This window comes from Pseudomonas sp. VI4.1 (genome assembly GCF_002029345.1).
GTDB lineage: Bacteria > Pseudomonadota > Gammaproteobacteria > Pseudomonadales > Pseudomonadaceae > Aquipseudomonas.
In genome coordinates, this window is record NZ_MULM01000129.1 from 1 (window position 1) to 40,865 (window position 40,865).

General features: G+C 61.3%; 34 protein-coding genes, 3 pseudogenes and 1 riboswitch. Of the genes and pseudogenes, 16 read left to right on the forward strand and 21 right to left on the reverse strand.

The genetic code is table 11. The features are described from left to right. Positions 1–99: 99 nt before the first annotated feature. Positions 100–540 (reverse strand): acyl-CoA thioesterase, encoded by a 441-nt coding sequence (locus tag BZ163_RS09410; RefSeq protein ID WP_128870676.1) that lies wholly within the window; start codon positions 538–540, stop codon positions 100–102. Positions 541–738: 198 nt separating this feature from the next. Then, positions 739–837, forward strand: a riboswitch (S-adenosyl-L-homocysteine riboswitch). A 23-nt stretch (positions 838–860) separates the two neighbouring features. Here BZ163_RS09410 and ahcY point away from each other — a divergent pair. The 5 genes and pseudogenes from ahcY (at position 861) to BZ163_RS09435 (ending at position 7,430) form a co-directional block, all read left to right on the forward strand. Continuing rightward, positions 861–2,270, forward strand: coding sequence for an adenosylhomocysteinase (gene ahcY, locus BZ163_RS09415; RefSeq protein ID WP_128870677.1), 1,410 nt, complete (start codon positions 861–863; stop codon positions 2,268–2,270). 156 nt (positions 2,271–2,426) lie between these two features. Beyond that, on the forward strand, positions 2,427–3,272 hold the full coding sequence (gene metF, locus BZ163_RS09420; protein ID WP_128870678.1) for a methylenetetrahydrofolate reductase [NAD(P)H]: 846 nt from the start codon (positions 2,427–2,429) through the stop codon (positions 3,270–3,272). 75 nt (positions 3,273–3,347) lie between these two features. Further along, on the forward strand, positions 3,348–4,427 hold the full coding sequence (locus tag BZ163_RS09425; protein ID WP_128870679.1) for a hypothetical protein: 1,080 nt from the start codon (positions 3,348–3,350) through the stop codon (positions 4,425–4,427). 87 nt (positions 4,428–4,514) lie between these two features. Further along, the gene (locus BZ163_RS09430) at positions 4,515–5,330 is read left to right on the forward strand and encodes an ABC transporter substrate-binding protein (protein ID WP_128870680.1); all 816 of its coding nucleotides are present in this window, start codon (positions 4,515–4,517) and stop codon (positions 5,328–5,330) included. A 221-nt stretch (positions 5,331–5,551) separates the two neighbouring features. Next, positions 5,552–7,430: pseudogene (locus tag BZ163_RS09435) on the forward strand (DEAD/DEAH box helicase). A gap of 168 nt (positions 7,431–7,598) precedes the next feature. Here BZ163_RS09435 and BZ163_RS09440 read toward each other — a convergent pair. The 3 genes from BZ163_RS09440 to BZ163_RS09450 all read right to left on the reverse strand — a co-directional run bounded on the left by BZ163_RS09440 (position 7,599) and on the right by BZ163_RS09450 (position 11,146). Then, positions 7,599–8,183, reverse strand: coding sequence for a YceI family protein (locus tag BZ163_RS09440; protein WP_128870681.1), 585 nt, complete (start codon positions 8,181–8,183; stop codon positions 7,599–7,601). A gap of 32 nt (positions 8,184–8,215) precedes the next feature. After that, positions 8,216–8,767 carry a cytochrome b gene (locus tag BZ163_RS09445; protein ID WP_128870682.1) on the reverse strand — a complete coding sequence of 184 codons (552 nt, stop codon included), beginning with the start codon at positions 8,765–8,767 and terminating at the stop codon, positions 8,216–8,218. Positions 8,768–9,400: 633 nt separating this feature from the next. Continuing rightward, a complete protein-coding gene (locus tag BZ163_RS09450; protein WP_128870683.1) occupies positions 9,401–11,146 on the reverse strand; it encodes a flavin monoamine oxidase family protein in 1,746 nt (581 codons plus the stop codon). A gap of 222 nt (positions 11,147–11,368) precedes the next feature. Here BZ163_RS09450 and BZ163_RS09455 point away from each other — a divergent pair, with 222 nt between their 5' ends. Together BZ163_RS09455 and BZ163_RS09460 are read left to right on the forward strand one after the other, a co-directional pair. Beyond that, positions 11,369–12,775 carry an adenosylmethionine--8-amino-7-oxononanoate transaminase gene (locus BZ163_RS09455; protein ID WP_064680226.1) on the forward strand — a complete coding sequence of 469 codons (1,407 nt, stop codon included), beginning with the start codon at positions 11,369–11,371 and terminating at the stop codon, positions 12,773–12,775. 177 nt (positions 12,776–12,952) lie between these two features. After that, positions 12,953–13,672 (forward strand): 16S rRNA (uracil(1498)-N(3))-methyltransferase, encoded by a 720-nt coding sequence (locus BZ163_RS09460; protein ID WP_128870684.1) that lies wholly within the window; start codon positions 12,953–12,955, stop codon positions 13,670–13,672. A 115-nt stretch (positions 13,673–13,787) separates the two neighbouring features. Here BZ163_RS09460 and BZ163_RS09465 read toward each other — a convergent pair whose 3' ends face one another. Then, positions 13,788–14,405 (reverse strand): hemolysin III family protein, encoded by a 618-nt coding sequence (locus tag BZ163_RS09465; RefSeq protein WP_128870685.1) that lies wholly within the window; start codon positions 14,403–14,405, stop codon positions 13,788–13,790. Between the two features lie 237 nt (positions 14,406–14,642). Between BZ163_RS09465 and BZ163_RS09470 the strand changes: the two genes are divergently transcribed. Continuing rightward, positions 14,643–15,557: a LysR substrate-binding domain-containing protein gene (locus tag BZ163_RS09470; protein ID WP_128870686.1), complete on the forward strand. Its 915-nt coding sequence runs from the start codon at positions 14,643–14,645 to the stop codon at positions 15,555–15,557. Positions 15,558–15,669: 112 nt separating this feature from the next. Here the strand turns inward: BZ163_RS09470 and madM are convergent, their stop codons facing one another. The 15 genes and pseudogenes from madM to pilG all read right to left on the reverse strand — a co-directional run bounded on the left by madM (position 15,670) and on the right by pilG (position 32,989). Beyond that, positions 15,670–16,434 carry a malonate transporter subunit MadM gene (gene madM, locus BZ163_RS09475; RefSeq protein ID WP_128870687.1) on the reverse strand — a complete coding sequence of 255 codons (765 nt, stop codon included), beginning with the start codon at positions 16,432–16,434 and terminating at the stop codon, positions 15,670–15,672. A gap of 1 nt (position 16,435) precedes the next feature. Then, positions 16,436–16,852, reverse strand: coding sequence for a malonate transporter subunit MadL (madL, locus tag BZ163_RS09480; RefSeq protein WP_128870688.1), 417 nt, complete (start codon positions 16,850–16,852; stop codon positions 16,436–16,438). Positions 16,853–16,917: 65 nt separating this feature from the next. Next, positions 16,918–17,829, reverse strand: a complete 912-nt coding sequence (mdcH, locus tag BZ163_RS09485; protein WP_128870689.1) for a malonate decarboxylase subunit epsilon — start codon at positions 17,827–17,829, stop codon at positions 16,918–16,920. Then, positions 17,826–18,446 carry a malonate decarboxylase holo-ACP synthase gene (locus BZ163_RS09490; protein ID WP_128870690.1) on the reverse strand — a complete coding sequence of 207 codons (621 nt, stop codon included), beginning with the start codon at positions 18,444–18,446 and terminating at the stop codon, positions 17,826–17,828. Before BZ163_RS09490 ends, mdcH begins: the two co-directional genes overlap by 4 nt. Continuing rightward, positions 18,440–19,243: a biotin-independent malonate decarboxylase subunit gamma gene (mdcE, locus tag BZ163_RS09495; protein ID WP_128870691.1), complete on the reverse strand. Its 804-nt coding sequence runs from the start codon at positions 19,241–19,243 to the stop codon at positions 18,440–18,442. Before mdcE ends, BZ163_RS09490 begins: the two co-directional genes overlap by 7 nt. Next, entirely contained in the window at positions 19,240–20,103 is an 864-nt protein-coding gene (locus BZ163_RS09500; RefSeq protein WP_128870692.1) for a biotin-independent malonate decarboxylase subunit beta, read from the reverse strand. The genes mdcE and BZ163_RS09500 overlap by 4 nt, the downstream gene beginning before the upstream one ends. Then, positions 20,096–20,394: pseudogene (locus BZ163_RS09505) on the reverse strand (malonate decarboxylase subunit delta). The gene BZ163_RS09500 and the pseudogene BZ163_RS09505 overlap by 8 nt, the downstream one beginning before the upstream one ends. Beyond that, complete coding sequence (locus BZ163_RS09510; protein ID WP_128870693.1) at positions 20,394–21,269, reverse strand: triphosphoribosyl-dephospho-CoA synthase; 876 nt, start codon at positions 21,267–21,269, stop codon at positions 20,394–20,396. The pseudogene BZ163_RS09505 and the gene BZ163_RS09510 overlap by 1 nt, the downstream one beginning before the upstream one ends. Further along, a complete protein-coding gene (mdcA, locus tag BZ163_RS09515; RefSeq protein WP_128870694.1) occupies positions 21,269–22,939 on the reverse strand; it encodes a malonate decarboxylase subunit alpha in 1,671 nt (556 codons plus the stop codon). The genes BZ163_RS09510 and mdcA overlap by 1 nt, the downstream gene beginning before the upstream one ends. 366 nt (positions 22,940–23,305) lie before the next feature. After that, positions 23,306–23,761 (reverse strand): chemotaxis protein CheW, encoded by a 456-nt coding sequence (locus tag BZ163_RS09520; protein WP_128870695.1) that lies wholly within the window; start codon positions 23,759–23,761, stop codon positions 23,306–23,308. Continuing rightward, positions 23,754–29,343: pseudogene (locus BZ163_RS09525) on the reverse strand (Hpt domain-containing protein). The gene BZ163_RS09520 and the pseudogene BZ163_RS09525 overlap by 8 nt, the downstream one beginning before the upstream one ends. A 49-nt stretch (positions 29,344–29,392) precedes the next feature. Next, positions 29,393–31,450: a methyl-accepting chemotaxis protein gene (locus tag BZ163_RS09530; RefSeq protein WP_128870696.1), complete on the reverse strand. Its 2,058-nt coding sequence runs from the start codon at positions 31,448–31,450 to the stop codon at positions 29,393–29,395. A gap of 120 nt (positions 31,451–31,570) precedes the next feature. After that, a complete protein-coding gene (locus BZ163_RS09540) occupies positions 31,571–32,152 on the reverse strand; it encodes a chemotaxis protein CheW (protein WP_128870697.1) in 582 nt (193 codons plus the stop codon). A 10-nt stretch (positions 32,153–32,162) separates the two neighbouring features. Further along, positions 32,163–32,528, reverse strand: a complete 366-nt coding sequence (pilH, locus tag BZ163_RS09545) for a twitching motility response regulator PilH (RefSeq protein WP_007897961.1) — start codon at positions 32,526–32,528, stop codon at positions 32,163–32,165. A 56-nt stretch (positions 32,529–32,584) separates the two neighbouring features. Further along, positions 32,585–32,989 carry a twitching motility response regulator PilG gene (gene pilG / locus BZ163_RS09550; protein ID WP_128870706.1) on the reverse strand — a complete coding sequence of 135 codons (405 nt, stop codon included), beginning with the start codon at positions 32,987–32,989 and terminating at the stop codon, positions 32,585–32,587. A 360-nt stretch (positions 32,990–33,349) separates the two neighbouring features. Here pilG and gshB point away from each other — a divergent pair, with 360 nt between their 5' ends. From gshB to BZ163_RS09590, 7 genes are all read left to right on the forward strand, one after another. Beyond that, positions 33,350–34,321 carry a glutathione synthase gene (gene gshB, locus BZ163_RS09560; RefSeq protein WP_128870699.1) on the forward strand — a complete coding sequence of 324 codons (972 nt, stop codon included), beginning with the start codon at positions 33,350–33,352 and terminating at the stop codon, positions 34,319–34,321. 106 nt (positions 34,322–34,427) lie between these two features. Further along, on the forward strand, positions 34,428–35,327 hold the full coding sequence (locus BZ163_RS09565; protein WP_128870700.1) for an energy transducer TonB: 900 nt from the start codon (positions 34,428–34,430) through the stop codon (positions 35,325–35,327). Positions 35,328–35,384: 57 nt separating this feature from the next. Continuing rightward, complete coding sequence (locus BZ163_RS09570) at positions 35,385–35,957, forward strand: YqgE/AlgH family protein (RefSeq protein WP_128870707.1); 573 nt, start codon at positions 35,385–35,387, stop codon at positions 35,955–35,957. Continuing rightward, positions 35,957–36,394: a Holliday junction resolvase RuvX gene (ruvX, locus tag BZ163_RS09575; RefSeq protein ID WP_128870701.1), complete on the forward strand. Its 438-nt coding sequence runs from the start codon at positions 35,957–35,959 to the stop codon at positions 36,392–36,394. Before BZ163_RS09570 ends, ruvX begins: the two co-directional genes overlap by 1 nt. Positions 36,395–36,502: 108 nt before the next feature. Further along, positions 36,503–37,006, forward strand: coding sequence for a bifunctional pyr operon transcriptional regulator/uracil phosphoribosyltransferase PyrR (pyrR, locus tag BZ163_RS09580; RefSeq protein ID WP_128870702.1), 504 nt, complete (start codon positions 36,503–36,505; stop codon positions 37,004–37,006). Between the two features lie 27 nt (positions 37,007–37,033). Next, on the forward strand, positions 37,034–38,053 hold the full coding sequence (locus tag BZ163_RS09585) for an aspartate carbamoyltransferase catalytic subunit (protein ID WP_128870703.1): 1,020 nt from the start codon (positions 37,034–37,036) through the stop codon (positions 38,051–38,053). Further along, complete coding sequence (locus tag BZ163_RS09590; protein ID WP_128870704.1) at positions 38,050–39,321, forward strand: dihydroorotase; 1,272 nt, start codon at positions 38,050–38,052, stop codon at positions 39,319–39,321. Before BZ163_RS09585 ends, BZ163_RS09590 begins: the two co-directional genes overlap by 4 nt. Positions 39,322–39,433: 112 nt before the next feature. On the opposite strand, the gene BZ163_RS09595 is transcribed toward BZ163_RS09590, so the two are convergent. Continuing rightward, positions 39,434–39,865, reverse strand: a complete 432-nt coding sequence (locus BZ163_RS09595; protein WP_128870705.1) for a TM2 domain-containing protein — start codon at positions 39,863–39,865, stop codon at positions 39,434–39,436. A 251-nt stretch (positions 39,866–40,116) separates the two neighbouring features. Here BZ163_RS09595 and BZ163_RS09600 point away from each other — a divergent pair, with 251 nt between their 5' ends. Continuing rightward, positions 40,117–40,758, forward strand: a complete 642-nt coding sequence (locus BZ163_RS09600) for a C40 family peptidase (RefSeq protein WP_128870708.1) — start codon at positions 40,117–40,119, stop codon at positions 40,756–40,758. Positions 40,759–40,865 lie beyond the last annotated feature (107 nt).

The following is a 40,865-nucleotide window of genomic DNA, read 5'->3' on the forward strand; positions in this document are numbered from 1 at the left end:
CTGGGGTTTCTGGGGTTTCTGGGGTTTCTGGGGTTTCTGGGGTTTCTGTAGTGATGCTGAGGGCGCCTTCGCTGGCAAGCCAGCTCCTACGGACTCGCATTACTCGTCCTTGTCCTTGTCCATGTCCATGTCCATGTCCATGTCCATGTCCATGTCCCTGAACTGATCTTTAACGTACTTGATCTCGGTCTGGCCGTGGGGGGCGGGCAAGCCGTCTTCGCCCAGGTTGACGAAGACAATCTTGTCCACCGTCAGGATGCTTTTGCGGGTGATCTTGTTCCGCACTTCGCATTTGAGGGTGATCGAGGTGCGACCGAACTCGGTGGCGGTGATGCCCAGCTCGATGATGTCGCCCTGGCGCGAGGCGCTGACGAAGTTGATTTCGGAAATGTACTTGGTGACCACGCGCTGATTGCCCAGCTGGACGATCGCGTAGATCGCCGCTTCTTCGTCGAGCCAGCGCAACAGGCTGCCGCCGAACAGCGTGCCATTGGGGTTGAGGTCTTCGGGTTTTACCCATTTGCGGGTGTGGAAATTCATATTCACTCCTGAGCGTCTTGCCGAATGATGGTGGGCATCATGGCAGAGCCCGACCTGGAGCTCTATTAAGCTTCAACTATGGTCTCGATAACCGTTCAGACATTGATCAACAGAAACACTTTGGAAGTATCGCTCACACGGCTATAATCGCCACCGTTTCAAAACGGTAACGTTCCATTGATACCGTTTTCCCGCCACCTGTCCGAGGGGCGCTGCAGCAGGTTCGACCTGTCAGGCTCGGATGGGGCGTTGCCTGGCCACGGCCAGACACTAAACGCACAACGGCGCCCATTCGCATACATTACGAATGGAGGCTCATCATGAGCGCTGTTATCACGCCTGCAGATTTTAACGATTACAAAGTCGCCGACATGTCCCTGGCGGCCTGGGGTCGTCGCGAAACCATCATCGCCGAATCCGAAATGCCAGCCCTGATGGGTCTGCGCCGCAAGTACGCCGGTGAGCAGCCGCTCAAAGGCGCGAAGATTCTCGGCTGCATCCACATGACCATTCAGACTGCCGTGCTGATCGAAACCCTGGTTGCCCTGGGTGCCGAAGTGCGTTGGTCGTCCTGCAACATTTTCTCGACTCAAGACCAGGCCGCTGCCGCTATCGCCGCTGCCGGTATCGCGGTTTATGCCTGGAAAGGCGAAACCGAAGAAGAGTACGAGTGGTGCCTGGAGCAAACCATCCTGAAAGATGGCGCGCCATGGGATGCCAACATGATCCTCGACGACGGCGGCGACCTGACCGAGCTGCTGCACAAGAAATACCCGGCGATCCTGGACCGCGTCCACGGCGTGACCGAAGAAACCACCACCGGCGTTCACCGCCTGCTGGACATGCTGGCCAAGGGCGAGCTGAAAATCCCGGCCATCAACGTCAACGACTCGGTGACCAAGAGCAAGAACGACAACAAGTACGGCTGCCGTCACAGCCTGAACGACGCGATCAAGCGCGGTACCGACCACCTGTTGTCCGGCAAGCAAGCGCTGGTCATCGGTTACGGTGACGTGGGCAAGGGCTCCGCTCAGTCCCTGCGTCAGGAAGGCATGATCGTCAAGGTCTCCGAAGTCGACCCGATCTGTGCCATGCAAGCCTGCATGGACGGTTACGAGCTGGTTTCGCCGTTCATCGACGGCATCAACAACGGCACCGAAGAAAGCATCGACAAAGCGCTGCTGGGCAAGATCGACCTGATCGTGACCACCACCGGCAACGTCAATGTTTGCGACTCGAACATGCTCAAAGCCCTGAAGAAGCGCGCCGTTGTCTGCAATATCGGCCACTTCGACAACGAAATCGACACCGCTTTCATGCGCAAGAACTGGGCATGGGAAGAAGTGAAGCCACAGGTTCACAAGATCCACCGTACCGGTCCTGGCGCATTCGATGCCCAGAACGACGACTACCTGATCCTGCTGGCCGAAGGCCGTCTGGTTAACCTGGGTAACGCTACCGGCCACCCAAGCCGCATCATGGACGGTTCGTTCGCCAACCAGGTGCTGGCACAGATCTTCCTGTTCGGCCAGAAGTACGCCGACCTGTCGCCAGCCCAGAAAGCCGAGCGCCTGACTGTTGAAGTACTGCCGAAGAAGCTCGACGAAGAAGTGGCCCTGGAAATGGTCCGCGGTTTCGGCGGCGTCGTGACTCAATTGACCAAGACCCAGGCCGACTACATCGGTGTGACGGTCGAAGGCCCGTTCAAGCCGCACGCTTACCGTTACTGATAGGTCGGCTCTACTGTGGGAGCGAGCTTGCTCGCGATGGACGTTAACGATAACGCGTGCTGTCTGGAATAACGCGTTGCCCTGACGTTTTTCGCGAGCAAGCTCGCTCCTACAGGGGGGCCAGCGTCCGCCTCATGCGTTTCCAAGGATATGACCATGTCCCAAGACCGTCGCTACAGCTTCGAGTTCTTCCCTACGAAGACCGATGCTGGGCATGAAAAGCTGCTCGCCACTGCTCGTCAGCTGGCCAAGTACAACCCTGATTTCTTCTCCTGCACCTACGGCGCTGGCGGTTCGACCCGTGATCGAACGCTCAACACCGTGTTGCAGCTCGAAAGCGAAGTCAAAGTGCCTGCCGCACCGCACCTGTCCTGCGTTGGCGACAGCAAGGACGACCTGCGCGGCCTGCTGACGCAATACAAGGCCGCCGGCATCACCCGTATCGTCGCCCTGCGCGGTGACCTGCCTTCGGGCATGGGCATGGCCAGTGGCGAAATGCGCCACGCCAATGACCTGGTTGAATTCATTCGTGAAGAAACCGGCGATCACTTCCACATCGAAGTCGCCGCTTACCCGGAAATGCACCCGCAAGCGCGCAACTTCGAAGACGATATCGCCAACTTCGTGCGCAAGGCCAAGGCTGGCGCCGACAGTGCGATCACCCAGTATTTCTTCAACGCCGACAGCTACTTCTACTTCGTCGAGCGTGTACGGGCGCTGGGCGTGGACATCCCGATCGTGCCGGGCATCATGCCGATCACCAACTACAGCAAGCTCGCACGCTTCTCCGACGCCTGCGGTGCGGAAATCCCGCGCTGGATCCGCAAGCAGCTGGAAGCCTATGGTGACGACACCGCCAGCATTCAGCGTTTCGGCGAGCAGGTCATTACTGAAATGTGTGAACGTTTATTGCAGGGCGGCGCACCGGGGCTGCATTTCTATACCCTTAACCAGGCCGAGGCGAGCCTGGCCGTGTGGAACAACTTGAAGCTACCGCGCTGACAGTGACCACGCCGTACCCAAAGGCCCTCTTCTGAGGGTCTTTTACATTCAACAGCCCATGGAAAGTTGTTCCCCATGACTGAGCTATCCCCATCGCGCCCGCAACTGGTTTACCTGGCTTTCGGCGCCGAGACCTACCACCAGGAAGCACTGTTCAGCATCGCCAGTGCTCTGGCCTGGCTGCGCGAGACACCCCAGGCAGAACTCGACATCCAGGTGTTCTGCGACAATCCCCAGCCCTACGCGCGCCTGCCGGTCCGCGTGCGCATACTCGACGAGGCTACTCGCCAACGCTGGAACGCACCCCACGGTTATCATTTTCGAGCCAAGCATGTCGCCTTGCGCAAGGTGCTCGAGGAGTCGCCAGTCGCTTTGCTGATCGACACCGACACCTTTTTTCATCGCTCACCGGTCGAATTGTTCGATCGCGTGCAACCCGGCACCCTGCTGTGCAACGACTACTACACCCGATACGGCACCAATAAAGAAAATATGCTCTACAGTGCGCTGTCGACCACGCTCAGGGACAGAGGCCTGGCGGACGATCAGATGATGCTGCTCAACTCCGGCGTGATCGGCCTGCATCAGCAGGACGCTCAAGTGCTTGACCACTCCATTGCCCTGATCGACGAACTGTTTCCCATGGCACGCGGGGCTTATACCCTTGAGGAGTTCTGCCTGTCGGTCGCGGCCTATCGCAGCATGCAGGTCAAAAAGTGCCCGGACCTGATCCATCACTACTGGAGCCGCAAGCAACTGTTCAGGGCCAAAGTCAAAGCCTGGGTTGCCAAACACGCCAGGAACCCGACCAGTCAGGCGGCACTGGATGACACTCGCCGGGTGACGATGCACCTGCCGCGACCGCCTCGGAGCCAGCGATTGCTCTACAAGCTCATCACCCTGGCACTGCCCGCCCATCTGCGTCAGTTCATCCGCGAAATCCTCTACGGCTGTTATGAACACCCCAACGAGTTCGACCAGGCGTGTGGACCGGTATGGTGGGAAAAAGCGTTGCAGAACCAGGAGGAACGCCTTGGCAAGCCGGTCACTCAGCGCTTGCTCGAACGCTGGTTCGACAGGGAACTGGTGCAGCTGATCCTGGGCAGCCGATGCAAAGCCATTCACGACCATTTGCTCAATTCGTCCTGCAAATAGAGGCCTGGCGCACAATTCCCTGACAGTCAGCGTGAAACAGGCATGCCAGCGCTTCTCATTAAGCCTTGAGAGTACTAACCTCAGGCCATGCCCCTTATCTCCCAGTTGCTGACAGCCGTGCTTTTTACTTGCCTGAGCTTCGCTGCCCGGGGCGAGAAACTGCGCATTGTCACCGAACCCTGGGCGCCTTATGTGTATGAAGAAAACGGCAAAGCCCAAGGCCTGGACTACGAAACCACGGCCATTGTCTTCAAGCGCCTGGGGATAGAAGTCGACTGGCAGTTCCTGCCGTGGAAACGCTGCCTGTCGATGCTCGAACAAGGTCAGGCGGACGGCGCGCTGGATATCTTCCACAGCGATGAACGCGACGCGACCCTTCTCTACCCCAGCGAACCTCTCTCGGAAGTCGAGTTCGTGATGTTCTATGCCAACGCCCGACCCCATCCGTTTCGGACCCTGGAAGAATTGCGCGGCCTGACCGTCGGCACCTCGCCGGGTTATCTGTACAGCAAGGATTTTCGCGAATCGTCGCTATTTACCCGGGAGCCGGCACCGAGTCATGAAGCCAACTTCGGCAAACTGGTGCGCGGGCGGATCGATCTGCTGATTACCGACCGCCGGGTTGGCCAGCATTTGCTTGACGAGTTGAAGATTCGCGACAAGATCACCGAAAACCCGGTCGTCATCAGCCAGCAAAGCCAGTTCCTGGCGGTGCGGCGCAACGCGGGCATGGACTTGCTGATACAGCGCTTCGGCGCCGAGCTCAAGCGCTTCAAGCGCGAACCCGCCTACGCTGAATTGAGCGCCCGCTATGGTGCCAGCCCGGCAACGGGCGCAAAGGCCGCCGGGGCCGCGGTCACGACCCGCAAAACCGTTGAGCAGCAGGAAAGCGGCGCGCAGTGATTGCTCTGTTATACTCCGGCCTTCCCGCCAGGCTCACGCCCGGACGCTCGGACTCGTTCAAGGCATCTCGATCCCGCTACAGCGCAGCTTTCAGCCCGCGCGAGCGCTCCAGATGAGCCTTCGAGGCCCAGCAGGACCGGACGGGATTGCGTCCCCTTAAACGCCATTCGCGCCAGGCAAGACTCCCATTGGGCCAAGCCCTAACTAGAACAGGATTACTCATGTCCTTTGCTTCCCTCGGTCTCTCCGAGGCTTTAGTCCGCGCCATCGAGGCAGCGGGCTATACCGAGCCTACTCCGGTGCAACAGCGGGCCATTCCCGCCGTGTTGCAAGGTCGCGACCTGATGGTTGCGGCACAGACAGGTACTGGTAAAACCGGTGGCTTCGCCCTTCCGATCCTGGAGCGGTTGTTCCCTAACGGTCACCCGGACAAGTCCCAGCGCCACGGCCCGCGCCAACCGCGCGTCCTGGTCCTGACCCCTACTCGCGAACTCGCGGCTCAGGTGCATGAAAGCTTCAAGGTCTATGCCCGTGACCTGAAGTTCGTCAGCGCCTGCATCTTCGGCGGCGTTGGCATGAACCCGCAGGTTCAGGCCATGTCCCGCGGTGTCGACGTGCTGGTGGCGTGCCCCGGCCGCCTGCTCGACCTCGCCGGCCAAGGCAGCGTCGACCTGTCCCACGTGGAAATCCTCGTGCTGGACGAAGCCGACCGCATGCTCGACATGGGCTTTGTCCATGACGTGAAAAAGGTCCTGGCCCGTCTGCCGAGCAAACGTCAGAACCTGTTGTTCTCGGCGACCTTCTCCAAAGACATCACCGACCTCGCCGGCAAGCTGCTGCACAACCCGGAACGCATCGAAGTCACGCCGCCGAACACCACGGTCGAGCGTATCGAACAGCGCGTATTCCGTCTGCCTGCCAACCACAAGCGTTCGCTGCTGGCGCACCTGATCACCGCCGGTGCCTGGGAACAGGTGCTGGTGTTCACCCGCACCAAGCACGGCGCCAACCGCCTGGCCGAATACCTGGACAAACACGGTCTCAGCGCCGTCGCGATCCACGGTAACAAGAGCCAGAACGCCCGCACCAAAGCCCTGGCCGACTTCAAGGCCGGTGAAGTGCGCATCCTGGTCGCCACCGACATCGCCGCTCGCGGTCTGGACATCGACCAGTTGCCCCACGTGGTCAACTTCGAACTGCCGAACGTCGACGAAGACTATGTGCACCGTATCGGCCGTACTGGCCGTGCCGGTCGTTCGGGCGAGGCGATCTCGCTGGTCGCTCCGGACGAAGAAAAACTGCTGAAAAGCATCGAGCGCATGACCCGCCAGAAAATCGCCGACGGCGACTTGATGGGCTTCGATTCCAGCGCAGTGGAAGCCGAAAAACCTGAAGTTCGCGAGCGTCCGGACGTGCGTAACCCGCGCAACCCACGTGGCCCGCGCGGCGACGGTCCGAACGGCACTGGCGGTGGCGGCGGTCGTAAAGACAAAGGCAAGGACAAGGGCGGCAAGGAAAAACCTGCGGCCGCTGGCCGTGGCGAGCGTCCGGCCCGTGAACAGAAGCCACGCGAAGGCACCCCGGCCCGCGAACAGCAGCGCCCGGCCCCTCGCGCCGCCGCTGATCGTGCGCCGGACGAGTTCCTGGACGACGATATCGATAACTTCGGTAACCGCGTCGACTACGTGCCTCAAGCCAAACCGGCTCAAGGCCGCGGTCGTCGTCCGGGTGCTCCGGCACCAGGCGCGGCAGCTGGCGCAGGCGCAGCGCTCCGCGCGGCGGCAAGCCTCAGGGTCGCCAAAGCGGTCCACGCAGCAGTGACGGCGCCACCACCGGCACGCCACCGGCCAAGCGCAGCGGCCCGCGCAATGGTGCTCCACGTGACGGCCAGGCCCGTCGCGAAGAGTCCCGCAACCGCCGCCCGGCCCGTAGCGACGACAAGCCGCTCTCGGAACCGGCCGTGCAAAACCCCCGCGCCCGGCACCGAAGATCATTCACAAGGAGTCGAAAACCGATCGTTTCCCGACACCTGAACAACTTGATCAACTGCCAGGCCGTCCGCGCGGTGAAAAACCAGCGTTGCTGACTCGCAACCGCTGATTTAGCACTGCCATAAAAAATGCCCCGGATCTCGCGATCCGGGGCATTTTTTTTATGTATTACTTGTAGGAGCCGGCTTGCTGGCGAAGGGGGCAACTCGGTTTCTGCGGTGCCGCAGATGTCGCAGATGTCGCATTCGCTGGCAAGCCAGCTCCTACAGTCTCAGCATTACTTCGCTTTCACACCTTCAAACGTAACGTACAGCTCGACCGCATCGGACGCTGGGCCCAGGTCTTTTTGCTTGCCAAAGTCCGAACGCTTGATGCTGGTGGTGCCTTCGAAGCCGGCACGGTAGCCGCCCCATGGATCCTTGCCTTCACCCAGGAAAGTGGCCTTGACCACGATCGGCTTGGTCACGCCAAGGATAGTCAGGTCGCCAGTTACGTCGGCAGTGTCTTTGCCATCGGCGTTTTTGCCGGTGGATTTGACGCTGGTGGAGACGAACTTGGCTTTAGACCCGTTCAGGAAGTCTTTGCTGGCGATGTGCTTGTCGCGCTCGGCATGGTTGGTGAACACGCTGGCGGTATTCACGTTGAACTCGATCTTGCTGTCTTCCGGCTTGGCAGCGTCGAAGCTGAACTTGCCGTCGATATCCTTGAAGGTACCGGTGATGTAGCTGTAGCCCAGGTGGCTGATCTTGAAGTCGACGAAGGCGTGCTGGCCTTCCTTGTCGACAACGTAGTCAGCCGCCATTACGTTTGCGGACAGCACAGCAGAACCGATTGCCAGAGCGGCGAGGGTCTTTTTCAACATGCTTTCTATTCCTTTGGAGTCGAGGTTGAATTTCAAGCTTTGCGGCCCAGCATTCGCGTCAGGGTCGCATCACGATCGATAAAGTGGTGCTTCAATGCTGCCAACGCATGGAGGCCGGAAAAAATTACCAGCACCCACGCCAGATAGAAATGAATCACACCGGCGGTGTCTGCCTGGTCCGGTAGTCCGGACACCAGCGCAGGAACTTCGAACAGGCCAAACACCGGAATCCCGACACCGTCTGCGGTGGAAATCAGGTAACCGGCAATCATCACGACAAACAGGCTGAGGTAGAGGAACGCATGGCCGAACGTGGCGCCAATGCGCGTCATGCGGCTGTAGCTTTGCAGCGCCGGCGGCGGTGGGCTGATAAAACGCCACAGCACCCGTAGCAGCATGACGGCGAACAGCACCAGACCAATGCTCTTGTGCAGGTCCGGCGCGTCTTTGCGCCAGGTGCTGTAGTAGTCGAGACCGACCATCCACAAGCCCAACGCAAACAGACCGAAGACTGCCAGCGCCACACCCCAGTGCATGAACACGCTGATCCAACCGTAGCGCGAAGAAGAGTTACGTAGCTGCATTGCCCAAATCCCGTGAGAACTGCGACCAAGACTATCGAGTTATCTATCGATTTAAAGCGGAAAATTTCGCTTTGAAATATCGAGAAATACGATCAAGAGTCTGAGATAGGTGAGTTAAGGAAGGATTAAAGGCGAATTTGTGGCTGGATGTTAGTGGTAGTCGAGGAAAAATCGGGTGTACGGGAAGCCCCCTTCGCCATGGCCTCAGTGGCTACAGCCTTCTGGCCGACCTGGCCGTCAGCGCATTCTAATTATGGAAGATTGAAGGGGGCTGCAAGCAATCATGGTGGTACGGATCTATCTGGCATTTGTGCGCTAGTTCAGTGCCATTTGTTGTCATTTGACGACCATCTACACAGCCAGATATGGCTATCAATATTATTATTGCCGCCAGTGCTTTCATGATGCTCTCCAGTTTTTTGAAGAACATAGAATTTAAGGTCAGGCGCTATCTATCATTTCGATCCGATTTCTTTGTGGGAAGCATCCGATATATCGCTGAGGCGTGTAGGACCCGGATCGTGGATTGGCGACTCCAGGGCGCCGCGCAGGCAAAACCGGGGTGTTACATGCTTGATAAATGAGCAAAAAAAAAGCGCGGCCCTTGAGCCGCGCTTTTTTTACCCCTGAACGTTACTGAGCCTTGGTCTCAGTGGTCGCCGCCGGTTTGGCCGCTGGCTTTTTCACCGTTTCAGCTTTCTTTGCCGGAGCCTTTTTAGCCTCGGTTTTGGCCGCAGGCTTCTTCACCGGTGCCTTGGCCGGCGCTTTTTTCGCCGGTTCGGCCTTCACCGGTGCCGCCGGTTTTGGTGCTTCAACAGCCGCTGGCGCAGGAGCCGGAACTGGCGCTGGAGCCGGTGCAACCGGAGCGACTGGTTCAGGCGCCTTGACCGGTGCTGGCTTGTCATCCGAACCACCAAACAGGTTGCTGAAGAAGTTGCCCTTCTTCGCCGCCACTGCACCAGCCGCTACAGCGGCCGCCGCCGGAACAACCTTCGCAGGCTCGAAGGATTTGCCCGCCGCCAGGTCTTCCACCTGGCTGGCCGCCCGCTGCCCCGTGCGCAAGGCACCTTCCAGGGTGCCCGGGTACAAGGTGTCCGTGTGTTCGCCAGCGAAAGCTACACGCTGGATCGGACGTTCCCACAGCCGCCAGTACTTGCTGATCTGGCCCGGACCGAAGGCCAGGTAAGCGCCGCCCATCGACGGGTCGGTGCTGTAGCGGCGGATTTCATAACCGGTGAACGAACCGCGCGCCTGTGGATAAAAAGCGTGCAGGCGGATCAATACCTGATCGGCCATCTGCTTGTCGCCGAAGGCCTGCATGACGCGAGCGTTGTCGCCGGACAGGTTGATCACCACATTGGCGCCGCCCTTCAGTGCAGGTTCGACCCACAACATGCCCAGACCGGTGTTGCTGTAGATTTCGCCGGACATGCGCGCCTTGCTTTCCCACACCGGTGTCTTGAACTTCAGTAGGATCTGGTCGCGCCAGCCGTAGTTGGTGCCTTTGATCGCGGCCAGGTGCTGGGCATCCAGCGCCGGGGTCATCTGGATCTTGTTCAGGGCGCGCAACGGCACGGCCACGACGACGTAGTCGGCCTGATAACCGACGCTGCCGACTTTGACGGTCACGCCGTCCTTGTCCTGGATAATGGCCGAGACCGGGGCGCTGGTCTTGATGGTTTTCAGTTGTTTGACAAAGGCCTGGGCCAATACCGGGCTACCGCCGAGCAGGCGTGAGGCACGCAGGTCACGGTCGGAAACGCCGCGGTACACCCGGCTCTGCTGTGCGAAGTACAGCAGCGACAGGCGCGATGGTTCGTCATAGCGGGTACGGATCTGCTGGTTCACCAGCTGGCGGGCGGTCGCTGGCAACGTCAGCCGGTCGAGCCAGTTGGAAACGTTTATCTGATCCAGCGCATGCAGCGTGCTGTTTGCCGAGGGGTTCTGCGGGTCTTCGATCGAGCGCGCCAGATCGTCCAGGGTCTTCTCGTAGCGCTTGAGCGCTTCGGCCGTGGTCGGGTCCTTGGTGGCCAGATCGGCCGCGGAGTAATACACGCCGTCGATCAAATAGCCCGGCGTGCGCACGAACTCGGGGGCCGGCGTGGTGCCCAGCTTGAACGTCGACACGTATTTGTTCAGCACCGGCTGAGTCTTGTCGTTGCCGATCCACTCGCTGGTCGCCATGCCGGAGCGGCCGCCCAGGCTCGGCTTGGCCTCCAGTAACGTGACCTGCCAGCCCTTGTTCTGCAGCTCATACGCAGCCGTGAGGCCCGCCAGGCCGCCGCCGATCACGATCGCCGTTTTATCCTTGGCCAGCGCAGACACGCTGAACAGCCCCAACATCACCAGCGCACAGGCGCGCAGCCAACCAGCAGACATTCAGAGAACTCCGAAAATACACAAGGAAATAGCGGTTTTACGAGTCAGACGACCCAAAGAACCGCGAAGAATACGTTAGCTATCAAAAGGCCGCCAGTGACGTCTTTCGTCCTATATAAAGTAGCTCAAACGGCGCAATGGGTTGTTCCGGGGACGCGCATTGCATAGGCTTGCGCGATTGTATGTCCGCAGATGTCACGGACCGCCTCGAGGAGACTGAACATGGGCCTTAATAATCAGTGGATGCAACGCGATCTCGCGGTGTTGTGGCATCCCTGCACCCAGATGAAAGATCACGAGCAACTGCCGCTGATACCGATCAAGCGCGGTGAAGGCGTGTGGCTGGAAGACTTCGAGGGCAAACGTTACCTCGACGCTGTCAGCTCCTGGTGGGTCAACGTATTCGGCCACGCCAACCCGCGAATCAACCAGCGCATCAAGGATCAGGTCGATCAGCTGGAACACGTGATCCTCGCCGGTTTCAGCCATCAGCCAGTGATCGAGCTGTCCGAGCGCCTGGTAAAGATGACGCCCGAGGGACTGACCCGGTGCTTCTACGCCGACAACGGCTCGTCCTGCATCGAAGTCGCGCTGAAAATGAGTTTTCACTACTGGCTCAACCGCGGCCAGCCTGACAAGAAGCGCTTTGTCACCCTGACCAACAGCTACCACGGCGAAACCATGGCGGCGATGTCGGTGGGCGATGTGCCGCTGTTCACCGAAACCTACAAGGCCTTGCTGCTGGACACCATCAAGGTGCCGAGCCCGGATTGCTACCTGCGCCCCGAAGGCATGAGCTGGGAAGAACACTCACGCACTATGTTCGCCGCCATGGAACAAACCCTGGCCGAGCACCACGACACCGTGGCCGCGGTGATCGTCGAACCGCTGATCCAGGGCGCCGGCGGCATGCGCATGTACCACCCGGTGTACCTCAAATTGCTGCGCGAAGCCTGCGATCGTTATGGCGTGCACCTGATCCATGACGAAATCGCCGTCGGCTTCGGCCGCACCGGGACAATGTTCGCCTGCGAACAGGCCGGCATCCGTCCGGACTTCCTCTGCCTGTCCAAGGCCCTGACCGGCGGTTACCTGCCGCTGGCGGCCTGCGTGACCACTGAAGATGTCTACAGCGCGTTCTACGACGACTACCCGACCCTGCGCGCCTTCCTGCATTCCCACAGCTACACCGGCAACCCGCTGGCGTGTGCGGCGGCATTGGCGACGCTGGATATCTTCGAAGAAGACAACGTCATCGAGAACAACAAGGCGTTGGCCCAGCGCATGGCCTCCGCCACCGCTCACCTGGCTGATCACCCGAACGTCTCGGAAGTGCGCCAGACCGGCATGGTGCTGGCGATCGAGATGGTCAAGGACAAGGCCACCAAGGAAGCTTATCCGTGGCAGGAACGTCGCGGCTTGAAGGTGTTCCAGCATGCGCTGGAGCGTGGTGCCTTGCTTCGACCGTTGGGCAGCGTGGTGTATTTCCTGCCACCCTACGTGATCACGCCGGAGCAGATCGATTTCCTGGCGGAAGTGGCCAGTGAAGGCATCGACATTGCGACCCGTGATAGCGTCAGTGTTTCGGTGCCCAAGGACTTTCATCCGGGTTTCCGTGATCCGGGTTGATTGATTTCACTTGAGCTTGTGGGTGCCTGGACTGCCGCCTTCGCTGGCAAGCCAGCTCCTACAGGTTAGATGTCGTGCACAAAAATTGCGGTAACACAAATCCTGTAGGAGCTGGCTTGCCAGCGATAAGGTCGACACGACCTTCAGACGATTACACCTTTTCTCCAGAGAACCCGCATGAGACTGTCCCGCTTCTTTATCGACGCCCCCCTGAGCACCGGCGAGCACGAACTGCCCGAAGCCCAGGCCCATTACATCAGCCGCGTACTGCGCATGGCCGAGGGTGACGCGCTGCAATTGTTCGACGGCTCGGGCCACGAGTTTCGCGCCACGCTGGTAGAGGTCGGCAAAAAGCGCGTCGTGGTGCGGATCGATGAAAGCTTCAGCGGACAAGTCGAGTCATCGCTGCAGATCCATCTCGGCCAAGGCCTGTCCCGTGGCGAGCGTATGGACTGGGCAATCCAGAAAGCCACCGAACTGGGCGTGACTGAAATCACCCCGATCTTCAGTGACCGCTGCGAAGTCCGGCTCAAGGACGAGCGCGCCGACAAGCGCCTGATGCATTGGCGCCAGGTTGCAATCAGCGCGTGCGAGCAGTGCGGACGTTCACGGGTGCCGGTGATTCACCCGCCGCTGCTATTGGCCGATTGGTTGAAGCAGACTCAAGCAGAGTTGAAGCTGGTGCTGCATCCGGTGGCCGAACCGATGGTCAGTCATGCCAGACCTGCGACGCTGGCGTTTCTGATCGGGCCGGAGGGTGGATTGTCGGATGCGGAGGTTGATCAGGCGCAATCTGCCGGGTTTCATGCCGCCCGCCTCGGCCCTCGGGTGTTGCGTACCGAGACCGCGCCGGTAGTGGCATTGGCGGTGGCCCAGCAGCTTTGGGGCGATTTCTAGGGCCCCTTCGCGAGCAAGCCCGCTCCCACAGGGGATTTGTGGTGATTCACAAATCTTCAGCAACATACCGATCTAATGTGGGAGCGGGCTTGCTCGCGAATGGCAGCGACGCGGTCTACAAGACATAAAACATGATCGCCACAAAGTGCAGCAGACTCCCGGCGATCACGAACAGATGCCAGATCCCGTGCGCATGGCGCAAACGACTATCCAGCGCAAAAAAAACAATGCCCACGGTGTACAGCACGCCGCCAGATGCCAGCCAGGCGAAACCTGTACTGCCTAATGCCGCCAGTAACGGCTTGACCGCCACCAGCACGATCCAGCCCATCACCGCGTAAATCACGATCGACAAGACCCGCGCTTCCGAACGCGGCTTGATCTCTTGCAGGATGCCGATCAGCGCCAGCCCCCAGACAAGCCCGAACAACGTCCAACCCCAGGGCCCGCGCAGGGTCACCAGGCAGAACGGTGTGTAACTGCCGGCAATGAGCAAGTAGATCGAAAAGTGATCGACCTTCTGCATGATCTCTTTCTTGCGGCCGCGAACGCTGTGGTAAACGGTCGACGCGCTGTAGAGCACCAGCAAGGTGAATCCGTAGATCGCCACGCTGACGATTTTCCACGGACTGCCGTCCATGCCGGCGATCACCAGCATCCACACCACCCCGACGCACGCCGCTACCGCCCCGACCAGATGCGTCCAGGCGTTGAATCTTTCCCCGTGATACATGTGTTGCTCACCTCGAAATTAGTTGCAACATCGCGCAAGGCTCAGGCCTTGAGACTAAAAGCGCAATGTTTCAGCACGCAAGTCCCCCCTGTAGGAGCCGGCTTGCTGGCGAAAGGACTTCGAGACTGGTGGTGTTCTTCAGGACGCCTTCGCTGGCAAGCCAGCTCCTACGAAGGGCAGCAAGCGTGAGCCTCGGGAATTGGGCACAATCGAGCCATTCGAATAAGAGTCTGCATCATGCTGATCGACGAAGAGTTGACCCTGAAAAAACTCGAGGTGTTCCTGGCCTTCATGCGCACCGGCAATCTGGCCCGGGCCGCGGCCGAATTGCAGACCAGCAATGTCAGCGTGCACCGGGCGATCCACTCCCTGGAAAGCGCCCTGCGCTGCCCGCTGTTCAAGCACGAAGGCCGCAACCTGACACCGCTGGAAAGCGCTTATGTGCTGGAAGAACGGGCGCAGAAGCTGATTCAGGACGTGGTCGAAACCGTGCGACTGACCCGGGAAGCGGCCGGGTTCTCCGCCGAGCGCTTCAAGCTCGGCTCGTTGTATTCGCTGACGGTGAAAACGGTGCCGCAGCTGATCATGGGCCTGAAGATCCGGCGCAGCGAGCTCAACATCGACCTGATCCTCGGCTCGAACTTCGACCTGTTGTACAAGCTCAAGAACATGGAGGTCGATGCGATCCTGGTGTCACTGGACGAAAGCATCAACGACCCGGATTGCGAGCAGATCCCACTGTTTTCCGACGATATCTTCCTGGCTACGCCGGCGGACTCGAAGTTCGCCCAACGAACCGAAGTGGATCTGGCCGAAGTGCGCGACGAGACGTTCATTACCCTGACCCAAGGCTTCGCCACGCATCAGGACGGCAAACGGGTATTCGAGCAGGCGGGGTTCGAGCCCAAGGTGGCGATGCAGGTCAACGACATCTTCACCTTGCTGAGCATGGTCAGTTCGGGGGTGGGTTATGCGTTGCTGCCGGGGCGGATCGCGGCGGTGTACGAGAACCGGGTGAAGCTGATTCCGTTGCAGGAAAAGTATCGGTTGCAGCAACACATTGGCGTGGTGTTCTTGAAGGCCAAGGAGCGGGATCCGAATTTGCTGGCGTTGCTGGCGGAGTGTCGGATGTATGCCAATCGCCAAGCTTGAGACCGCGCCGCTCCCTTCGCCAGCAAGCCGGCTCCTACAGGATGCGCGCAATCCCATGCAGGAGCCGGCTTGCTGGCGAAGGCGTCGGTACAGTCAGCAAAGATCCAGCGGGCTAGGCCATGATCCCGCGAACAATGAAGTACAGCAGCGAAGGCCCGAGCAAGCACCCCAGCCCGGTGTGAAAGGTCGCGGTCAACGCGCCATAAGGCACCAACCGCCGATCTGTCGCCGCCAGCCCGGCTGTCACGCCACTCACCGTCCCGGCCAACCCACCAAACACCATCGCCGAGCGCGGGTTATCCAGCCCCATCCAGCGCGCCGCCATCGGTGTGCCGACCATTACAAAAATGGCCTTGATCAACCCGGTCGCAATCGACAGCGCCACCACATCGGAACTCGCGCCAATCGCCGCCCCCGTCACCGGCCCGACGATGTAGGTCACCGCGCCAGCGCCGATGGTGGTCATGCTGATCGCATCGCGATAGCCGAACACCCAGGCAATGCTCGCGCCGACAATGAACGGCAGGATCGTGCCCAGCAGCAGGGCAATGACCCCGATCAACCCGGCTTTTTTCGCTTCGGTGGCCTGCACTTCAAAGGCCGTGGCCACGATCGCAAAGTCCCGCAGCATCGCACCGCCCATCAAACCGATACCGGAAAACAGGGTCAAGTCCGCCAGGCCTTTTTGCCCGCCCGTCATGGTGCCGCCGACCCAGGCCAGCACCAGCCCGATCACGATGGCGATCGCCGAACCATGGATGCGGCCGAACGTCAGTCGCTTGGACAACACCACCGACACCCACATGATCACGCCGACGAAGGCGAACGCCGTCACCAGACCGTTATGTTCCAGACCTTTTTCAATGAGATCCCACATATCAGCGACCTCCTGCAGGTGCGCCAACCGGCGTTATGTCCGCTGGTTCATCGGGCAACGGTTCGCCTTTGTGAGTCCGGCTGATCAGCGCAATGGTGCAGCCGCAGATCACCACCGAACCGATCGCCGCCAGCACCGCCACCGGACCACCGTGCAGGGCGGTGACGACGTTCTGTTGCGCGGCCATCGCGACCACCACGGGAATGTACATGGCGCCCCAGAAGCCGACGCCCATCTCGCAATCCTTGGTCATGCCGCCACGTTTGTGCATCCACAACCGGGCACAGATCAGCAGGATCATCGCGATCCCGACGCCGCCGACGTTGGATTTCACCCCCAGCAACACGCCAAGCATGTCGCCCATGATCACCCCTGCCAGCGTACAGATCGCCAACAGCGCCACACCGTAAATAATCATTATTGTCGTCCTCAAAATGCATCGTCGAATGTTGTTTTTGTTGTTCGAAGGCCTGAGTCAGTGATCTAGGGTTGGCGGCTTCCCTCCTCACGCAACAGCGCCTGCAAGGTATCGAGCCGTGCACCGTCGAAAGCAATCACCGTGCCCTGCTCGAACACCCGGCGCGCCAGCCCGGTCAGCACCGCACCGGGCGGCAGTTCGATCTGTAGCCGTACGCCGCGCTCGTAGGCGCTTTGTACCGTGCCGCGCCAATCCACCACGCGGCACATGTTGAACGCCAGGTCGTCGCGCAAGGCTTCGGTATCGATCACGGGCCGGGCGCGACTGCCGCTCAGGTAGCCCAGCGTCGGTGTTTTCAGCTGCACCCTGGCGAAGGCTTCGGCCAGGGTTTTCGCAGAGGTTTCCAGCAGCGGGCAGTGGGACGGCACGCTGACGGCCAGACGCTTGGCCAGACCTGCGCCGTGACTTTTCGCCAACTCGGCCACCACTTTCATCGCGCCATCGCTGCCGGCAATGACCACCTGGTTATCGGCGTTGATATTGGCCAGGTAAACCGGCGTGGCATCGCTGTGAACTTTTGCCAGCAAACTTTCCACCGTGGCCAGATCCAGACCGATGATTGCCGTCATGCCAAAGCCTTGTGGATAAGCCTGTTGCATCAGCTCACCGCGCAGACTGACCAGATGCAGCGCATCGCTGAAACTCAAAGCACCGGCAACCACTGCCGCCGGGTAAGCACCGATAGACAATCCCGCCACGTAATCCGCCGTCATTAACAACTGGCGTGAAGCCGCGACGCCGGCGATCAGCAGGCAGAGCTGAACCGCTCTTGTCGACTTCAGCGCTTCGGCTGAATCCAGAAGAAAAGCGTCTTCCGCGAGGACTTCACTCGCCTCGATCACTGTTTCCCGAGGCAAACGATGAAGCATGCCCGGCTGCTGCGCGCCCTGGCCTGGGAACACCAGCAAACTGCTCACGCTGCTTGCTCCTGCGGGTTCCAGGGGTTGGTTACCAAACAGGCTTCACTGGCGTTTTTTAGCAGGACCCGTTTCGAGGGACCGGCCCATTCGCGCAGGGCGACAGCGCCGTTTGGCGTTTGCAGTTGCATATCCACCAAGCACTCCGCCGCATCGAAAAGCTTCACCAACTCCTGCGCCTGAGTTCGCTCCAAAGGTTGCGGTGTACGCAGGATAAGGTCGAGGTCGCTGTGCTCGTGCACGGCGGTAAACCCGCTGGCCAATTCAAACCCGGCGCTGCCGCTGACACCCCACACCCACTCACAGGAATCGAGCATCCGCCGCAGTTGATTGAGCGCGCGCACTGCCGGCAAATCCCGATCAATCGAGACATTGCAAAGCGCTTCCGGCCGTACCTGACGCTGAATCGCATGGACCGACATCACCGTTGCATACCGCTGCTCACGCAACCGCCCACGCACGCCGACTGCGATGTGATCCGCCGCGCTCAACGCACGCCGAACCACCACCGGTTGACCCGCACTGATCGACTCGATCACCCACGAAGGCGCATCCGCAGGCAACTGCTCCGGGGTCATCCCCCAGAGCAGATCGTGGGCCAGTAGCGTGTTCACCACTGCTCTCTCAGCAATTGGCGAACCTGGCTCGACGCCGCGCGGTTGGTCGCACCCAAGCGGCTGCTCAGGTCTCGGCCACTGGTGGCGACATCGCCAATCGCCTGGGTCAGGCATTCAGTCACCCGCGTCAGATCCGCCGCGGTCGGTTGCTCGATCTGTTCCACCGACAAGGTTTCCCAGAGCAACCCAAGGCTCGCGTAACTGTCGATGTCATACGCCATCGGCGGCACGCTGGCGGCCAGTGCTTCGAGTTCTTCGACGCTGCGCAAGGTCACCCGCGCCGCCGAAGCCTTGCCCATCGCATGCACCATCACCCCCGGATCCCGCAGGGCGATCAGCCGGTTGGCCTGATAACCATGCGCCAGAAACGCCCCGGACATTGCCTTGCCCACCAGCAAGCCGATCACGGCGTGGCCGGCCAGGCGCGCACGGGCATAACTGTCTGCCGCCCCGGCCAGGGCCTGATGAATGCCGAGCGCTTCCTCGCGTCGACCGTAGGCCTGACTGGGCACATCGACGATGGCGATCAAGGCGCGTTTGTGCGTTTTATCCAGATCGGCTGCGATCGCTTCATCCACAGCCTTGGCCAGGCCCCAACCTTCCAGCAGACCCACCTCGCCATTACGGGCGCGGACGAAGCGGTTGTCGGGGTCGGCGACTACGGCGATGAATCGAACGCAACGATCACCCAGAACACCATCGGCAACCTTCAACGAAGCCGGCAAACCCTCAACCGGTTTAGCGCCTGCACTCAAGGCGTTGAACCAGGTCAGGCCTCTCAGGGAATACGAACTCATGAGCGCTCTCCTTGATACAGATCGCGAACCGTCGCCGGCTCGATTTGCGGCTCGGCATCCAGGCGGGCCAGCCGTTGCAGGAACAGTTCGGCCTGTCGACTGCGTTGCTGAGCTGGTAAACCCTGTTGCAGCAACTGGCTGATCTGCTGCTGAATCTGCGCCACATCGTCGGCGACAAAACCATCGGCCAAGCCACTGGCAAAACGCTGCTCGCCACCGGTCAGGCTCCAGATGAAGGGCCGGTCACGGGAGTCGTATTCCTCAAGCCCGGCTTCCTGTTCGATCACCTGCGGACCGTTCAGGCCAAGCCGCGCTTCCTGGGTCACCAGCAAATAGCTGCACAACCCGGCGGCAATCGACATCCCGCCGAAGCAACCGACACTGCCGGCCACAACGCCGACCACCGGCTGGTACTGGCTCAGATCGACAATCGCGGCATGTATATCGGCAATCGCCGCCAACCCGAGGTTGGCTTCCTGCAAGCGCACGCCGCCGGTCTCCAGGAGCAACACGGCGCGGGTGGGAATGCCATTGCGGTTGTCTTCGGCGGCCAGTTCCAGTGCACCGGCAATCTTCGCTCCGCCGACTTCACCGAGGCTGCCGCCCTGGAATGCGCCTTCGATGGCCGCGATCACCACCGGCAGACCGGCGATGCTGCCCTTGGCGATCACCACGCCGTCATCGGCCTGCGGCACCACGCCCTGGCGCGACAGCCAGGGCGACATGACGCGCTGGAACGGGTCGAGCAATTCACGGAAGGTGCCGGCATCGAGCAAGGCTTTCGCCCGTTGCCGGGCACCGAGTTCGACGAAGCTGCGTCTTTGCAGGTATGGCTTAAGGAGGGCTGCACTGTCAGTCATGGCCAATCTCCTCGAAGCCTTGTTCCAGACGCAGGCGCACCACGCCAGGGGTCGCGCCGAAATCATGGATATCGATCGCCATCGCCAGTGGGTTCTGGCCGTCGAACATCCGCGCGAACAGATGCTGCCAGCGCTGTTCGGCGCCATTGACCGAGGTCTGCACCTTGATCGTCAGCGTGCCGGCCTGACCCGGTTCGATCAGCACTTCCAGATCGCCCGAGCCGACACAACCCACCAGCGTGCGACCGCGTGGCGGCTGCCGGCGGGGAATTCAAAAGATAAGGTTTCCATCAGAAGGCTCCCTGGTTGACGCCGTGGCCCGACTCGATACGGTCGATGAACAGGCAGGCGGCGAGCAAGTCCGCAGCGCCGCCGGGCGAGGCGTTCAATGCGATTAATTGGTGGTCCAGCTCATGCAAACGGCGGCGGCCGTCGAGGCTGGCGCTGCCACCCGACTCGAGCACCGCTTGGGCGCCGAGCTGCATGGTCTGCAGGCCCGTTTCGCCTGCGCGGTAGAGCACGCAGGTGTCGGCCAGGCTGCTCATGATCGCCAGCAAGGCATCGAGCCGGGCGTTCTGCTCGCCATGGCCGGCAGCACGGCTGCGTTTGAGTTGCGGCAACGCCCGTTGAATCACCGCCGGGAACCCCAGCTGCGCTTCTTCACGAGCGCCACGAGCACCGTAACGCTGGGCGACTTGTGCGCCGTGGCTGAGCGGATGCGGCGCGTAACGGTCATCGAGTAACGCCAGGCGTGCGGCGCGCAAAGCCATCGCGCCTGGGGTCGTGGATTCAGGTTCCAGCGCGGCGGCAGTGACCAACAAACCCAAGGCCCAGATCGCTCCGCGATGAGTATTGACGCCTTTGGTGGTGGCGAGCATCGCTTGCTCCCCTTCCCGACCGATCCGCCCGATGGCTTCGCGCAGCGGCAAACCGACCTCGCCAAACTCGCTGGCCGCTTGCGCCATTTCCTTGAACGCCGGCCACAGCGACAGCGCCGAAGCGTGCATCAGTCCCAGGTGCAAATCGGTATGAGCGCCATTGCCGCGACGGTCGACCAGCGCCGGTTTTGGCGACAGGTCGGCTTCGTCGATCAGCGCGTCCACCGCCAGGTCCGCCAGGCTTTCGGCCAGTGACAGCGGTTTGGGTTGCAGGTTGAATGCGTGCATTACCAGCTCCTGAATTTGGCGGGCGGGTTGTACAGGCCACCGGACCACTCGACCAGGTCGGCCACGCTTTTGGCGGCGAGCAATTCGCGGGTGGCGTCGGTGCGGCGGATGCCGAGGTCTTCAGGCAAGGCGATCAGGCCTTCACGGCGCATGCGCGCAGTGTCTTTCGGGTTGTGGCGCAGGCCGATGACCGTCACCCCGGCGACAGCGGCAATCATTGCCTGGCGTTCTTCAAGGGACCGAGCCTTGTATAGATAGGCGATGCCTTCTTCGGTCAGCAGGTGCGTGACGTCATCGCCGTAGATCATGATCGGCGCCAGCGGCATGCCGCTTTTCCTCGCCACCTCGACGGCGTCGAGGGTTTCGACGAAGGTCGGTTTGCCACCCTCCTGGAAGGTCTCGACCATTTGCACCACCAGCTTTTTGCCGCGTTCGAGCAACGCTTCGGGCGCATCGTCGAGACGCATGTCGAGCCAGGCCGGCGTGCCGTGGCGACGACCGCGCGGGTCGTGGCCCATGTTCGGCGCACCACCGAAACCGGCCAGGCGGCCGCGGGTCACGGTAGAGGAATGCCCGTCGCCATCGACTTGCAGGGTCGCGCCGATGAACAGGTCCACCGCGTATTGCCCCGCCAGTTGGCAGAACATCCGGTTGGAACGCAGGGAGCCATCGCGACCGGTGAAGAACACATCTGGCCTGGCGGCGATGTAGTTTTCCATGCCCAGTTCGGTGCCGAAGCAATGCACGCTTTCGACCCAGCCGCTTTCGATCGCAGGGATCAAGGTCGGGTGCGGATTGAGGGTCCAGTTGCGGCAGATCTTGCCCTTCAGGCCGAGGGATTCACCGTAGGTCGGCAGGATCAGTTCGATGGCGGCGGTGTTGAAACCGATGCCGTGGTTGAGGGACTGGACGTTGTGCTTTTCGTAGATCCCGCGGATCGCCATCATCGCCATCAGCACGTGAACGGGCTTGATGTGCCGTGGATCACGGGTAAACAGCGGTTCGATGTAGAACGGTTTGTCGGCCACCACCACGAAGTCCACCCAGGAGGCCGGGATGTCGACCCGCGGCAGGTCACTGACATCGTCCACCAACTGATTGACCTGGACGATGACAATGCCGTCGCTGAAGGCGGCAGGTTCGATCAATGCTGGAGTGTCTTCGGTGCTCGGGCCGGTGTAGATATTGCCGGCGCGGTCGGCCATGAAACCGGCCGAGAGCACGACGTTGGGAATCAGGTCCACCACCAGTCGCGCATAGAGTTCGATGTAGGTGTGGATCGCGCCGATTTCCAGCAGGCCGTCTTCGAGCAACTGGCTGATGCGCAGGCTCTGGGTGCCGGCAAAGGAGAAGTCGAGCTTGCGGGCGATGCCGCGTTCGAACAGGTCCAGATGCTCGGCGCGACCGACGCTGGGCATGATCATGTGCAGGTCATGCAGCTTGCCCGGGTCAGCCTTGGCCAGGGAGCGCGAGAGGAAATCCGCCTGCTTCTGGTTATTGCCTTCCAGCACCACACGGTCGCCGGGCAGGATCAAGGCCTCCAGCGCCGCCACGATTTTGTCGGTGGGCAACACCACACCGTCGGCGAGATCTCGCACCAGCGCGAGACGCCGCTGCTTTTCGCTGCGCCGCCGCGTCCATCGCGAGTCGGGGGATATTGTTGTTGTCATGACCACTCCACGGGTTCGCTGTCGTGGGAGTCACATTAGGAGTGTTGGGTGGGGGCATCAATCAAGCAGGGAGACGGATCGTTACGGTCAGAGTAATGATCGACAGGAGATCTCTGTAGCCGGTACTGCCATCATCGCGGGCAAGCCCGGCTCCCACAGTGTCCGTGCAGCGACTCAATTTTTTGGCCAGACACAAAAACCTGTGGGAGCCGGCTTGCCGGCGAAGGCGTCCTTTCAGCCAACAATGATGTCGACTGGAAGGGCCTCTTCGCTGGCAAGCCAGCTCCTGCATGACCACCTGCGTACCGATCAATTGTGGTCAACACAAACCCCTGTAGGAGCCGGCTTGCCGGCGAAGGCGTCCGGTCATATGAGCCCGGCACTCACCAACAACGCCTCCAGCGCCAGCAAATCCGGCACCTTCGCCACCTGCTCCCCTATTTGCACGGCCGCCTGTTCCAGCGAACACAACGGCACATCCACATAGCTCAACTGACTGTCGAGCTTGTACGAGCGCGGAATCCCCTGCACCAGCAGCGCAATGAACTTCAGCTCCGGCAGCCCCCCAAGGGCATTGAGGATGACAATCCGCGCCCGCTCACCGATGACGATCTTGTTGCCACAGGCCGACTCGAAACTGAGCAATGGAATCTGCCGGTTACGCCACGCGACCCGCCCGAGAAACCAGGGTGGCGCATCGAGATCGAAGGTGCCCGGTTGGTAATCGATCAGCTCGGCGACGGCGACGTTGGGCAAAATCAGGTGACGGTCGGCCAGGGGCAACAGCAGTCCGGTGAGGTTGCTGGTGCGATGCTCAAGCATGGGTCTTGCTCCATAGGGCGATGCTGTCGAGCAGCACCGATTCCTGGTACGGCTTGCCGAGGTAGTCGTTGACGCCGATGGCCATGGCGCGGTCGCGGTGTTTCTGGCCGGTGCGCGAGGTGATCATGATGATTGGCAGGTGCCGCAAGCGTTCGTCCGCGCGCACCCGGGTCGCCACTTCGAAGCCGTCCATGCGCGGCATTTCGATGTCCAGCAGCATCAGGTCCGGCAGGTGTTCTTCGAGCAGCAACATGGCGTCGACACCGTCCTTGGCGGTCAGCACGTTCATGCCGTGGCGTTCGAGCAAACGGCTGGTGACCTTGCGCACGGTGACCGAATCGTCGACCACCAGCACCAGCAACGGTTTGTGCGGCTCGGGTTCCGCGTCGTGAGCCAATGCTCGCTGCGGCACACGTGCCTGCATGGCGCGGATCGGTGCCAGCAGATCGACAATCAGCACCACCCGGCCATCACCCAGGATCGTGGCCCCGGACAACCCCTGTACCGCCGCGAACTGCGGACCGAGGCTTTTCACCACGATCTCGCGGGTGCCAGCCATGGCATCGACCTGCACGGCAACATGTCGCTCGTTGCACTGCACCAGCAACACCGGCAGCGGCAGGCTCTGGCCCAGCAATTTGGGACGGGCGCTGGTCTTGAGCAATTCACCGAGGTAACACAGTTCATAGTGTTGCCCGGCGTAGTTGTAGGTCGGCGGATCGAGCCGGTAATGCCCTTCGAGTTCGTTGGGCAACACACGCACGATACCGTCGATGGTGTTCAGCGGGATCGCGTATTGATCCTCCCCGCACTGCACCATCAGCGCGCGGTTGACCGAGACGGTGAACGGCAGGCGAATCCGGAAGTGCACGCCCTGCCCGGGCACGGAGTCGATGCTCATCGTGCCGCCGAGTTGCCGGACTTCTTCGTGAACCACGTCCATGCCGACGCCCCGCCCGGAAATCTGGGTGATTTTCTCGGCGGTGGAGAACCCCGGTTGCAGGATGAACTGCAGCACGTCGCGGTCGCTGATGTGGCTGTCCGGCGCCAGCAGGCCGCGCTTGATCGCCTTGCGCCGGACCGCGTCCAGCGGCACGCCGGCCCCGTCGTCGCGGATGTCGAAAATGATGTCGCCGCCCTCTCGCGACAGGTCGAGGGTAATCCGCCCCTGAGCCGGTTTACCGGCCGCGATACGCACCTCGGCGGACTCCAGCCCGTGGTCCACGGCATTGCGCAGCATGTGCTCCAGCGGCGCCGCCATGCGTTCGAGCACGTTACGGTCCATCTCGCCTTCAGCGTTGCCGACGATGAACTCCACGTCCTTGCCCAGTTCGCTGGAGACCTGGCGGACGATGCGTTTCAAGCGCGGCAGCATGCGCTCGAACGGCACCATGCGCGTGCGCATCAGGCCTTCCTGCAGTTCGGTGTTGATGCGGCCCTGCTGTTGCAGCAGGTTTTCCGCGTCCTGATTGCGCCGGTCGAGCGTTTCCTTGAGGTCGAGCAGGTCGGAGGCGGATTCGAACAGCGCCCGCGACAGTTGCTGCAACTGCGAATGACGGTCCATTTCCAGCGGATCGAATTCTTCGTAGCCCAGGCGTTCGGCATCGACCTGCTGACGGCTGAGAATCCGCCCCTGGGTTTCGGTATCGAGGCGGCGCAACTGATCGCGCATGCGCTCAATGGTGGTTTCCATTTCGCTCAGGGCCACGCGCGCATCATTGACCTGTTGCTCGATCCGCCCCCGGAAGATCGAGGTTTCGCCGGCCAGGTTGACCAGGTCGTCGAGCAGTTCAGCCGAGACCTTGACCATGTCGGCGCCGGCGTCAGGTGGCAGCACGAGTGGCTCGGGCTTGTGCGTTGCGAGTGTGACAGCCGGCGTTTCAGGCACCGCTGGGTGGCTGAAATTCCTGATCGCGTCGATCAGTTGATCGGCCGCTGGCAACGGGTCCCCGGCGCGGGTCGCGTCGAGCATTTGCGCCAGTCGGTCATGGCTGCTTTGCAGCAGCGCGAACAACGCGGGGGTGGCTTGCAGCACGCCAGCGGACAGGCCCTCGTAGAGAAATTCGAGCTCATGGGCGAGGTCGCCGATCGGGACGATCTCGACCATCCGCGCGCCCCCCTTGAGGGTGTGCAGATCGCGCAACAGGGTTTCCACTTCCTGACGATTGGTCGGTTCGGCTTGCCAGCGCACCAATGCCGCGCCAGAGTTTTCAATGATGTCGAAACCTTCCTCGAGGAAGATGTCCTGCAACTCGGGATCATGGGCGGCCGATTCGTTGGCCGGCGCGGGCTCGACCCGCTCAAGGGTACGGGCATTGTCCTGACGGTAGTGGCGAATGACGTCGATCAACTCCCCCGGATCGGTCAATGGCTGCTGGTGTTGCAGTTGCTCAAGCAACTCGGCGAGTCGGTCATGGCTGTGTTGCAGCAGCTGCGCCAAGGCTTCGCCGTGACTGAAACGGCGATCGACCAGGCCTTCGTAAAGGCTTTCCAACTCATGGGCCAGGTCACCGACGGGGTCGACGTCGGCCATCCGCGCACCACCCTTGAGGGTGTGCAGGTCACGCTGCAAGGACAACAGCGGCGCGGCGTTGTCCGGGTCGCCCAGCCAGCGTTGCAGGGCCTGGCCGGCGCTGTCGAGGATATCCACCGCTTCTTCGAGGAAGATCGCGACGATCTCATCGTCCAGCCCGACACGGCCCCCTGTAGGAGCTGCTTGCAGCGAAGGTCGTTAACGATGACGCGTTTTCCATGGATAAACGCGGCGCCTGTGAGTCCTTCGCTGGCAAGCCAGCTCCTACATCAGGGGATTGCGGGAGGCCGAATTCGGTTGCGGTCTGTGCCAGTTCAGCCGTAGCGCTGCCCAGCTCGCGAATGCTCAGGGTTCGGCTGCCGTCGCTACGGATCAGGCCCATGGCCGAGGGATCGAGGCCCTCATCGAGCAAGCCGCGCAAGGCCTGGATCCGCTCCGGTTGCGGGCTGACTTCCTGGCCAGCGGCCAGTTCGTCGAGCATGTTGATCAATGCTTCGTGGGCACTTTGCGCCTCGTGAAAAAACCGCTCGCTGACCGCCAGGCTGCTTTCCTCCACCGCGCCATAGAGGTCGAGCAAGGCTTCGCAGAGCTCATCCACCGGATGCAGATCGGCCAGGTGCGCGCCTTCGCCCAGGGTGGTCAATTCGTCCAGCAGTGCACTGAGTTCCTGCCGCTCGCCGGGATGTTCCTGCCAACGCCGCAACAGGCTTTCGGCATCCAGCAGAATGTCCATGCCCTGGGCGAGAAAGTTGTTGATCAACTGCGGATCGCGCTTGATGCGCAGCCCGGTATTGGGTGCACTCAGTAGACTTTGCAGACGCTCGGCCAGCAACGCCTGGGTGCGCTCGATCAACGAGCGGGCACCGGGAATCCCGGCCAGCGGGTCGCGCTTGAGTTGCCGCAGCCCGAGACGGAACAGTCCTTCAGCCTCCAGCAACAGTTCGACCTCATCCAGATCCAGCGCCAGCAGGTGGGCCTTGTATTCCCGGGTCAGATGATCCAGCGGCGCTGCCAGCTCGGCAATCGGCAAAACGCCCGCCATGGAGGCGCTGCCCTTGAGAGTGTGCAAGGCCCGCTGCAACTCGTCGCTGGCCTGCAACGGCAGCTGCTCGGCAGCCCGGTCGAGGAAGCGGTTGAGACTGCCCAAATGGGTTTCGGCTTCGTTGCGAAAAATCTCCAGCAACACCGGATCCAGCGCCGCAACATCCTGCGTCACCTCATCCGCCGGCGGGTTGTCGGCAGCGACGGGACTGCCCAGCACATCGGCCAGGGTCTGCAGGAGGGCCGGATCGTCCAGTTCCTGATGATCGCGCATCAGCTGTGCCTGCGTCGGGCTGAGCACCTCTTCAAGCACCGGCACCTGTTGCTCGCTGGGGAAAAAGCCGAGGGCGGCCAGGCTCTTTTGCGCGACGTCGAGCAGATGTTCGCCCGGCGCTTCGGGATCGTCGCCAAGGCGCTCCAGGTAGTACTCGATGCTGGTCACGATGTCGGCCAGGCTGTCGAGTTCCTGCCAGCCGGGGTGATCCGGATCCAGCAACAGATGCTCGTGGATAAACTGGTTGCAGGTTTCGATCAGGCTCGCCGCGCGGCTCAACGGAATCATCGCCAGCGCGCCGCGCACCTGGGTCAGCAGCGCCGGCAGTGGCTGCAGGTGCTGGCGATCCCAGTCGGCGTCGATGTAGTCGACGATCATGTCCTTGGCCTGTTGCAGGCAAATGCGGGCTTCCTTCATCACGATCTGGTGGATCTGCGTCAGGTCCGTGGTTGGTAGACGGCTTTCTTCCTGGCTTTGAGGCTCGACGGTGCCGACCATGCCGGCCAGGGTCGCTTCGACATAGAGCAAGGCGCCGGCGACATCCATCAGGATTGCGTCATTGGGCTCGCGCTGGCCTTGGGCCAGGCTCAGTACCACCGCCAACTGGTCGATGATGACCTTGCGTGGCTGGCCGAAACCGAGCACCGCCAGGGTGTCGGCGATTTGCCTCAGCGGCGCCAGCAAGCTCTCGAGGTCCGAGGTGTGCTGGCGGTCGCTGCGCACGAACAGGTCCAGGCGCTCCTTGACCCGCACCAGTTCTTCGCACAGCGCCGAAAGCACCGAGCGCATGGCGTCGCGGTCGGGGCCGGCCAGCCGTGCCCGTTCTTCATCGACCATCGCACTGTCAGGCAGCGCATCGTCCAGTCCGTAGCGATCTTTCATGGTCAGCATCTGCCCGGTGGGGTGTTCGGCCTTGGCAATGTAAAACAGCAAACGCTTGAGCAGCATCGGTGGCGCCGGCTGATTGATGCCGGGCATGCCCCGTTCGAGCAGCCGTTTGAGTTCCTGATCGGCCTCCTTGAACAGGCTTCGCAAGGCCGGGCTGTTGGCGATCGCGCCGCTGCGCATGCCTTCGACCAGCGCCGAGGCGACTTGCCACAACGGCCCCAGTGGCGCAGGGCCACACAGCCCTTCCAGGCGCGAAAACACCTGGGCCAGATACCCGAGATTAGCCTCCTCATCCTGTTCGCGCAGCAAACCGGCCAGGGCCATCTGCAACATCTGCCGCAGCTTGCGTAGCACATCAGGCAAATCCGCCGGCTCCAGCAACGCCAGGGATTGCTCATCCAGTGGCGGCAGGTCCGGCAATTGCGGGATGAACAGGCTGGTTTCCGACAACAGGCCTTCGCCGCGGACGGTGCGCAGATCGTTGATCAACGGCAACATGACCAGCGGCAGGTCCCGACGGACGCTTTGCACCCGGTCGAGGTAGATCGGCAGTTGCCCGAGGGCCTGCAGCAACAGATGGATCGCCTCCTCGCGAAGGCTGACACGGTGGCGCAGCAGGGCGCGGGTCAGTTGCTCCATTTCTTCGGCGAACAGCGCCGCGCCGTAGAATTCGACCATCTGCAGGCTGCCATGAACCTGATGGATGCACGCCAGGCACTCGCTCAGGGCGTGCGTCGCCTGCGGGTCATCCAGCAAGGTGACGATCGCCTGATGCGCCACTTTCAACGTTTCGGCAATCTCGCCCTTGACCCACTCGAGGGCCACATAGTCGTGCCGATCACCCATAACCACTCCAGTCCGCACCCCAATCAGGAATCATACGCCCCAGGGCGCTTCACACTTTATCAGCAGCCTGCGCCCGGGTGGCCGGCAAGGTGAACCCGGACACCGAACGTCGCAGCTGACTGGCCATTTTCGCCAGGTTGCCGATGCTTTCGGCGGTGGCGGTGGAACCGGACGAGGTTTGCGTGGTGATCTGCTGGATCACGTTCATCGTCAGGGAAATCTGCCCGGCCGAGGACGTCTGTTGCTGCGCGGCGTTGGAAATACTCTGGATCAGCGCCGCCAGGGTCTTCGACACCCCTTCGATTTCTTCCAGGGCCACCCCGGCATCCTGCGCCAGACGCGCGCCGCGCACCACTTCGGTGGTGGTCTGCTCCATGGAAATCACCGCTTCGTTGGTGTCGGTCTGGATCGCCCGCACCAGGGTTTCGATCTGTCGCGTCGCAGCGGACGAACGCTCGGCCAGTCGTTGCACTTCGTCGGCCACCACGGCAAACCCGCGTCCGGCGTCACCGGCCAGGGATGCCTGGATCGCCGCATTCAGGGCGAGGATATTGGTCTGGTCGGCAATGTCATCGATCAGGCTGACTATATCGCCGATTTCCTGGGAAGACTCACCCAGTCGCTTGATGCGCTTGGCGGTGTCCTGAATCTGCTCGCGAATATTGTCCATGCCGCGGATCGTGTTATGCACCACTTCGTTGCCCTTGTTGGCGATTTCCACCGAACGCTCGGCCACCGCCGAAGATTCGGCCGCGTTGGCCGAGACCTGATCGATGGACTCGGCCATGTCGTTGATCGCCGTGGACGCTTCGGCAATCTGCTGGGCCTGATGCTCCGAGGCCTGCGCCAGGTGCATGGCGGTGGCCTGGGTTTCCTGCACGGCGGCGGCAACCTGGCCGGCCGTGAGGTTGATCGTCGCCACCAGGTCGCGCAACTGATCGACGGAGTAGTTGATCGAATCGGCGATGGTCCCGGTGAAGTCTTCGGTCACCGTGGCGGTCACGGTCAGGTCGCCGTCGGCCAGGTCCTCGATTTCGTCCAGCAGCCGCATGATTGCGTTCTGGTTGCGCTCGTTCTTCTCGGCCGTCTCGCGCAACTGACGATTGGTTTCGCGCACCATCACCAGCCCGATGAGGATGATCGACATCAGTGCCGCGAGGCCCAGAACATAGCCGCCAATGGTGTCGGTGTTGCGCCCGCCGGCGAGGTTTTCGAACCCGGTGGCCAGGAGCGAGGCTTCGTCGAGCAGGGTTTGCGACAAGGTAAAAATGTGGCTGGCCGATTCCCGGACCTTGAACAGCTCTGGCGACGTTTCGAGGATTTCGTCCACCGAACCCGAGACGAATTCGAACAGTTCGGAAATCTCGATCAACCGGGCGCGGGCATCGCGGTCTTCGACCTGGCTCACCTTCAGCGCCGGGTTACCCTGGAGCATGCCAGTGAGCACCTGGCCGAATCGCGCGGCGTCGCGCCCAAACGCGTCGGCGGCCTGTTGCGAGCTTTCGTCTCCGGACAGCACGGTGTTCACCGCGCCGAGGATACGTTCAGCCAGCAGCGTCTGACGCTGGGCCATCGCCACCTGTGCGGCCGGCGCACCGCGCTGCAGGAGGATTTCGACGACCTTTTCGTATTCGACCTGCAGCTGCGGCACGGTTTCGGCCAGGGTGGCGGCAACCTGATGCAGGGACAGGACGGTCTGTTCGCTTGCGAGGATGGTGTCGGTGTTTTTCAGCAGACGCTCCCAATCCAGCTGCACGGCGCGCATCTCCGGGCGCACGGTGGACGGCGCTGGCGGCAGGCCGGTGGCAGGGTCGCCGTTCTTCAAGTAGCCCCAACGCCGGGCAAAATCATTGCGCGCGTCGCTGAGCAGCTTGAACGCCGCCGCCTTGCCCGCCGCGGCTTCGGTGGCGTTCTTGGCAATGCGTTGGGACAGCACGCGCAGTTCGCCGGCGTGACCGATGTACTGCTTGTCGTACGTGGCCTGGGTATTGAGGTAAGCGAAGTGGGCGAACAGCAGCATGATGAAGACGATCAGCGCGATGAACAGCGCGACGATCTGCGAGCGGCTACGCGACCCTTCCGGCTTGCCTGTTTTTGCTTTTGTCATCGGTCCTCGCCTTTAACCCAACCTGTGATCCTTGCCGAGAACTCCTGTAGGAGCGAGCTTGCTCCGGGCGGCGCTCCGACGATGAACCTGAGAACACCGCGGGGTGTCAGGCTTGCACCGTTATCGTTGACGACCATCGCGAGCAAGCTCGCTCCTACAGGGGTCCAGCGCGACGTTCAGGAAACTTTGCGACTGCACCAACGCAAACGGGCTGAACACCTGCCAATTATGCTCACGCTGAAACCGGCCTTTGACGAAGGCTCCGATCGGGCCGTTCAGCTCGCTCGGTGGCACTGGCTCCAGGCTGTCCTGGGCGAAGTGCTGCAAGCCGAAGACTTCATCGACCATCAACCCGGTGAACATATCGCCATGCTCCACCACCAACACCCGCCGCTGCTTGCGCAGAGGCGACAGTTCATGACCGAAGAAGCCACACACATCCATGATCGGCAGCAATCGCCCACGCAAGTTGGCAACGCCCCTGACCCAGGGCTTGACGCCCGGCAGCTGAGTGCACCGCGGTTCGTGCAACACTTCGCTGATTTCGCCCATGGGCGCGACGTACCAGCGCTCGCCCAGGCGAAAACCGATACCGCTCCAGCTGTCCTGTCGGAACGGCTGGGACGGCAGGTCCGCCGCCAGCAGACGACAACGCCGATCGATCTGCAGCAGCAGTTCGAAGGCGGTCAGCGACTCGGTCATGGCGGGGATATCAACCGGCCAGTACGTTGTTCAGGGTCTTGATCAGGGTGTCTTCGTCGACCGGTTTGGTCAGGTAGTCCTTGGCCCCCTGACGCGTGCCCCAGACCTTGTCGGTTTCCTGATCCTTGGTGGTGATGATGATTACCGGAATGTGTCCGGTTTCCGGGTCTTTGGTCAGCTGGCGGGTCGCCTGAAAACCGTTGAGGCCGGGCATGACGATGTCCATCAGCACCGCGTCGGGTTTTTCCTGGCGGGCCAGGGCCACGCCGTCGGCGCCGTTTTCGGCTTTCAACACTTCATGACCGTGCTTTTCCAGCATGCCGGTCAGTTTGTACATTTCGGTCGGCGAATCATCGACGATCAGAATACGTGCCATGGTCTTCCCCATTCTTGTCGACACCGGGCCCGCTGGCCGAGCGTCACTGTGGTGTCTTACTGCGGCAAAACGGCGGCGAAGCCCGGTACATGGGCCTGGATCGCGTTCAGCAGTTCTTCCTTGCTGAAAGGCTTGGTCAAAAACTGGTCGGAGCCGACGATGCGCCCCTTGGCCTTGTCGAACAGCCCGTCCTTGGACGACAGCATAATCACCGGTGTGGATTTGAACGCGCTGTTGTTCTTGATCAAGGCGCAGGTCTGATAACCGTCCAGACGCGGCATCATGATGTCGACAAAGATGATGCCGGGGTGATTATCGACAATCTTGGCCAGGGCATCGAAACCATCAATGGCCGTGATGACCTCACAACCCACGTTCCTCAACAGCGTTTCGGCGGTGCGGCGAATCGTCTTCGAATCGTCGATCACCATGACCTTCAAGGCGCTGGAATGCTGTTCCATAAGTGCTCTACCGTCGCCTTTGCGAATCAAATTGTCCATGCGCGCCCACCGGAGGCTTGAAACCCTTGATGTTCAAGGCCCCACACGATATGGCAGCCTTTTTAGCACAGTCTCCAAATCCAATCTATCGGGGGACCGGCGCGGCGGTTTTTCCTTGACCCGGAACACACTCAGCGCCACTCTGACGCCACTTTTATACGGTCCTGTGGATTGATTTTTTGTGTAGGAGCGAGCTTGCTCGCGATGAACCTGAGAACCCCGCGGGGTGTCAGGCTACCAGCGTTATCGTTGACGACCATCGCGAGCAAGCTTGCTCCTACAGCAGATCGCCATAGCCCCCCAAATCTTGAGGAAACACCCATGAGCGTTCGCGTCGGGATTGTCATGGATCCTATTGCCGGCATCTCCTATAAAAAGGATAGCTCGCTGGCCATGCTGCTGGCCGCGCAGAAGCGCGGTTGGGAACTGTTCTATATGGAACAGCGGGATTTGTACCAGGCCGAAGGCGAAGCGCGGGCGCGGATGCGTCCGTTGAAAGTCTTCGCCAACCCGGAAAAATGGTTCGAACTGGACGCCGAGCAGGATTCGCTGCTGAGCGACCTGGACGTGATCCTGATGCGCAAGGACCCGCCGTTCGACATGGAGTTCGTCTACTCCACGTACCTGCTGGAGCAGGCCGAGCGCGCTGGCGTACTGGTGGTCAACAAGCCGCAAAGCCTGCGCGACTGCAACGAGAAACTGTTCGCCACGCTGTTCCCGCAGTGCACGCCGCCGACCATCGTCAGCCGTCGCCCGGACGTATTGCGTGAGTTCGCCGATCACCACGGCGACGTGATCCTCAAGCCGCTGGACGGCATGGGCGGATCGTCGATCTTCCGCCACACCGCCGGCCACCCGAACCTGTCGGTGATCCTCGAAACCCTGACCCTGCACGGCAATCAGCAGATCATGATCCAGGGTTACCTGCCGGCGATCGTCGATGGCGACAAGCGCATCCTGATGATCGATGGCGAACCGGTGGATTACTGCCTGGCGCGCATCCCGGCAGCGGGCGAAACCCGCGGCAACCTGGCCGCCGGTGGGCGTGGCGAAGCGCGTCCGCTGACCGAGAAAGACCGCTGGATTGCCGCCCAGGTCGGCCCGACCCTGCGCGAGAAAGGCCTGCTGTTCGTCGGCCTCGATGTAATCGGCGAGCACCTGACGGAAATCAACGTCACCAGCCCGACCTGCATTCGCGAGATTGATAATGCGTTCGGCACCGACATCGGCGGCCTGCTGATGGATGCCATCGAGAAGAAGCTGCAAGCTGCAAGCCTCAAGCCGCAAGCTTGAAGCACGCGGCATACAGCTTGTCGCTCGAAGCTTGTCGCTTGAAGCTAAAAACCAACATTGCGTTATCATGCCGGGCCCGTAAAAACGCGATGTTGGTTTTTTTGTCATGACGCTTCCGTCCGATCTGCCCGTTGAACTCGCCCATCGTGGCGTGCGCCCGGTCGATCGCCTCGGTTTTACCCTGTTCCTGGCGGCGCTGATTCACCTGGCCTTGCTCTTGGGTGTCGGCTTTACGATGGTCGAACCCAAGCAGATCAGCAAAACCCTGGAAATCACCCTCGCCACCTTCAAAAGCGAAAAAAAGCCGGAAAAAGCCGATTTCCTTGCCCAGGAAAACCAGCAAGGCAGCGGCACCCTGGAAAAGAAGGCGATCCCCAAGACCACCGAGGTCGCGCCGTTCCAGGACAACAAGGTAAAGAAAGTCACACCACCACCGGCAGCCAAGCCTGAAGTACGGGAAGCCCCGCCCAAGGCAGCCGTGACCACCGTCGCGCCCAAACCGAAAAAAGCCCCGGCCAAGACCGCAGAGCCCAAGACCGACACCAAACCCAAGGTGGCGGCGCCGACGTTCGACAGTGAACAGCTGTCCAGCGACATCGCCAGCCTCGAAGCGGAGCTGGCCAACGAACAACAGCTGTACGCCAAGCGCCCGCGTATCCACCGCCTGAGCGCCGCCTCGACCATGCGCGACAAGGGCGCCTGGTACAAGGATGAATGGCGCAAGAAGGTCGAGCGCATCGGCAACCTCAATTACCCGGACGAGGCCCGGCGCAAACAGATCTACGGCAACTTGCGCCTGATGGTCTCCATCAACCGCGACGGCTCGCTGTATGAAGTGCTGGTGCTGGAGTCGTCCGGGCAACCGCTGCTGGACCAGGCGGCGCAGCGCATCGTGCGGCTTGCGGCGCCGTTTTCGCCGTTTACCGGGGACTTGTCGGACATCGACCGGCTGGAAATCATCCGTACCTGGAAATTCGCCCGTGGGGATCGGCTCTCCAGTAACTGACGCCCCCCTGTAGGAGCCGGCTTGTCAGTTTGCCCCTCCAACGCCACACTAGCGCTCATGAAGAACGTCAGCCCAAGCTACCTCAAGCATCACTTCCTGATCGCCATGCCTCACATGGCCGACCCGAACTTTGCGCACACCTTGACCTACATCGTCGAGCACACGGCCAATGGTGCCATGGGGCTGGTGGTCAACCGTCCGCAAGACCTGAACCTGGCCGATATCCTCGAGCAATTGCGCCCCGACATCGAACCGCCGGCCCTCTGCCAGCATGTGCCGATCTTTATCGGCGGGCCGGTGCAGACCGATCGCGGTTTTGTCCTGCACCCGTCGGGAAAAACATTTCAGGCGACCGTTGATCTGGAAGGCGAGTTGTCGCTGTCGACCTCCCAGGACGTGCTGTTCGCCATCGCCGACGGCGTCGGCCCCGCGAAAAGCGTGATCACCCTGGGCTACGCCGGATGGGAAGCCGGGCAACTGGAGGCCGAACTGGCCGACAATGCCTGGCTGACCTGCCCGTTCGACGCCGACATCCTGTTCAACACCAGCAGTGAATTGCGCCTGGAAGCGGCGGCCAGGCACCTGGGCGTCAACCTCAGCCTGCTGACCAGCCAGGCGGGGCACGCCTGATGGCCCTGCGGTTGATTCTGGGTTTCGATTACGGCACCAAACAGATCGGCGTCGCGGTCGGCCAGGTGATTACCGGCCAGGCGCGCGAGCTGTGCACCTTGAAGGCACAGAACGGCATTCCCGACTGGAATCAGGTCGAAGCGCTGATCAAGGAGTGGAAACCCGATGCCGTGGTGGTCGGCCTGCCATTGAACATGGACGGCACACCGAGCGACATGTGCCTGCGGGCGGGAAAATTCGCCCGGCGCCTGAACGGCCGCTACAACCTGCCCTTCTATACCCACGACGAACGCCTGACCACCTTTGAAGCCAAGGGCGAGCGGCGTGACCGCGGCGGGCAAAAGGGCAGTTACCGCGACAACCCGGTCGACGCCATCGCCGCCGCCCTGCTGCTGCAAGGCTGGCTCGACGAAAACACCGCACTGTTCGAATCCTGACCGCAACCGATCCTGTTGAGCCGCTGCGCGTCTCTTTTAGCTACAACCCGAGCCCTGCCCAAGCGCTATACCGCAAAAGCCCGGCTCGGGCCGAAGAAGGAGCAAACCATGAGCCTGCCTAATCCCGGCGAACTGATCAGCCAGATGGCGATTCGCCTCAAGGACCACCTGGAACACCGCGGCATCAGCGAACCGCGTTATATCGGCATTCGTACCGGCGGCATCTGGGTCGCCCAGGCGCTGCTCGACGAACTGGGCAGCGACTCGCCCTTGGGCACGCTGGACGTTTCCTTCTACCGTGACGACTTCAGCCAGAACGGCCTGCACCCGCAAGTGCGCCCGTCCGCCCTGCCCTTCGAGATCGAAGGCCAGCATCTGGTGCTGATCGACGACGTGCTGATGAGTGGCCGGACCATCCGCGCCGCCCTGAATGAACTCTTCGACTACGGCCGCCCGGCCAGCGTGACGCTGGTCTGCCTGCTGGACCTGGACGCCGGCGAGTTGCCGATTCGCCCGGACGTAGTGGGCGCGACCCTGTCGCTGGCCGCCCACGAGCGCGTGAAACTGTCCGGTCCGGAGCTCAAGCTCGAACTGCAAGACCTCGCCTTTTAATTCGCCCTATTGAGAGTCCCCCTCGCGATGACGCCTCTAGAAACCAAGCGCCCGCTGCAGCTCAATGATCAGGGCCAGCTGCGCCACTTCCTCTCGCTCGACGGTCTGCGCCGCGAGTTGCTGACGGAAATCCTCGACACCGCGGACTCGTTCCTCGAAGTCGGCGCCCGGGCGGTGAAAAAAGTCCCGTTGCTGCGGGGCAAGACCGTGTGCAACGTGTTCTTCGAGAACTCCACCCGCACCCGCACCACCTTTGAACTGGCGGCCCAGCGGCTGTCGGCCGACGTGATCACCCTCAACGTGTCCACATCGTCGGCGAGCAAGGGGGAAACCCTGCTCGATACCCTGCGCAACCTGGAAGCCATGGCCGCCGACATGTTCGTCGTGCGTCACGGTGACTCCGGCGCGGCCCACTTCATTGCCGAGCACGTCTGCCCGCAAGTGGCGATCATCAATGGCGGCGACGGCCGACATGCCCACCCGACCCAGGGCATGCTCGACATGCTCACCATCCGTCGGCACAAAGGCAGCTTCGAAAACCTCTCGGTGGCCATCGTCGGCGACATCCTGCATTCGCGGGTCGCGCGTTCGAACATGCTGGCCCTGAAAACCCTCGGTTGCCCGGACATCCGCGTGATCGCGCCGAAAACCCTGCTGCCGATCGGCGTCGAGCAATACGGCGTCAAGGTCTACACCGACATGACCGAAGGCCTGAAAGATGTCGACGTGGTGATCATGCTGCGCCTGCAGCGCGAGCGCATGGCCGGCGGCCTGCTGCCGAGCGAAGGCGAGTTCTACCGCCTGTTCGGCCTGACCACCGCGCGCCTGGCCGGCGCCAAACCGGATGCCATCGTCATGCACCCGGGGCCGATCAACCGTGGGGTGGAGATCGAGTCCGCCGTGGCGGACGGCCCGCACTCGGTGATCCTCAACCAGGTGACCTATGGCATCGCCATTCGTATGGCCGTGCTGTCCATGGCCATGAGCGGGCAGACTGCGCAACGTCAATTCGAGCAAGGCCAATTCGAGCAGGAGAACGCCCAGTGAAGCTCAGCATTCTCGGCGCCCGCGTTATCGATCCAAGCAGCGGCCTGGATCAAGTGACTGATATCCACGTTGAAGCCTGCAAGATCGTCGCCATTGGCGCCGCCCCGGCCGGTTTTGTCGCCGTCGACACCATCGACGCCCAAGGCCTGGTGGCCGCGCCTGGCCTGGTTGACCTGAACGTCGCCCTGCGCGAACCGGGTTACAGCCGCAAAGGTTCGATCATCAGCGAAACCCGCGCTGCCGCAGCCGGCGGCGTGACCAGCCTGTGCTGCCCACCGCAGACCAAACCGGTGCTGGACACCTCGGCCGTGGCCGAACTGATCCTCGATCGCGCCCGCGAGGCAGGCAACACCAAGGTGTTTCCGATTGGCGCCCTGAGCAAAGGCCTGGACGGCGAACAGCTGGCAGAGCTCGTGGCATTGCGCGATGCCGGCTGCGTGGCTTTCGGCAATGGCCTGGAGAGCTTCCGCAACACCCGCACCTTGTGCCGGGCGCTGGAATACGCCGCGACCTTCGACCTGACGGTGATTTTCAACTCCCAGGACCATGATCTGGCCGAAGGTGGCCTGGCCCATGATGGCCCGACCGCCAGTTTTCTCGGTTTGCCGGGCATTCCGGAAACGGCCGAGACCGTGGCCCTGGCCCGGGACCTGTTGCTGGTCGAGCAAAGCGGCGTGCGCGCGCACTTCAGCCAGCTCACCAGCGCACGCGGCGTCGCCCTGATCGCCCAGGCCCAGGCGCGCGGCCTGCCGGTAACGGCCGATGTCGCGCTGTACCAGCTGATTCTGACGGATGAAGCGCTGATCGACTTCAGCAGCCTCTATCACGTCCAGCCGCCGCTGCGCACCCGTGCCGACCGCGATGGCCTGCGCGAGGCGGTGAAGTCCGGTGTGATATCAGCGATTTCCAGCCATCATCAGCCCCATGAGCGGGACGCGAAACTGGCGCCCTTCGGTGCCACCGAACCGGGCATCAGCAGCGTCGAGTTGTTGCTGCCACTGGCGATGACGTTGCTGGAAGACGGTTTGCTGGACCTGCCAACGTTATTGGCGCGCCTCAGCGCCGGACCTGCCGAGGCCTTGCGCCTGCCGGCGGGCAAGTTGGCGGTGGGTGGGGCGGCGGATATCGTGCTGTTCGACCCTGCAACCTCGACCGTGGCCGGCGAAACCTGGCGGTCCAAGGGTGAGAACTGCCCGTTCATGGGGCACAGTTTGCCGGGTGTGGTGCGGTACACCCTGGTGGATGGGCGCATCACTCACCAGGCTTAAGAACGAGTCGCCTGCATTCGCGAGCAAGCCCGCTCCCACATTTGATCGGTGGTGTACACAATTTTTGTGTTCACTAAAGATCCACTGTGGGAGCGGGCTTGCTCGCGAAGACTTACTGGAAGGCGCCTCTGTTCTGCGCATTGCGAATCGACACCTGGTCGTTCAAGGTCCAGAAGTCATACAGCACCCCCAGAAAGAACAACCCGCCCGTCAGCAGGTACAACAACCCGCTGATCCACTTGCCCTGATACATCCGGTGTACGCCGAACACCCCAAGAAACGTCAGCAGAATCCAGGCAACGTTGTATTCGATAGGCCCGGCGGTAAATCGCAAGTCCGCTTCACGGTCCATGGCCGGGATCAGAAACAGATCGATCAGCCAGCCAATACCCAGCAAACCGAGGGTGAAGAACCAGATCGTCCCGGTCACCGGCTTGCCGTAATAGAAGCGGTGAGCCCCGGTAAAACCGAAAATCCACAGCAGGTAGCCGATCACTTTGCTGTGGGTGTCCTGATGTGGAACGGGGTGTTGATAGGTGTTCATGGAGGACCTCGATTCACACGATAGATAAATATTCTTTAAAACTTTGTGACTTTTTTACAGGTGGCCGACGCATGGCATCCGGCCACGTCAATCTGCGCCAAAGCCTTGTTCGCAAAAGACTTATTGCCAAAACCCGCGTCAACTTTTTGCTTATTTGGTTCCTTTGCGACCAGGCGGAATCGACCAACGGACTTAAAAAAGACCAAAAAGCTGTTATAAAGTTGCGCGTTCACCCATATGAGCCTTGCCTAATGCGTCCATTTTTCAAGACATGGCTAACCATTTGCCTATTATTGCCCCTGGCCGCCCACGCCACCAACCGTGAGCAACGTCTTCCAAACGTTAATGGTTACACCCCCAAATCCCATGTATCTGTTCCTTCGAGCAAGTACAAGAAAGCAGGACCACGTTCCCCTTACCTGAACAGCAGCAATACCAGCACCAGCAAGAACAAGAGCAGCCTGGTTCCGCCAATGGCGAGTAAGGAAAGCAGCAATGTGCTGAGCCGCGCCGTCAACGTGCTCGGCACTCCGTACCGTTGGGGCGGCAGCAGCCCAAGCAAAGGTTTCGATTGCAGCGGCCTGGTGAAATACGCGTTCAACGACGCCACGTTTGACCTGCCGCGCACGTCGAACGCCATGGCCAGCGGTCATGGCGAGAAAGTCGATCGCAAGGATCTGAAGCCTGGCGACCTGATTTTCTTCAACATCAAGAGTCGCAGGGTCAATCATGTTGCCATCTACCTGGGCAACGACCGCTTTATCCACGCACCTCGCCGTGGCAAATCGGTCAGCATCGACACCCTGAACAAACCGTATTGGGAAAAACACTATGTGGTTGCCAAGCGGGTTCTGCCGAAAGAGCAGAACACCCTACAGGTTGTTCAGCGCTGATTTGAATCTCTTGTTCTGATCCGGAACATGCTCCGATCATGACGGCCTCTTCGCGGGCAAGCCCGCCTCCCACAAGGACTGCATTGATCCTGTGGGAGCCGGGCTTG

Bases quoted from the DNA above. Each gene is read 5' to 3' on its own strand.
- BZ163_RS09410 (WP_128870676.1), bottom strand. From the start codon at position 540: ATGAATTTCCACACCCGCAAATGGGTAAAACCCGAAGACCTCAACCCC.
- ahcY (WP_128870677.1), top strand. From the start codon at position 861: ATGAGCGCTGTTATCACGCCTGCAGATTTTAACGATTACAAAGTCGCC.
- metF (WP_128870678.1), top strand. From the start codon at position 2,427: ATGTCCCAAGACCGTCGCTACAGCTTCGAGTTCTTCCCTACGAAGACC.
- BZ163_RS09425 (WP_128870679.1), top strand. From the start codon at position 3,348: ATGACTGAGCTATCCCCATCGCGCCCGCAACTGGTTTACCTGGCTTTC.
- BZ163_RS09430 (WP_128870680.1), top strand. From the start codon at position 4,515: ATGCCCCTTATCTCCCAGTTGCTGACAGCCGTGCTTTTTACTTGCCTG.
- BZ163_RS09440 (WP_128870681.1), bottom strand. From the start codon at position 8,183: ATGTTGAAAAAGACCCTCGCCGCTCTGGCAATCGGTTCTGCTGTGCTG.
- BZ163_RS09445 (WP_128870682.1), bottom strand. From the start codon at position 8,767: ATGCAGCTACGTAACTCTTCTTCGCGCTACGGTTGGATCAGCGTGTTC.
- BZ163_RS09450 (WP_128870683.1), bottom strand. From the start codon at position 11,146: ATGTCTGCTGGTTGGCTGCGCGCCTGTGCGCTGGTGATGTTGGGGCTG.
- BZ163_RS09455 (WP_064680226.1), top strand. From the start codon at position 11,369: ATGGGCCTTAATAATCAGTGGATGCAACGCGATCTCGCGGTGTTGTGG.
- BZ163_RS09460 (WP_128870684.1), top strand. From the start codon at position 12,953: ATGAGACTGTCCCGCTTCTTTATCGACGCCCCCCTGAGCACCGGCGAG.
- BZ163_RS09465 (WP_128870685.1), bottom strand. From the start codon at position 14,405: ATGTATCACGGGGAAAGATTCAACGCCTGGACGCATCTGGTCGGGGCG.
- BZ163_RS09470 (WP_128870686.1), top strand. From the start codon at position 14,643: ATGCTGATCGACGAAGAGTTGACCCTGAAAAAACTCGAGGTGTTCCTG.
- madM (WP_128870687.1), bottom strand. From the start codon at position 16,434: ATGTGGGATCTCATTGAAAAAGGTCTGGAACATAACGGTCTGGTGACG.
- madL (WP_128870688.1), bottom strand. From the start codon at position 16,852: ATGATTATTTACGGTGTGGCGCTGTTGGCGATCTGTACGCTGGCAGGG.
- mdcE (WP_128870691.1), bottom strand. From the start codon at position 19,243: ATGAGTTCGTATTCCCTGAGAGGCCTGACCTGGTTCAACGCCTTGAGT.
- BZ163_RS09500 (WP_128870692.1), bottom strand. From the start codon at position 20,103: ATGACTGACAGTGCAGCCCTCCTTAAGCCATACCTGCAAAGACGCAGC.
- BZ163_RS09510 (WP_128870693.1), bottom strand. From the start codon at position 21,269: ATGCACGCATTCAACCTGCAACCCAAACCGCTGTCACTGGCCGAAAGC.
- mdcA (WP_128870694.1), bottom strand. From the start codon at position 22,939: ATGACAACAACAATATCCCCCGACTCGCGATGGACGCGGCGGCGCAGC.
- BZ163_RS09520 (WP_128870695.1), bottom strand. From the start codon at position 23,761: ATGCTTGAGCATCGCACCAGCAACCTCACCGGACTGCTGTTGCCCCTG.
- BZ163_RS09530 (WP_128870696.1), bottom strand. From the start codon at position 31,450: ATGACAAAAGCAAAAACAGGCAAGCCGGAAGGGTCGCGTAGCCGCTCG.
- BZ163_RS09540 (WP_128870697.1), bottom strand. From the start codon at position 32,152: ATGACCGAGTCGCTGACCGCCTTCGAACTGCTGCTGCAGATCGATCGG.
- pilH (WP_007897961.1), bottom strand. From the start codon at position 32,528: ATGGCACGTATTCTGATCGTCGATGATTCGCCGACCGAAATGTACAAA.
- pilG (WP_128870706.1), bottom strand. From the start codon at position 32,989: ATGGAACAGCATTCCAGCGCCTTGAAGGTCATGGTGATCGACGATTCG.
- gshB (WP_128870699.1), top strand. From the start codon at position 33,350: ATGAGCGTTCGCGTCGGGATTGTCATGGATCCTATTGCCGGCATCTCC.
- BZ163_RS09565 (WP_128870700.1), top strand. From the start codon at position 34,428: ATGACGCTTCCGTCCGATCTGCCCGTTGAACTCGCCCATCGTGGCGTG.
- BZ163_RS09570 (WP_128870707.1), top strand. From the start codon at position 35,385: ATGAAGAACGTCAGCCCAAGCTACCTCAAGCATCACTTCCTGATCGCC.
- ruvX (WP_128870701.1), top strand. From the start codon at position 35,957: ATGGCCCTGCGGTTGATTCTGGGTTTCGATTACGGCACCAAACAGATC.
- pyrR (WP_128870702.1), top strand. From the start codon at position 36,503: ATGAGCCTGCCTAATCCCGGCGAACTGATCAGCCAGATGGCGATTCGC.
- BZ163_RS09585 (WP_128870703.1), top strand. From the start codon at position 37,034: ATGACGCCTCTAGAAACCAAGCGCCCGCTGCAGCTCAATGATCAGGGC.
- BZ163_RS09595 (WP_128870705.1), bottom strand. From the start codon at position 39,865: ATGAACACCTATCAACACCCCGTTCCACATCAGGACACCCACAGCAAA.
- BZ163_RS09600 (WP_128870708.1), top strand. From the start codon at position 40,117: ATGCGTCCATTTTTCAAGACATGGCTAACCATTTGCCTATTATTGCCC.